The organism is Algibacter luteus, assembly GCF_030344935.1.
Taxonomy (GTDB): domain Bacteria; phylum Bacteroidota; class Bacteroidia; order Flavobacteriales; family Flavobacteriaceae; genus Arenitalea; species Arenitalea lutea.
Genome location: NZ_CP128313.1, coordinates 57,672 through 115,342, shown reverse-complemented (window position 1 = coordinate 115,342; position 57,671 = coordinate 57,672). Strand labels below are relative to the sequence as shown.

Annotated in this window: 52 protein-coding genes and 1 tRNA gene (2 of these 53 cut by a window edge); 21 read left to right on the top strand and 32 right to left on the bottom strand. The window is 33.2% G+C overall.

Annotation, left to right across the window (positions count from 1 at the left end):
* Positions 1-1,578, top strand: the 3' portion of a protein-coding gene (locus O5O44_RS00450; RefSeq protein ID WP_289195299.1) for a Na/Pi cotransporter family protein. It extends 186 nt beyond the left edge of the window; 1,578 of the gene's 1,764 nt are visible here — the last part of the coding sequence; its start codon lies beyond the left edge, outside the window; its stop codon occupies positions 1,576-1,578.
* Positions 1,579-1,665: 87 nt separating this feature from the next.
* Positions 1,666-2,169: an RDD family protein gene (locus O5O44_RS00445; protein ID WP_289195298.1), complete on the top strand. Its 504-nt coding sequence runs from the start codon at positions 1,666-1,668 to the stop codon at positions 2,167-2,169.
* 69 nt (positions 2,170-2,238) lie between these two features.
* Here the strand turns inward: O5O44_RS00445 and O5O44_RS00440 are convergent, their stop codons facing one another.
* The 4 genes from O5O44_RS00440 to O5O44_RS00425 all read right to left on the bottom strand — a co-directional run bounded on the left by O5O44_RS00440 (position 2,239) and on the right by O5O44_RS00425 (position 7,148).
* On the bottom strand, positions 2,239-3,102 hold the full coding sequence (locus tag O5O44_RS00440) for an OmpA/MotB family protein (protein WP_289195297.1): 864 nt from the start codon (positions 3,100-3,102) through the stop codon (positions 2,239-2,241).
* A gap of 129 nt (positions 3,103-3,231) precedes the next feature.
* Positions 3,232-3,513, bottom strand: a complete 282-nt coding sequence (gene ppnP, locus O5O44_RS00435) for a pyrimidine/purine nucleoside phosphorylase (protein WP_289195296.1) — start codon at positions 3,511-3,513, stop codon at positions 3,232-3,234.
* 83 nt (positions 3,514-3,596) lie between these two features.
* Entirely contained in the window at positions 3,597-5,873 is a 2,277-nt protein-coding gene (locus O5O44_RS00430) for an inorganic phosphate transporter (protein WP_289195295.1), read from the bottom strand.
* Positions 5,874-5,945: 72 nt separating this feature from the next.
* Positions 5,946-7,148, bottom strand: a complete 1,203-nt coding sequence (locus tag O5O44_RS00425) for a porin (protein WP_019386753.1) — start codon at positions 7,146-7,148, stop codon at positions 5,946-5,948.
* A 384-nt stretch (positions 7,149-7,532) separates the two neighbouring features.
* Here O5O44_RS00425 and O5O44_RS00420 point away from each other — a divergent pair, with 384 nt between their 5' ends.
* Positions 7,533-7,853: a toxin-antitoxin system YwqK family antitoxin gene (locus O5O44_RS00420; protein WP_019386752.1), complete on the top strand. Its 321-nt coding sequence runs from the start codon at positions 7,533-7,535 to the stop codon at positions 7,851-7,853.
* A gap of 74 nt (positions 7,854-7,927) precedes the next feature.
* Here O5O44_RS00420 and O5O44_RS00415 read toward each other — a convergent pair whose 3' ends face one another.
* The 3 genes from O5O44_RS00415 to O5O44_RS00405 form a co-directional block, all read right to left on the bottom strand.
* Positions 7,928-9,100, bottom strand: coding sequence for a beta-helix domain-containing protein (locus tag O5O44_RS00415; protein ID WP_289195294.1), 1,173 nt, complete (start codon positions 9,098-9,100; stop codon positions 7,928-7,930).
* A gap of 41 nt (positions 9,101-9,141) precedes the next feature.
* Positions 9,142-11,946 carry a TonB-dependent receptor gene (locus tag O5O44_RS00410; protein WP_289195293.1) on the bottom strand — a complete coding sequence of 935 codons (2,805 nt, stop codon included), beginning with the start codon at positions 11,944-11,946 and terminating at the stop codon, positions 9,142-9,144.
* Between the two features lie 286 nt (positions 11,947-12,232).
* Entirely contained in the window at positions 12,233-12,619 is a 387-nt protein-coding gene (locus O5O44_RS00405; protein WP_289195292.1) for a carboxypeptidase-like regulatory domain-containing protein, read from the bottom strand.
* A 159-nt stretch (positions 12,620-12,778) separates the two neighbouring features.
* Here O5O44_RS00405 and O5O44_RS00400 point away from each other — a divergent pair, with 159 nt between their 5' ends.
* On the top strand, positions 12,779-14,119 hold the full coding sequence (locus O5O44_RS00400; protein ID WP_289195291.1) for a deoxyguanosinetriphosphate triphosphohydrolase: 1,341 nt from the start codon (positions 12,779-12,781) through the stop codon (positions 14,117-14,119).
* Positions 14,120-14,258: 139 nt separating this feature from the next.
* Here the strand turns inward: O5O44_RS00400 and O5O44_RS00395 are convergent, their stop codons facing one another.
* The 3 genes from O5O44_RS00395 to dxs form a co-directional block, all read right to left on the bottom strand.
* Complete coding sequence (locus O5O44_RS00395; RefSeq protein WP_289195290.1) at positions 14,259-15,797, bottom strand: sugar porter family MFS transporter; 1,539 nt, start codon at positions 15,795-15,797, stop codon at positions 14,259-14,261.
* 63 nt (positions 15,798-15,860) lie between these two features.
* Positions 15,861-16,217, bottom strand: a complete 357-nt coding sequence (locus O5O44_RS00390) for a bleomycin resistance protein (RefSeq protein WP_289195289.1) — start codon at positions 16,215-16,217, stop codon at positions 15,861-15,863.
* A gap of 51 nt (positions 16,218-16,268) precedes the next feature.
* Positions 16,269-18,029, bottom strand: a complete 1,761-nt coding sequence (gene dxs / locus O5O44_RS00385; RefSeq protein ID WP_289195288.1) for a 1-deoxy-D-xylulose-5-phosphate synthase — start codon at positions 18,027-18,029, stop codon at positions 16,269-16,271.
* Positions 18,030-18,068: 39 nt separating this feature from the next.
* On the opposite strand from dxs, the gene O5O44_RS00380 reads away from it, so the two are divergent.
* Complete coding sequence (locus O5O44_RS00380) at positions 18,069-18,518, top strand: nucleoside deaminase (RefSeq protein ID WP_019386744.1); 450 nt, start codon at positions 18,069-18,071, stop codon at positions 18,516-18,518.
* 35 nt (positions 18,519-18,553) lie between these two features.
* Here O5O44_RS00380 and O5O44_RS00375 read toward each other — a convergent pair whose 3' ends face one another.
* Genes O5O44_RS00375 through aspS form a run of 3 tightly spaced genes read right to left on the bottom strand, consistent with a single transcriptional unit; the run spans position 18,554 to position 22,385 of the window.
* A complete protein-coding gene (locus O5O44_RS00375) occupies positions 18,554-18,790 on the bottom strand; it encodes a hypothetical protein (protein ID WP_019386743.1) in 237 nt (78 codons plus the stop codon).
* An 8-nt stretch (positions 18,791-18,798) separates the two neighbouring features.
* Entirely contained in the window at positions 18,799-20,586 is a 1,788-nt protein-coding gene (locus O5O44_RS00370; protein ID WP_019386742.1) for a chloride channel protein, read from the bottom strand.
* A 44-nt stretch (positions 20,587-20,630) separates the two neighbouring features.
* A complete protein-coding gene (gene aspS / locus O5O44_RS00365; RefSeq protein ID WP_289195287.1) occupies positions 20,631-22,385 on the bottom strand; it encodes an aspartate--tRNA ligase in 1,755 nt (584 codons plus the stop codon).
* A gap of 286 nt (positions 22,386-22,671) precedes the next feature.
* Between aspS and O5O44_RS00360 the strand changes: the two genes are divergently transcribed.
* Positions 22,672-25,299 (top strand): TonB-dependent receptor, encoded by a 2,628-nt coding sequence (locus tag O5O44_RS00360; RefSeq protein WP_289195286.1) that lies wholly within the window; start codon positions 22,672-22,674, stop codon positions 25,297-25,299.
* Between the two features lie 156 nt (positions 25,300-25,455).
* On the opposite strand, the gene O5O44_RS00355 is transcribed toward O5O44_RS00360, so the two are convergent.
* Genes O5O44_RS00355 through O5O44_RS00340 form a run of 4 tightly spaced genes read right to left on the bottom strand, consistent with a single transcriptional unit; the run spans position 25,456 to position 32,115 of the window.
* Positions 25,456-28,956 (bottom strand): efflux RND transporter permease subunit, encoded by a 3,501-nt coding sequence (locus O5O44_RS00355; RefSeq protein ID WP_289195285.1) that lies wholly within the window; start codon positions 28,954-28,956, stop codon positions 25,456-25,458.
* 27 nt (positions 28,957-28,983) lie between these two features.
* A complete protein-coding gene (locus O5O44_RS00350; protein WP_289195284.1) occupies positions 28,984-30,153 on the bottom strand; it encodes an efflux RND transporter periplasmic adaptor subunit in 1,170 nt (389 codons plus the stop codon).
* 11 nt (positions 30,154-30,164) lie between these two features.
* Complete coding sequence (locus tag O5O44_RS00345) at positions 30,165-31,508, bottom strand: TolC family protein (protein WP_289195283.1); 1,344 nt, start codon at positions 31,506-31,508, stop codon at positions 30,165-30,167.
* A gap of 1 nt (position 31,509) precedes the next feature.
* Positions 31,510-32,115, bottom strand: a complete 606-nt coding sequence (locus tag O5O44_RS00340; protein WP_019386736.1) for a TetR/AcrR family transcriptional regulator — start codon at positions 32,113-32,115, stop codon at positions 31,510-31,512.
* Positions 32,116-32,239: 124 nt separating this feature from the next.
* Between O5O44_RS00340 and O5O44_RS00335 the strand changes: the two genes are divergently transcribed.
* From O5O44_RS00335 to ric, 4 genes are read left to right on the top strand one after another with little or no spacing between them, the layout of a single operon-like run.
* Entirely contained in the window at positions 32,240-33,214 is a 975-nt protein-coding gene (locus O5O44_RS00335) for a polyprenyl synthetase family protein (protein ID WP_289195282.1), read from the top strand.
* The gene (locus O5O44_RS00330) at positions 33,214-33,564 is read left to right on the top strand and encodes a hypothetical protein (RefSeq protein WP_289195281.1); all 351 of its coding nucleotides are present in this window, start codon (positions 33,214-33,216) and stop codon (positions 33,562-33,564) included. The genes O5O44_RS00335 and O5O44_RS00330 overlap by 1 nt, the downstream gene beginning before the upstream one ends.
* 57 nt (positions 33,565-33,621) lie before the next feature.
* On the top strand, positions 33,622-34,056 hold the full coding sequence (locus O5O44_RS00325; protein ID WP_019386733.1) for an RrF2 family transcriptional regulator: 435 nt from the start codon (positions 33,622-33,624) through the stop codon (positions 34,054-34,056).
* Between the two features lie 50 nt (positions 34,057-34,106).
* On the top strand, positions 34,107-34,838 hold the full coding sequence (ric, locus tag O5O44_RS00320; RefSeq protein WP_289195280.1) for an iron-sulfur cluster repair di-iron protein: 732 nt from the start codon (positions 34,107-34,109) through the stop codon (positions 34,836-34,838).
* A gap of 143 nt (positions 34,839-34,981) precedes the next feature.
* Here ric and O5O44_RS00315 read toward each other — a convergent pair whose 3' ends face one another.
* The 9 genes from O5O44_RS00315 to O5O44_RS00275 form a co-directional block, all read right to left on the bottom strand.
* Positions 34,982-35,404, bottom strand: a complete 423-nt coding sequence (locus O5O44_RS00315) for a hypothetical protein (RefSeq protein WP_289195279.1) — start codon at positions 35,402-35,404, stop codon at positions 34,982-34,984.
* 29 nt (positions 35,405-35,433) lie between these two features.
* The gene (locus O5O44_RS00310) at positions 35,434-36,216 is read right to left on the bottom strand and encodes an ABC transporter permease (protein WP_289195278.1); all 783 of its coding nucleotides are present in this window, start codon (positions 36,214-36,216) and stop codon (positions 35,434-35,436) included.
* Positions 36,209-36,916 (bottom strand): ABC transporter ATP-binding protein, encoded by a 708-nt coding sequence (locus tag O5O44_RS00305; protein ID WP_289195277.1) that lies wholly within the window; start codon positions 36,914-36,916, stop codon positions 36,209-36,211. The genes O5O44_RS00310 and O5O44_RS00305 overlap by 8 nt, the downstream gene beginning before the upstream one ends.
* Complete coding sequence (locus O5O44_RS00300; protein ID WP_289195276.1) at positions 36,910-38,151, bottom strand: nitrous oxide reductase family maturation protein NosD; 1,242 nt, start codon at positions 38,149-38,151, stop codon at positions 36,910-36,912. Before O5O44_RS00300 ends, O5O44_RS00305 begins: the two co-directional genes overlap by 7 nt.
* A 9-nt stretch (positions 38,152-38,160) precedes the next feature.
* Positions 38,161-38,487 (bottom strand): nitrous oxide reductase accessory protein NosL, encoded by a 327-nt coding sequence (locus O5O44_RS00295; RefSeq protein WP_289195275.1) that lies wholly within the window; start codon positions 38,485-38,487, stop codon positions 38,161-38,163.
* Positions 38,488-38,585: 98 nt separating this feature from the next.
* Entirely contained in the window at positions 38,586-39,203 is a 618-nt protein-coding gene (locus O5O44_RS00290; protein ID WP_289195274.1) for a hypothetical protein, read from the bottom strand.
* Between the two features lie 98 nt (positions 39,204-39,301).
* Complete coding sequence (gene nosZ, locus O5O44_RS00285; protein ID WP_289195273.1) at positions 39,302-41,257, bottom strand: Sec-dependent nitrous-oxide reductase; 1,956 nt, start codon at positions 41,255-41,257, stop codon at positions 39,302-39,304.
* 27 nt (positions 41,258-41,284) lie between these two features.
* Complete coding sequence (locus O5O44_RS00280) at positions 41,285-41,866, bottom strand: fasciclin domain-containing protein (protein WP_019386724.1); 582 nt, start codon at positions 41,864-41,866, stop codon at positions 41,285-41,287.
* 27 nt (positions 41,867-41,893) lie between these two features.
* The gene (locus O5O44_RS00275; protein WP_289195272.1) at positions 41,894-42,388 is read right to left on the bottom strand and encodes a c-type cytochrome; all 495 of its coding nucleotides are present in this window, start codon (positions 42,386-42,388) and stop codon (positions 41,894-41,896) included.
* Positions 42,389-42,585: 197 nt separating this feature from the next.
* Here O5O44_RS00275 and O5O44_RS00270 point away from each other — a divergent pair, with 197 nt between their 5' ends.
* Positions 42,586-43,017, top strand: coding sequence for an RrF2 family transcriptional regulator (locus tag O5O44_RS00270; protein ID WP_289195271.1), 432 nt, complete (start codon positions 42,586-42,588; stop codon positions 43,015-43,017).
* On the opposite strand, the gene O5O44_RS00265 is transcribed toward O5O44_RS00270, so the two are convergent.
* The gene (locus O5O44_RS00265) at positions 43,014-43,544 is read right to left on the bottom strand and encodes an alpha-ketoglutarate decarboxylase (RefSeq protein ID WP_289195270.1); all 531 of its coding nucleotides are present in this window, start codon (positions 43,542-43,544) and stop codon (positions 43,014-43,016) included. The two genes, O5O44_RS00270 and O5O44_RS00265, sit on opposite strands and share 4 nt — an antisense overlap.
* A gap of 155 nt (positions 43,545-43,699) precedes the next feature.
* Here O5O44_RS00265 and O5O44_RS00260 point away from each other — a divergent pair, with 155 nt between their 5' ends.
* Entirely contained in the window at positions 43,700-46,441 is a 2,742-nt protein-coding gene (locus O5O44_RS00260; protein ID WP_289195269.1) for a 2-oxoglutarate dehydrogenase E1 component, read from the top strand.
* 40 nt (positions 46,442-46,481) lie between these two features.
* On the top strand, positions 46,482-47,693 hold the full coding sequence (odhB, locus tag O5O44_RS00255; protein WP_289195268.1) for a 2-oxoglutarate dehydrogenase complex dihydrolipoyllysine-residue succinyltransferase: 1,212 nt from the start codon (positions 46,482-46,484) through the stop codon (positions 47,691-47,693).
* Between the two features lie 483 nt (positions 47,694-48,176).
* On the opposite strand, the gene O5O44_RS00250 is transcribed toward odhB, so the two are convergent.
* Positions 48,177-48,818, bottom strand: coding sequence for a response regulator (locus O5O44_RS00250; protein WP_019386718.1), 642 nt, complete (start codon positions 48,816-48,818; stop codon positions 48,177-48,179).
* 36 nt (positions 48,819-48,854) lie between these two features.
* Positions 48,855-49,295, bottom strand: coding sequence for a retropepsin-like aspartic protease family protein (locus O5O44_RS00245; protein WP_019386717.1), 441 nt, complete (start codon positions 49,293-49,295; stop codon positions 48,855-48,857).
* Between the two features lie 74 nt (positions 49,296-49,369).
* On the opposite strand from O5O44_RS00245, the gene O5O44_RS00240 reads away from it, so the two are divergent.
* The 8 genes from O5O44_RS00240 to O5O44_RS00205 all read left to right on the top strand — a co-directional run bounded on the left by O5O44_RS00240 (position 49,370) and on the right by O5O44_RS00205 (position 54,544).
* Entirely contained in the window at positions 49,370-50,137 is a 768-nt protein-coding gene (locus O5O44_RS00240) for a TatD family hydrolase (protein WP_289195267.1), read from the top strand.
* Between the two features lie 6 nt (positions 50,138-50,143).
* Positions 50,144-51,172 (top strand): asparaginase, encoded by a 1,029-nt coding sequence (locus tag O5O44_RS00235; RefSeq protein WP_289195266.1) that lies wholly within the window; start codon positions 50,144-50,146, stop codon positions 51,170-51,172.
* Positions 51,173-51,244: 72 nt separating this feature from the next.
* Positions 51,245-51,332 (top strand) — tRNA-Ser (locus O5O44_RS00230).
* Between the two features lie 76 nt (positions 51,333-51,408).
* On the top strand, positions 51,409-52,179 hold the full coding sequence (locus O5O44_RS00225; protein WP_019386714.1) for a MotA/TolQ/ExbB proton channel family protein: 771 nt from the start codon (positions 51,409-51,411) through the stop codon (positions 52,177-52,179).
* Between the two features lie 22 nt (positions 52,180-52,201).
* Positions 52,202-52,633 carry a hypothetical protein gene (locus tag O5O44_RS00220; RefSeq protein WP_019386713.1) on the top strand — a complete coding sequence of 144 codons (432 nt, stop codon included), beginning with the start codon at positions 52,202-52,204 and terminating at the stop codon, positions 52,631-52,633.
* Positions 52,634-52,637: 4 nt separating this feature from the next.
* On the top strand, positions 52,638-53,225 hold the full coding sequence (locus O5O44_RS00215) for an ExbD/TolR family protein (protein WP_019386712.1): 588 nt from the start codon (positions 52,638-52,640) through the stop codon (positions 53,223-53,225).
* Between the two features lie 23 nt (positions 53,226-53,248).
* A complete protein-coding gene (locus O5O44_RS00210; RefSeq protein WP_019386711.1) occupies positions 53,249-53,725 on the top strand; it encodes an ExbD/TolR family protein in 477 nt (158 codons plus the stop codon).
* A 126-nt stretch (positions 53,726-53,851) separates the two neighbouring features.
* On the top strand, positions 53,852-54,544 hold the full coding sequence (locus O5O44_RS00205) for a porin family protein (RefSeq protein WP_289195265.1): 693 nt from the start codon (positions 53,852-53,854) through the stop codon (positions 54,542-54,544).
* On the opposite strand, the gene O5O44_RS00200 is transcribed toward O5O44_RS00205, so the two are convergent.
* From O5O44_RS00200 to asnS, 3 genes are all read right to left on the bottom strand, one after another.
* Complete coding sequence (locus tag O5O44_RS00200; protein WP_289195264.1) at positions 54,539-55,144, bottom strand: hypothetical protein; 606 nt, start codon at positions 55,142-55,144, stop codon at positions 54,539-54,541. The genes O5O44_RS00205 and O5O44_RS00200 overlap by 6 nt on opposite strands.
* On the bottom strand, positions 55,144-56,604 hold the full coding sequence (gene rpoN / locus O5O44_RS00195; protein ID WP_289195263.1) for an RNA polymerase factor sigma-54: 1,461 nt from the start codon (positions 56,602-56,604) through the stop codon (positions 55,144-55,146). The genes O5O44_RS00200 and rpoN overlap by 1 nt, the downstream gene beginning before the upstream one ends.
* Before the next feature lie 76 nt (positions 56,605-56,680).
* A protein-coding gene (asnS, locus tag O5O44_RS00190; protein ID WP_434088351.1) for an asparagine--tRNA ligase crosses the window boundary here: on the bottom strand, positions 56,681-57,671 show its 3' portion. 437 nt of this gene lie beyond the right edge of the window; 991 of the gene's 1,428 nt are visible here — the last part of the coding sequence; the start codon falls outside the window, past its right edge; its stop codon occupies positions 56,681-56,683.

Genomic DNA, 57,671 nt, shown 5'->3' with positions numbered 1-57,671 from the left:
AAACTTTATAAAAGTATTTCTGTAGGAGCCTTTGTAACGGCTTTAATTCAATCGAGTTCACTTGTTTCTGTAATTACTATTTCATTTATAAGCGCTGGTCTCATCTCTTTAGGCGGAGGTTTAGGGTTAATATTTGGGGCAAATATTGGTACTACTACAACAGCGTGGTTAGTAGTAGGTTTTGGTCTAAAAATTAAAATCTCTGCCTTAGCAATGCCCATGTTGGTTTTCGGAATCATTTTTTCATTTCAAAAAAAAGAAGCTCTAAAAGGACTCGGTAATGTGTTGGCTGGTTTAGGTTTTTTCTTTTTAGGGATTCATTACATGAAAGAAGGATTCGATGTGTTTAAAGATTATATAGACTTAACTCAATATGCGGTTTCAGGTTATTTGGGAGTAGTCATTTATACTGGTCTTGGAATTATAATTACAACCATTTTACAATCAAGCAGCGCTACCTTAGCTTTAATTTTAACAGCGCTTTCTGCTGGACAAATTGAATATGAAAACGCATTAGCCTTAGCAATTGGTGCCAATATTGGTACCACAATTACGGCGGTTTTAGGGTCTTTAGGAGCTAATATAGCAGGAAGACGATTGGCAGGAGCTCACTTAATTTTTAATTTAACTACAGGTATTGTAGCTTTAGCAATCATTTTTCCGTTGGCAAGATTCGTGAACATTATTTCAGAATTAGTGCATATTGCCGCCACAGATTATACTTTGAAACTGGCTATGTTTCATACTATTTTTAATATTCTTGGGGTCATTTTAATGATTCCTTTTGTAGGTAAATTAGAAAAGTTGCTGTTGAAAGTATTCAAGGAACAAGCCGTAGATAAAAAGGCTATTGACGAGCCTAAATATCTTAATGAAGCCATACTGAGTTTCCCAAGTACCGCCATTTCATCTTTAATAAAAGAGTCGCAATATTTGTATAAAAACACCATTTTTGAAATTGTAACGCATGGACTAAATCTCCATAGAGAAGATGTAAAATCGGATTTGAAAATTAAAGAAGTCATTAAAAAATCTAATGAAGATATGAATATTGATGTGGATGAACTTTACTATAGTAAGGTGAAAACTATTTATGGTGAAATCATTAGATACGCTACAACAACTCAAAATGATTTGAAGCTTAATAAAAAACAACATCAGTCTATAATTGATATTAAAATTGCTAACCGAAAAATGGTTGAAATTGTTAAGATTGTTAGAGAAATAAATAAAAATATCAAGCTATCTCTTCATGGGGATAATAAACATTTATTAAAAGAGTATAATGAATACAGAAAGAAACTCACGAAAGTGCTACGCGTAATTTATTTATTTAGAACTGAAGAAGATTCGAAGAAGTATGCATTAAAATTAAAGGAATTAAAAAAAGAGGCTAAAGAAAATATTAGATTAAGTAATAAATCTATCGATAAGCTTATTCGAAAAAACTTAATAACTACTGAAATGGCATCCTCTTTATTTAATGATTATGCCAATGTTAACGACGTGATAAAAAAATTAATTGAGGTTGCAGAATTGTTATATGGCAAAACAGATTCACTTTTAGAAGAGAGTTAGCTCTCTAAATTTATTCTGGGAAAAGCAGCAACATTTAATGCAATTTTTTGTACTAAAAATACTATATTTAATGCTTAAAACTTAGATATGGATCAAAACAATTTTTTAGTAACCGCAGACTTATACGCAAGTAAAGAAAAACGATTTATTAACATGGTAATAGACACGATAGGTTACTACGCGTTTTCTTTTATAATTGGTCTAATACTAGGGGTTTTTGAGCTTTTAGGAATTTCAGGGCCATTAAATTTTATTGCATCAATGGGAGCTATCGGTTCGTTTATATTCAGTATATCTATCATGCTTGCATACTTTTGCTTGTTGGAAGTGCCTTTTCAAAAATCTCTCGGGAAGTTTGCAACAAAAACCATAGTAGTAATGGAAGACGGAAGTAAACCAACTTTTCAAGATATTTTTATAAGAAGTTTATGCCGTTTAATACCGTTTGAGGCATTTTCATTTTTAGGGCAAGATGGCAGAGGCTGGCACGACTCTATGTCGAATACCTACGTGGTTGAAATTGATAGGTTTGAAGCGAAGAAAAGGTCGCTACATGAATTAAACCAAATAGGTGTGGCTCAAGATTTATAACATCTATTTTTAGAAACAAAAAAGCATCCCGTAAAAGGATGCTTTTCGTATTACATTAAAATGGATTAATTAATCTAATATAGTATTTTCTGCTACTGCTTCATTGTTTTCAGACATTAAAGCGAAAAATTTATCAATGTTTGGAAGAATGATAATTCTTGTACGTCTGTTTTTCGATCTGTTTTCAGCCGAATCATTTTCAGCGATAGGTTGGTAACTACTTCTTCCTGCTGCAATCAACTTTTCAGGAGCTACGTTATATTCTTCTTGTAATTTACGAACAACAGAAGTTGATCTTAATACACTTAAATCCCAGTTATCAGTAATGTGACCTGTATTTATTGTTCTAGAATCTGTATGCCCTTCAACCATAACATCTAAACTTGGCTCAGAGTTAATAACGTCTGCTAACTTCTTTAAAACATTATCGGCTTTAGAACTTAATCTATAACTACCACTATTAAATAACATATTATCAGCAATAGAAATCATTACAACAGTTTCATTAATATTTACTGCAAAATCTTCATCTTCGTTCATATTACTTTCGCTTATCGTTTTTTCAAGGTTATAAGCAACAGCTAAATTCATTGAATCTTTAAGTGTTTTTGCGTTAGCTAGTTTTTCAGCGCTAACGTGTTGTAAAGTTTCACGCATTTTAGCTTTTGAGTTGTTCGACATAAAAGCAACACCTTCAACAACATCTAATTTTGAATCGTTTTCTAGCTTAAGAGATGCGATTTTAGAATTGTAAGCATCAACACGAGTTTGAATTTGTTCAAATTTAGCTTCTAAATCTTCTTTAGCAACTTGTGTTTTTTGTAATTCACTTTTAATCTCACCATTTTCTTGTTGTAAGGCTAGATACTTCTTTTTTGAAACACACGAAAAGGTGAATACTGTAATTAATAATAAAATTGAAATGTTTTTCATAATAATAACTTTAGGTTTTTATTATGTACGTTTAAAGTTGATTTATAGATGTTGAAATGTGAATTTTTTGTAAAAAAAAGCATCTTTTTAAAAGATGCTTTATATAATAGATTTCAAGCCTAGAACAACTTATTTGTATTGGCATAAATATGAAGTTTGAACTGGGACTTTAACCTGGAACTTTTCGTTGGCATCAACTGTATAAGATTCGCCTGATTTAAAAGTTACCCAATTGGAACTTCCAGGAAGTTTAACATCCATTTCACCTTCTATGACTACCATAGTTTCATGAGTAGATGTTCCAAATTCGTATATACCTATTTCCATGACTCCTATAGTAGATTTTCCTTTTTCAGATGTATAACCTAAAGATTTTACATGGCCATTAAAATATTCATTTGTTGAAATCATAAATTAAAATTTTGTGTTTAAGTTCTAAATGTAAAAACACCTCAATTGAGGTGTTTTTTATAATGAATTTTATATTTTAATAATTATTCTTCTGCGTTTTCAGGTAGTTTGGCGGGTTTTACCGAAGCGTCATGCGAATGGTAATATTCTTCCAAAAGATTCATTGTTGCCGTTAGTAAATCTTTTGTTTCTAATAAAATACTAAAGTAAAGAGTTGTATTTTTTGGGCTAGATTCTTCGGTTCTAGTTCTTGATACTTGTTTGTTAATCTTATCAGTTACTAAATCGAAAACTACTTTTTTACGTTCAATAATTTCTCCAACATGTTCAAATGAATGCGTATCGAAAGCTGTTTTAGCATTGTTAAATAAATCCTCCAAAGCTTCTTCAACTTCCTTAAGTTCTTTAATCTGACTAAACTTAAGCTTTTTATGATTATTGTTAATATGCTTATAGCTAACTTTAGAGATGTATTCTAAAGATTGTGTCATATCCTGTAAATACCCTAAAATATTGATATAAAAACTACTCGCTCTTAAACTTGTTTCTTCTAAGTTTTTAATGAAGAAGAATATATTATCACGTAAGTTATCAACTTCAGTAGATAATTTATCTACTTGTTTTTGATTTTTCTTAAGCATTTTTAAATCTTGTTTTGCTAAACCATTTACAGCATTGCTATAAATTTTATTTCCTCGTTTAACAACGTTTGCAATATTACTTGCACTTTCGTGAATAACACCTTGCACAGATCTACTTCCTGTTGCTTTTAAACTATCTTCTTCTACTACTTTTGAAGAACTGATTTGATGCGATTTATAGTTTCTATATAATAAGAAAGCTGTAATTAGTAATAATATTGGAGTCATTACTTGAGGATTCCAGTTTATTAAAAACACAACAGTTCCAGCAGCTACAAAAGCTCCAATTGCAGTTCCAAACCACCCAGCAATAACATTTAATACACCAGCTACTCTGTAAACAGCACTTTCCCTTCCCCAAGCTTTATCAGCTAAAGACGTACCCATTGCAACCATAAAAGTTACGTAAGTTGTAGAAAGAGGTAATTTCATTGAAGTTGCAATAGCAATTAATACACCAGCAACCATTAGGTTAACTGAAGCTCTAATCATATCAAAGGCAGGAGCGTCAATACTTTGATCTTTTGTAAGAATAACATCAGATTTTTTAAAGCTATTCCCTATACTATTTTGTAAAGAATTTGGAATAATGGCACTAAAATACTGTGATAAACTCGTTGAACCTTTTACTATAGCTCTTGATAGCGCATTAGGCTCAAATTTTTCATGAGTTTCACCCTGTCTTGATAAACTTATTTCTGTTTCTGCTACCGTTTTTGCTTTCTTAGAAAGCCATAGCGTAATTACCATTATAGCTCCAGCAATAAATAGTAATAAAGGTTCTGCAGGTACTTTCTTATCTAACACAGCCATAGACATTGTAGAATCCATACCATTAGCTATCCAAGCCTCATAAGAGTGATATGCTGCCATTGGTACACCAATAAAGTTTACTAAATCATTACCAGAAAATGCTAATGCAAGTCCAAAGGTACCTACACCAATAACAACAAGTAAAACGGTTTTTTTAGTAATTTTTTCAAAAATGAATGAAAACAAAGTCCAGAAAACAAAACTTCCAAGAATAATCATTGATTCGTTTCCTTCTACAAGTCCTTTTAATTCTTTATAGTAAGGCGTTCCTTTTAATCCTTTTAAGAAAATAAAATAGGTAATGGCAGTTAATGCTAAACCTCCAAAAAAGATACCGAACTTTTTTATTTTACCTTCATAGTTAAATGTAAAAAGAAGACGAGAAATCCATTGAACAAGCGCTCCAACTGTAAAGGCTATTAAAACAGAAAGTAAAATTCCACTAATAATAGTCAGGGCAGTTTCTGTATTAATATAATTCCCTAAATCTGCTAGAGTTTCTTCACTTGAAGCACTAATCTTGATTATAGACATCACTACGGCAGCACCTAATAAGTTAAATACAATAGATACAGTAGTAGATGTAGGTAACCCAAGTGTGTTGAAAAAATCTAATAGCAGAATATCAGTAATCATTACTGCCATAAAAATTAACATGAGCTCGCCAAATTCAAATTGAGCAGGAATAAAAATACCTTTTCTGGCAACTTCCATCATACCACTTGAAAAAACAGCTCCAATAAAAATACCTAAACTCGCAACAATCATTATGGTTCTTAAAGAGATTGCTTTAGAACCAATTGCTGAGTTTAAGAAGTTAATTGCGTCATTACTTACACCTACAACGATATCAGCTACGGCTAATATGGTAATGGCGATTAACATGAATGTGTACAAATTTTCCATAATTACTTATATATTTTGCAAATATCTTGACTGTTAAGGTCTGAAATGTTACGTAATTGTTATTTTTTTAAATTAAAAATGTAAATCAAAACCAAGCCTAAAGGTAATATTATCTTCGTTACCTGCAATAGTAGTATAGCTTAAATCGCTTTGTACTTTTAATTTATGACCAACAATAAATTTATTTAAACCAATTGTATATTGTTTACGTGGTAAAGTACTTGTAATTGATTCGAATTCAACCGTAGTAAAACGAGCTGCAAGTTCATAATTACTCTTAAATAAATAACCAGCTTGTAAATTTAAAGCATTACCAGTTAAAACGATATCTCCAGTAGGTGTTACACCATCAGCTTCTGTAGCAATTTCATTATCTGCGGTACGTTTAGCATATTCACCCATAAATGAAAATCCATCAAATTTAAACATCGCATCTGCAAATATGGTCGTCTGGTCTGTTTCGTAAATTGTTCCGTCCGTTCTTTCCATATAATCACCTGCAAAACCTCTTTCTCTAACCGCGTCTTGGTTATAGTTATAGGTAAAGCCTAACATTAATTTTGGTTTTGCTTCACGTTTTAAATCAGATTGACTATAATCTCCTTTAGATTTGAAAGCCCCGAAAGGTAAAAGTTCTAGTCTGGCAGTATATTGTAATCCTCCTTCATTCCCCTCAGTTACATTACGCCCTTCACCTTGTGAAATTGCAAATTTTTCACGCATTAAGAAGTTGCCTCCTAAATTGGATTTATGACGGAGTTGAATTCCTAAATCACGATCTATATTAAAACGACTGTTTAATAAAGAACGATCAATAAGTTGAAGATTTGCCGAAGACACGACACGCTCAACATTTCCAGGAAGTTTAGTTTGTCCTGCCCAAAGTTCCCAGTTTTCAGCAAATTGCCACATAATAACGGCATCTAGTATGTAACGTGGGGTATTTCTGTTATAATCATTAGCTCCTGAGATATCTCTGTTTGATAAGCCTAACTCAATTTTATATTTAAGTTTAGGGCTATAGGCAAAACCATCGAATTTTAATCGAGCACGACGTACAATAAAGTTGTGTTCTGGACTTCCATATTGGTCTCCATCATGATCCCAAGAAGATATAGAACGAACCTGAAAACGAGGTGCAAATTTTACACTAAAAGAGCTGTCTTTAGCAGTGAAGTTAATTAATCCTTTTCCAAAAGAAGTATCACTGATTTCTTGTGCGGTAACGTTAATAGCAAACAAAAAAAGTGCTATTAGGGTAATTTTTAATTTCATTAGTATATCATTAATTTTTGTCGTTGCAAATAAACAACTCTAATGTTAACTCAATGTTTCCTAACTATTAAATTTTTGCATAAAAAAGACTGCCTTGGCCTAAGGCAGTCTCATTAGAAATCATGATAATGTAGTCGACAAAAACTAATAGATTATATGAAATACTAATTTTTTGTCTCAAGACGAAGCAAATATCTAATTTTTAGTTAATCTTAATGTAATCTCAATATTAATTAATTATTAACTTTCCAATGTTAAATCTTTTATTTTAACAAACTGTGAATCAAATAAATACAAGCTTAATGTTATCTTAATGTTAATTAAGTGTTGCTTTAAGGTTATGTAATTTGTATCTTTGGGGTATAATGTTAAACACCCATAATTATGAAGAAATTTATTTTATTTCTTGCCTTTTTAATTACTGTGGTTTCTTTTGCTCAAGAAAAGCAAAAGAGAGATTTAAAGCTTAATGAAGACACCAATTTAATTGAAGTTGTTTACTATCATGACAATGGCGTTGTAAGTCAAACTGGAACTTATACGTTAGATGGTAAATTACACGGTGAATGGTTAAGTTTTGATACAGCAGGCAAAAAATCAGTTTCAGCAAATTATGATAATGGTAAAAAAGTCGGCAAATGGATTTATTGGATTGACGGAGTTAAAAAAGAAGTCAATTATACTAATAATGTCGCGTCTATGTAATTACTTATAAAGACGTACAAAACAAAAAAGCATCCTATTTAGGATGCTTTTGGTTTTTATTAGGCTTGTATAATTTAATTACTAAAGGTCCAATTGGCTCCCCAAGTGGCATAGTCTGTTCCGGTTGCAGAACCTTCGCCAGTATAGAAATCTGCATCAGTAAAAATTACCGTTGTATCATTCTTCATTTTAGTTGTTACATCAACAAAAGTTACGCCTGTTACTTGTAAATCATCACTTACTACGCCATTACCAGTATCTTCATCATCAAAATCAAACCCTTCGGCATAACCAGTAATATGAATGTTAGAGAATATACCTTGAGTTCCAGCCCTAAGTCTTACTGCCTCAGAAGAATTAGTTGAACCTTCGCCTACTATAGTTACATTATTTAAAGTTGGTTTAGAGAAAATTCCTGTGGCATTACTAAAGTCTGTATTATAGCCATCTGCTTCAATTGCTTTATCATCTGAAGCCCTGTTTGAAATGTAAACATTAGTTAACGTTCCAGAATAGCCTTCAGTCCAATCCACTGAGTCATCTTCAGCATTGATAACCGACACATAACTTGCGTTAACGGTTCCACCAAAAAACTCAATACCATCATCTTTTCCTGCATAAGCTTGAATATAATTTACTACAGTACCACTACCTACACCGTAAAAAGAAAATCCGTTATTTTCTGATTGTCCATCTGCAGCACCACCAGAATACTCAACTCGAACGTAGTTTAAAGACCCTGAATTATCATCTGCAACATTTCCTCCGTAAGGTAAACTCGCAATTTCTGAAGTTGCAGTAGCAGTTCCTGTTACTGAGTTTATAGGCGCATTTCCTAATAAAATTAATCCTCCCCAATCTCCAGCTTGTGGGTTTGTAGCGTCAGATGTAAATACAATTGGGCAATCGGCTGTTCCATTTGCTATTATCATTGCACCTTGGGAAATGGCGATATAAACATTTGAGCCTGAAGCTAAAGCCTCTATAGTCATGCAGGCAGGAATAGTTAATGTTGTTCCGCTTGCCATGATTAAAGATCCATTTAATTTATAGGTTATGTTCGCGTCTAAAGTTAAATCTTCAGTATATGTTCCAGATAAGAAAATAGTTTGAGGATCTGTAGATCCGCCACCTGAAGTGTTGTTAGTAACACTGTTATCATTTATAATAATATCTGCAGTGTCGTCAGTAGAGCATGAGAATATCATTGAAACTAATGCTATGCCTAAGATTAATTGTTTTTTCATTGTTATCGTTTTTAATTTAATTTTTTGATTAAGTTTTATATTTAAAAATTGTATTTAAGTTGAAGCCCTATATTCATACCTCGCTTGTAATCGGTAACACCTTTTCCGTTGGCAGATACCACTAGAACATCCCCTAAATTTTGATCTTCTCTAACGTATTGAATGGTTGGATTTAATATGTTTTTAGCACTAAAGTTGATTTCGAAGTTTTCTTTGATGGTATTTTTCCAGATAAAATCTAAGGTCGGTACACTTTTTTCTACGATGTTTCCTAAGTCTCCAGAGCCCAATGCATCAATACGATCTGAGAAATAAGAGAATACTAAATTGGCAACAGGTTGGTAGTTTTTAAATGTTGGCGAATAGCTAATATCAGCATTAAGCAAGAACGGCGATGCACCTTGTAATTCGTCCTCATTTCTATTGAAAGCTAAATCGAAAGTACCATCAATGGTTTCATATAAATCTTGTTTGGTTTTCATGTAAGTAGCGTTAACACCAAATGATAAATTTGCGTTATCGTCTTCATCAACCAAAAGGTTTTTTCTTAATTCAATTTCAAAACCATAAATAGTTGCTTGGTCTCCAGTACGAACATAACGTTGAGTTCCTGTTGCATCACCAACCACAACTAAATTAATTGGGTTGTCTATTTGTTTTGTGAATGCTCCAAAAGAGAAGATTTCATTTTTACTAAAGAACCACTCGTATTTTAAATCGATATTTAAGATGTCTGAATAACCCAATACATCTGGGTTTCCACCTATTCTTGTAGAAACATCTTCGTAGACAAAGGGTGCAATTTCTTTAAATTCTGGGGTTGAAACTGTTTTACTTGCAGATAAACGCAGATTTTGGTCATCGTTTAAGGTGTATTTAATGTTTAAACTTGGTAATATAAACGTTTCTTTTGAAGATTTTGAATCTACACCATTGTTACCCAAATTAATAACATCATAAGAAATATTTTGCTCAAAACTTTCCAATCTTACACCAGGTACAAATAACCATTTATCTCCAGCATTAATTTCGGCATCTACATAACCTGCGTAAACATTAAGATTTCCGTTGTATGAGTTTTCAAATAGACCTGGTCTATTGGTGTTTGATAAAGTTGGATAAGGATTTATAACTTTAATTTCGTAAATACCATTTGATGCATCATTAAGATTTAGGTTGTCAAGATTGAAAATCGCATCGAAATTATTAACATCGGTAATTTGGTAATCACCGTCTACAATATCATAACCATATCTTATGTTATTGAATTGTCTCGTTTTATGGCGGCCATTGTACCCTAAATTAAACTTTAGTTTATCGTTAGGTTTGAAGGCTAAATTGAAACGACCATTATACTCATCGTCTTCAATTTTTTGAAAGTATCGTTGGTTATCAAAAACTACATTACTATAAAACGTTGGGTTTGTAGTTGAGTCATTATCCAATGCGTATTGATAATTTTCAACACTAAAACGCTTTCTGTCAGGTTGATCTGAAAACACCTTGTTATATCCAAATCCCCAATCCAATTCGAGCTTACCAGATTTATGGCTTCCTAATAATTGGTTTACAAACATTCTAGTTTGATCGAACTGAATGTTTTGTTGGTAGAAACCTTGATCGGTATTTAAAATAGCATCTCTATTTCTTCCGTTTCCATCAATCCCGTAATAACCTACTTCATCTGAAGAACTGTTTATGAAAACTGAATTAAAACTTATGCGATTATCGCTATTTATTTTATAGCCTACATTTGCCATAGCACTGGTGGTTGTGGCGTATTCATATTCTTCTGAAGCGTCAAAGGCTTTTTTCTCAACTGTTGTAAAATCTACATTCTTACCAGTTCGGTATTCATAACTATTTTCAAAACTACCAGTTACAAAAACACTTAATTTTGAGCCATTATTAAAATTGAATGAATTACCTATTGAAGCACCATATGCTACATTTACAGGAGTATCTACATTAACCGGGTCTACGCCATGCGATAAAATAATTGCAAACGGGTTATGCGCATATCTACCATAATATCCAAAATAACCAGAACCCTCGCTTCGTACAAAGTTTTTGTTTATGGCATTGGTGTTAAATCCAGTTCCAGAAAACACATCTACAGCGAAGCTACCAGTATGTTCTTTTGACGTAATATCCACATTACCTGCAGCAAAATCTCCGTAAAATTGGGCGGCATAGGCTTTACTGATAGATACGTTTTGAATAACATCCGATGAAAATAAATTTAAATCGATATTCTTTTTATTCACATCATTAGAAGGTAATGATAAACCGTTCATTGAAGAATTTAAATATCTATCGCCTAGACCACGCACATAAACATTACTTGAACCTTCTTGCTTTGAAACTCCCGAAATTTTAGCGACTGCGCCAGCAGCGTCACTAACACCTTTTCTTGATAGTTCTTGAGCACCAATACTCTGTTTTATTTCAACAGCTTTCTTTTGCTCTAATAATAAAGCTGTTTCGCTTTCTCTTTTAGTTGTAGTTGTTATTACAACTTCATCTAAAGAAGCGGCACTTGCACTCATCGCTACATTAAGTTCTGTTACTTCTCCAGCAATAATGGAAACGCTTATTTGTTGAGTTTCATAACCTACGAAGCTAAATTCTAAAATGTGAGTTCCAACTTCTAAATTTTCAATTTTATAGACCCCATCAAAGTCCGATGTTGTTCCCTTTGTAGTTCCTTTTATTAATACGTTAGCAAAAGCTAAGGGCTCATCATTAAATTCTTTATCTGTTAGTGTTCCAACTACCGATCCAGTGTTTTGTGCAAACGACATTAAAGTTGAGAACAGTACAAAAAGTAATATAATTTTCTTCATTATTTATTTTAAATTTCTTGGTGCAAAGAAACCATCATACTGTAAAATCTGTGTTACCTTAACTTTAAAGAACAGTCATAAAAGCGTTAGATTAATGTTATCAAATACAATATAAAATCTTGAGTTGTTTACATTGAATTAACATTACTATAAGTCAAAAAAGCAATGTTCTTAACACAAACTGAATTGGTATAATTAAGAGGTACAAAAAAAAGCAACTCTCATTTTACTTGAGAATTGCTTTTTAAATTAAATCTATCGTTTTGAAACGATGATTTTCAACTAACTAATTATTTAATGCTGTTGATTTTGTTTGATTATCAGCACTGGCCATCACAGAAACTAAATCTTCTAACGATATTGTATCGGCTTCTAAAATAATATTTACCGAAGTTGTGTTATGTGATGCTATTGTTATTTTAGTCTCTTTAGTTTGGTATCCTGTAAAACTACTTACTATAGTATATGTGCCTTCGTTTAAGTTTTCAAACTTAAAAAAACCTTTTTCATCACATAATATTTCGGCTCCAGTTTCTTTAATTTTAACCTTCGCAAAAATTAAAGGTTCGTTATTCGATTCAAAATCTAATAAATTACCATTTACTGAACCAGTACTTTGTGCAAACGCAACGGCTGATAATAAAATTAAAGTTATTGTTAAAATGTGTTTCATCAATTATTTTCTAATTCAAGACAAAAATACTTCAGTAAGTGGTTTAAGGTGTTACCAAATCATTAAACAACTATGATTAAAATGTTACCTTAATGTTAAGCGATTTTATGTTTAATTTTTAATAGGAAATGTTATCTTGCTTCCTCATAAAATTTCACCATGAACTGGGAACAATTACTATCTTTAAAACGCTTTGGCGACACTAATAAACGCATCAGAAAAGAACAAGACGAAACCCGTTTAGGATTTGAAGTTGATTATGATCGCGTCATTTTTTCTTCAGAATTTAGAAGCCTTCAAGATAAAACCCAAGTCATTCCACTGTCTGATACCGATTTTGTGCACACGCGTTTAACACACAGTTTAGAAGTTAGCGTTGTTGGGCGTTCTTTAGGTAGACGGGTTGGTCAGAAATTATTAGAAAAACACCCGCATTTACAAAGTGTACATGGGTATAAAGCCAACGATTTTGGAGCCATAGTTGCAGCGGCAGCATTGGCGCACGATATTGGCAACCCGCCCTTCGGTCACTCTGGCGAAAAAGCGATAGGCGAGTTTTTTATTAACGGAGCTGGTAAACAATATAAAAGTGAACTAACCGACAAAGAATACCAAGATTTATGCGATTTTGAAGGAAATGCTAATGGCTTTAGAATCCTTACCGAGAGTAGGGCAGGACGCCAAGGCGGACTCCGACTTAGCTATGCAACACTTGGCGCTTTTACAAAATACCCTAAAGAATCGCTTCCAAAAAAACCAAGTAAGCATATTGCCGATAAAAAATATGGGTTTTTTCAAAGTGAAAAAGAAGGGTTTGTTGAGGTAGCTAAAGAATTGGGTCTGAATAAACGAAGTCAAAAAGCAGAAAGTTATTCAAGGCATCCTTTAGCTTACTTAGTTGAAGCCGCAGACGATATTTGTTACACCATTATCGATTTTGAAGATGGCATTAACCTAGGTCTGATCCAAGAAGAATTCGCGCTAGAGTATCTCATCAATATCGTAAGAGATAAAATAAAAACCGAAAATTATTACGCCCTTACCACCAAACAAGATCGGGTGAGTTATTTACGAGCCCTAGCCATTGGCACATTAATTAATGAGGCCGTTGATATTTTTATGAAAAATGAAGATGCTATTTTAAATGGCGATTTTGATTGCGCATTACTTGATAAAAGTAAATACGAAGCCCAAATAAACGATATCATAAAAATTAGTGTAGAGAATATTTACCAATCTACCGAGGTGGTCGATAAGGAAATTGCAGGTTACGGCGTCATCAACGCATTACTAAATACCTACACCACCGCAGTAAACAACAACTACAACAATACTGCATCAAATTACGACAAGCTCATTTTAAAAGGCCTTCCAAAAAGCGTTAAAACCACTAATACTAGTTTATACAATCGCTTATCCAGTGTATGCTATCACGTGTCTTTACTTTCAGATAGTAAAGCTATTTTAGAGTACAAAAAAATAAAAGGGATTAGTTTTTAAAAAAATAAATTGGTGCGCCTGCCTGCCGGCAGGCAGGTTACCACAAGGGTCGGGCTATACATTACAAGTCCTCGCTTAGTTCCTCGCTGTGGGCTTTTCACTGCTATCCCTAACGCATGGTTAAAATTAAATAACGAGCTTAATTTTTAACCAATTCTAACTCAATTTGCTCTAACGATTTTCCTTTGGTTTCTGGAAGTATTTTTAGCATTACAAAAAATCCAACAAACGCAATCATTCCAAATATAAAAAAGGTCGTTGCATTACCAAGAACAGATAACTCCCATGGGAAAATAAGCTGAACCATAGCACTAATAAAAGAGTTTATAAAGGCAATACAACCAATCATTAATCCTCTATATTTTATTGGAAATAATTCAGACAATAAAACCCACATAACTGGACCTAAAGAAAACGCAAAACAAGCTATAAAACCTAAAATTCCAATTAAAACTAAGGTAGCGTTCATAGACGTAGCTACCTCTAATATGGCACCGTCGTTTTTCAAATAAACTTGGTTGCCCAAAGTTAGCTTCATATCGTTTTTAAAGTCAATGTCATTATCATATTCCTTATCTACTAAAGGCATTAATTGAGAAGATTCTTCAAACTGAAGTTGCGAAATTTTATCCGAAGTTAATTTATAAGTGGCACCACTAAAACTATAGGCACACAATAATAAACTTGCTGCAATTCCTGCTGTGCCAATTAAAAGTAATGGTCTTCTTCCCATTCTATCAATTAAATACATAGACACAAAAGTGAAAATTACCGAAATAGTACTTAGTAACACTCCAGACGAAAAGGATGCATCAGTACCAATTCCTGTTTGTTTGAAAATAGAAGTGGCATAAAAATAAACCGCATTTATCCCAGTAATTTGTTGTAGTACACCAACAACTAAACCTACAACAAGTATAAAACGTAATGACCGTTTTAGTAAGTCTTTAATGATTACTTTATCCTTGTTTTTCTCTGCTTTAATTGCATTTTCAATAGTTGTTATTTCCAATGCACTTCGTTCTGGTCCGTGAATTTGATTTAAAACTATTTTTGCTTCGTCAATTTTATTTTTTAGGTATAACCAACGCGGACTTTTAGGCACCAGAAATAACGCAGCGAAATACAACAAAGCAGGAATTAATTCCACACCCAACATCCAACGCCAAACATTGTCATCAGTTAAAAAAGTGCTTTCTGGTGTATTGTACTTATTAAAAAGGTAATTACTTAAAAAAGCTGCAAAAAACCCAAAAACAATATTTAATTGCTGAATCGCTACCAACTTGCCTCGATTTTCTGCTGGAGATACTTCGGCAATGTACATTGGTGCTAATACAAGTGCAGCACCAAATGCTAAACCACCAATAATACGAGCTATGTAAAGCATTTCGTAAGAGCTTGCAAAGGCCGACATAAGTGCAGACAAAGCATACAAAAAAGCCACTGCAATAAGTATTTTTTTTCTGCCCAAAATATCACTCAACCTACCTGAAATAAGCATTGCAAGCATTGCAGCGAAAGATGGTGAACTTACAACCCAACCGGTTTGCCCTTCAGTTAAGTTAAACTCTGGCGATGCATAAGACATAACTCCGGATATGATACCAGCATCAAAACCAAATAAGAACCCACCTAAGGATACTACAAAAGCTATAAATATAATTTTTTTAGACATAATTAATGGGAAGTTTAGTTGGTTAAATCAATATTTACAAAAAACGAAGATATTATTTTCTATCTACAAACTTTGCCCGAAAGTTAATAAATTATGGTCTGGGTCAAGTATCGAAAATTCTCGTTGTCCCCATGGTTTCGTTGCTAATTTACCATTTGGATGAATCGTGGTATTGTTGTCTAATAAAGATTGGTAAAACGCGTCAATAGCATTCGTTCTGATATAAACTTGACCGTAATTCTTTTTAGGATTCAGTTTTTTGAATAAAAAAAAGTGAATCTGTATTTCATCCTTTTTCAACATCAAATAATCCTCGTATTCGGTGTTGCCAAAAGCATTAAACCCAAGTTTGTTTATGTAAAATGCTTTAGTAACATTTAAGTTACGCATGGGCAATTTCGGGTTGATATCGGTTAGCATGATATATATCGCATTAAAGCATCAAAATAAGAATTTAATTTTGAATTGCTTTTAAATTCGAAGTATGGATTCAATAGTATATTTTAAGCTTTCTGCATCTAAACCAATAGATTGCTGTAATACATTCACACCACCATGCTCAATAAATTCATCAGGTACACCTAAAACATTTATGGTGTTTGGGTATTGGTGTATCGCAGCAAATTCTAAAATAGCACTTCCAAAACCACCTTTTATACTATGGTCTTCAACAGTTACCACGATGTCATATGTTTTAAAAATAGAATGTAATAAATGTTCATCTAAAGGTTTTACAAAACGCATATCGTAATGCGAAACATCTAGATTTCCTATAGCTTTTGTAACATTCTTAGCCATTATACCGATGCTTAAAACGGCAATATTTTTACCTTTTTTGAGCGCAACACCTTTACCAATTTCAATTTTAGAATAGGGTTGTTTCCAGTCTATGGTAACACCACGACCTCTGGGGTAACGTATGGCAATGGGTTGCTTTAAACCCAATTGTGCTGTGTACATAATGTTACGTAACTCTAGTTCATTTCGAGGGGCAAAAATAATGAGGTTCGGTATACAGCGTAAGTAACTCAAATCGAAAACACCATGGTGTGTGGCACCATCTTCACCTACCAATCCTGCACGGTCTAAACAAAAAATAACAGGTAGTTTTTGTAAGGCCACATCATGAATTATTTGGTCGTAAGCACGCTGTAAAAACGTGGAATAGATATTACAGAATGGTATTAATCCTTGGGTTGCCATACCTGCTGCTAAGGTAACAGCGTGTTGTTCTGCAATACCAACATCAAACGCTCGGTCTGGAATGGCTTCCATCATGTATTTAAGCGAACTTCCTGTTGGCATTGCAGGTGTAATGCCAACAATGTTTTTATTTTGTTCTGCGAGTTCCAGAATGGTATGCCCAAAAACATCTTGATATTTAGGCGCTTGAACTTCGTTTGATTTTTCTGCTAAGTCACCTGTTTTGGCATCAAATTTTCCTGGGGCATGATATTTTACTTGGTTTGCTTCAGCTTGTTTTAAGCCTTTTCCTTTGGTTGTAATTACATGAAGAAGTTTTGGTCCATCAACAGTCTTTAGTCGTTCTAATTCCGCAATAACGGTATTTAAATCATGACCATCAATTGGTCCAGAATAATCGAAATTTAAGGCTTCAAAAATATTATCTTGTTTCTGAGTGCCTTTTTTTACATTGGTTAAATATTGTTTTAAGGCACCAACACTTGGGTCTATACCAATAGCATTATCGTTTAGAATAATCAATAAATTAGCCTTGGTAACTCCGGCATGGTTTAAGCCTTCAAAAGCCATCCCGCTGGCAATACTTGCATCGCCTATTACTGCAATATGGTGTTTGTTTTCACCTTTTAATTGAGAGGCGATTGCCATTCCTAATGCTGCTGAAATGGAGGTTGATGAATGCCCTACACCAAAAGTATCGTACTCACTTTCATCGCGTTTTGGAAAACCACTAATTCCACCAAGTTGTCTATTGGTATGAAAAATGTTTTTTCTACCCGTTAAAATTTTATGCCCGTAGGCTTGATGGCCAACATCCCAAATGAGTTGGTCTATAGGGGTGTTAAACGCATAGTGCAATGCAATGGTGAGTTCCACGACACCTAAACTAGCTCCTAAATGCCCTTCTTTGGTAGCAACAATATTAATGATAAACTCACGTAACTCTTGCGCAAGTTGAGGTAAGTCTGTTTGATTTAAAAGACGGAGTTCTTTAGGCGAGTTGATTGTATTTAATAGACTTTTTTGCACGAGACAAAAGTACAAGAATGAATTTGTATTTTTGCTATTATGATAGAACCTTTTGATGACACCTACTTTATGAAGAAAGCACTGCAGGAAGCTGAAGCCGCTTTTGAAAAAGGAGAAATACCAGTAGGAGCCGTTGTAGTGATTGAGAATAAAATAATTGCACGCGGACATAATTTAACTGAAACCTTAACCGATGTAACAGCTCATGCCGAAATGCAAGCCATAACAGCTGCTGCTAATTTTTTAGGTGGAAAGTATCTTCAAAAATGCACTCTGTACGTCACGTTAGAGCCTTGCCAAATGTGTGCCGGCGCGTTGTATTGGAGCCAGATTTCTAAAATTGTGTATGGCGCAAGAGATTTGGAACGCGGATGTATTAATTTAAAAACGAAATTACACCCAAAAACTACGATTACTGGTGGTGTTTTAGCTGAAGAAGCCTCAACTTTGATGAAACGATTTTTTGTTGAGAAACGAAATTTAAATTAACGAATAAAGCCCGACCCTTGGGGAACGCCCTAAAACTATAATTTATTACGCTTTTGATTTTCGCGCATTTTATCAAGGTTTTCTTTGGTAAGCATATAATCTTTGAGATTTTTATCTTTCCAACGGTGGTATGAAAATAGCGGAAATACGATTAAAAACAATCCAGCAACACCAAAACCGATGAGTTTTTGTGCATAGTCTACCTGCAATGTAAAACCAAGAATGATACTGGTTAATGCTGCGATGGTGAGTATGAGGATGAGATATTTCATTTACTAAACTATTGTGTAAAATTGATAAGTTGCTGCCTGTATGCCGTTAATAGTTTTGATCGGGATATATAGCCGAAATATTTTCCGTCTTTTGTTACGGGCAAATTCCAAGCACCGCTGGATTTGAATTTATCCATAATAACATTCATATTGTCCTTATCGTAATCAATAATTCCTGCATCGGCATGCATAAGGCTTGCCGCGTCTACTTTGTCGTAGAGGTCCGAATCGAACATCATATGCCTGATGTCATCTAAACGGATGACGCCTAAAAACTCGTGATTATCGTTGACTACAGGAAAATGATTTCTAGAGGATTTAGCCACGGCATTTTTGAGTATTTCGCCAAGTTTCATTTCTGGTTTTAGTATGATGAAATTGGTTTCAATAACCTTGTCGATATCTAAAACCATCAACACGTTTTTGTCTTTGTCGTGGGTCATTAATTCCCCGCGTTCAGCTAACTTTAAGGTGTAAATAGAATGCGATACGTAATATTTTGTAATGGAAAAGGAGATAGCAGAAACTATCATTAAGGGCACAAAAAGTTCATATCCACCTGTAATTTCTGCAATAAGGAAAATGGCAGTTAAAGGTGCATGAAGTACTCCTGCCATTAAGCCCGTCATCCCAATAAGCGTGAAGTTAGATTCTGACACATGAAAATCTAAACCAATATTATTAATAATTTTAGCAAATGCATTACCTAAGGCACTTCCCATAACAAGCGTTGGGATAAAAACTCCACCAACACCACCTGCACCAAACGTAGTGGTCATGGCAATGGCTTTAAAAACAGAGATGCCTAATAAAAGTCCGATAACAATCCAGATGTTTGATAAATCGAGATCAAAAGGCGTTGTGCCTATTGCTGCAAGATGATCGCCTTTCAAAAGGTTGTTCATAATACCGTAACCTTCACCGTAAAGTGGTGGTATGAAATAAAGCATGGTGCCTATGGCTAAACCTCCAATTAAAAGCCTTACGGCCCGACTTTCAAATTGTTTAAAGAAGTTGGTTATAGAGAAAAATACTTTTGAAAAATAAACTGAGGCGAAGGCTGTTACTAAACCTAGTAACGCGTAAAATGCAATATCGTTAACCTCGAACTTATCGGTAAGTTCAAAACGTAATAATACATCGGTTCCAGTAAAAAGATAGGAGGTAACCACCGCAGAAACTGAGGCTAAAAGTAACGGAACAAGCGAGGTAAAAGCAATATCTAAGCTGAAAATTTCGATTGCAAATACAATGGCCGCAATAGGAGCTTTAAACATAGAAGCCATAGCGCCGGCTGCAGCACAACCTATTAAAAGCATACGCGTTTTGGTGTTCATATGAAATAATTGAGCCGCGTTTGATCCTAATGCGGCACCAACACTTACGGCGGGCCCTTGCAGTCCTACCGAACCACCAAACCCAGCTGTTAGGGGCGCTGTAATTAACGATGCGTAAATATTATATCTTGGAATTATACCATTCAGCTTTGAAATGGCATACAGAGTTGAGGATATACCATGACCAATGTGTTTTTTTAACCAAGTTTGCTTGATGATATAAACCAATAAAAGCCCAATTATTGGTAAAATGAAATATAATGTACTTTGGTAATCTTGAAAAATGTATAAGCTAAAGAAATACCTAATATAGTATGTTAAGTTTTTAAGAGTTACAGTTCCAATACCTGCTAAAAAACCTACCAAAATACTCAGTATGTAAACAAATTGACGTTCTGAAATGTGCTTGTATTTCCAGATTAAGAATTTGCGTAGAAGGCTTTTAAAGGTAGTTGGCATACTATAAAATTACTAAAAAATCCCGCCATAGCGGGATTTAAATTTTATGATTTTAAATTAAGTTTTAAACTTAGTTCATTTAATTGGTCATCGTCAATAGGTGCAGGAGCATCAATCATTACATCACGCCCTGAATTGTTTTTTGGGAATGCTATAAAATCGCGTATGGTTTCTTGCCCACCTAAAATAGCAACCAGTCTATCCAAACCAAATGCTAAGCCGCCATGTGGTGGCGCACCGTATTGAAATGCATCCATCAAAAAGCCAAATTGTGCTTTGGCTTCTTCAGGTGTAAAACCTAAATAGTCAAACATTAATGACTGTGTTTCTTTATCGTGAATTCTGATGGATCCACCGCCAATTTCATTTCCGTTTAAAACCAAATCGTAGGCATTGGCTTTTACAGCTCCCGGATCTGTTTTAAGTAATTCTAATTGTCCTGGTTTAGGCGATGTAAACGGGTGATGCATCGCATGGTATCTTTCGGTTTCTTCATCCCACTCTAATAACGGGAAGTCCATTACCCATAGTGGTGCAAATTCTTTAGGGTTTCTTAACCCTAAACGTTCTGCTAATTCCATACGTAAGGCACTTAATTGTGTACGCACTTTATTTTTATCGCCTGAAAGCACACAAATTAAATCACCAGGTTTAGCGTCGGTAACTTCTGCCCATTTTTCTAAATCGTCTTGGTCATAAAACTTATCTACTGAAGATTTAAAAGTTCCATCCTCATTGCAGCGGCAATACACCATGCCTAAAGCGCCAATTTGTGGTCGTTTTACCCAATCAATTAATTTGTCTATTTCTTTTCGTGTATAACTATTTCCTCTAGGAACAGCAATTCCAACTACCAATTCAGCATTATTAAATACGCCAAAATCTTTGTGCTGGGCTACTTCATTTAGCTCTCCAAATTGCATCCCAAAGCGAATATCTGGTTTGTCGTTACCATACAAACGCATCGCATCATCATAAAGCATTCTTGGGAATTTCTCAACCTCAACTCCGTTTACTTCTTTCAGTAAATGACGCGTTAAACCTTCAAAAGCATTTAAAATATCTTCTTGCTCAATAAACGCCATTTCACAATCTATTTGTGTGAATTCTGGCTGCCTATCGGCTCGTAAATCTTCATCTCTAAAACATTTCACAATCTGGAAATATTTATCCATACCACCCACCATAAGCAATTGCTTAAAGGTTTGTGGCGACTGAGGAAGGGCATAAAACTGACCTGCATTCATTCTAGATGGTACTACAAAATCTCGAGCGCCCTCAGGCGTAGACTTAATTAGATATGGTGTTTCTACCTCAATAAAGCCTTCTTTTGATAAATAGTTTCTAACCTCTTGAGTTACTTTGTGTCTAAAAATTAAACTGTTTTTTACAGGGTTACGACGAATATCTAAATAGCGATATTTCATTCGTAAATCTTCACCACCATCGGTTTTATCTTCAATAGTAAAGGGAGGAAGCATAGCTTCATTTAGAATGTTTAATTCCGAAACTAAAATTTCAATATCTCCAGTTGGGATATTTGGGTTTTTTGAAGCTCTTTCAATTACTTTTCCTTTCACTTGAATAACATACTCGCGTCCTAAGTTTTGGGCTTGTTCTATTAGCTCTTTTGAAGTGCGCTCTTCATCAAAAACCAATTGCGTTATGCCGTAGCGGTCGCGCAAGTCTACCCAAACAATAAATCCTTTATCTCTTGATTTTTGCACCCAACCCGATAGGGTTACTTCTGTATTAACATTTGTAGCTCTTAATTCGCCACAATTATGACTTCTATACATGATTAAATTTTAGATGCGCAAATTTAATGAAATACAACAGAGTATTAATTTTAAATATAGATTTTTTAATACAATCCATACTCATTTATAACCGGTGTGATTTGTTATTCGAATGAGCGCATTCATAATATCATATTTTTTTGAGGCTTCAACAATAATATTCTCAATTTTAATAGCGTATTTATATCAAATTATTATATGCACGCATAACATTTTTCTAGTAAATTCTGTTTTCATTCCATAAAAAGCATATATTAGCGACAACTAACTCAAAATAATAGTAATTATGATTAAATTTTTAAACTTAAAATCTTTGATTTTATTTATGTTCTTAGGAACCTCAAGTCTTGTCTTTGGACAGACTGTATCTGGTGTGGTTACGGATGATTCGTCGCAACCTGTCCCTGGTGTTTCAGTAGTTGTTAAAGGAACTACAACGGGAACAACTACCGACTTTGATGGAAACTACAGTTTAAATGCCAACAATGGTGACACTCTTGTGTTTTCGTACGTAGGTTATGAAACTCAGGAGGCTGTGGTTACAGGTAGCACATTAAATGTTACCTTACAATCTGGAGTTGCTCTAGATGCTGTTGTCTTACTAGGTAACAGATCTAAACCTAGAACGATTTTAGATTCTCCAGTACCTATTGATAATATTAGTGCTGAAGAATTAACAAGCGGTGGGCAACCAACTATTGAAGCGATGTTAACGTTTAAAGTGCCATCGTTTAATGCTCAGCCACAAGCTATTTCTGATGCGACAGCGCATTACGACCCAGCAGATTTACGTGGATTAGGACCAAGTAGAACATTAGTTTTGGTAAACGGTAAACGTAAAAACCAAAGTGCACAGGTTTACTTAAATAGAACACCTGGTAAAGGTGAGGTTGGAGTAGATTTAAAAAGTATACCTACAGCAGCTATTGAGCGTGTAGAGATATTACGTGATGGTGCATCGGCACAATACGGTTCAGATGCGATTGCAGGTGTAATTAATATGGTGTTAAAAAAAGACGCTCAGTTTTCGACATTTTCTGCAAAAACAGGAATTACTTCTGAGGGTGATGGTTTTAACTTTGCTACAGATTTCAATACAACCTTAGGATTTGGTGAAGGTGGATTTGTAAACCTTACTTTAGGGTATTATAACCAGAAACTTACTAATAGAGCAGGAACTCCAGGTGTTGCAGATTTACCAAGTGATGCTAGAGATTATGAAATAGAGTGGGCACAGAACAACCCAGATTTAGGGATGCACGTAGGTCAGCCAGATTTAGAAAAAGGCGATGTTTTTGTAAACATGTCTCATCCAGTTGGAGAAAATTCAGAATTTTATTCTTTCCACGGTTATACCTTGCGTACAGGTCGTAGTTTTGCATATTACAGAGCACCTTATTGGAGACGTGATGTTGCAGATGCGAACTTCATTACAACCGATGGAAATTTTCAAGGTTACCAACCAACTTTCGAAGCAAGAATTAAAGATCATATTAATTCTGCTGGTTTAAAAATGGATTTAGGTGAAGGATGGAATGCCGATGCGAGTCTTACATTTGGTAAAAACAGTGTCGATTATACCGTTAATAATTCAGTGAATAGAGATTATTTAGCTGATAATGGTACATCTCCTAGAACGTTTAATCCAGGTGGATATAGTTTAAGCAATGTTATTGGAAATTTAGATTTTTCTAAAGTATTTTCTGATGTGGTAAGTGGATCATTTGGACTTGAATATAAAAAGGAAAAATTTGAAGCAAGAGAAGGAAATCCATTATCATATTATGGAGCAGGATCTGATTCTTTCGCAGGTATTAAACCTGAAGAATCTGGAGAATGGGATAGAAACAACTTTGCTGCTTATGCTGGATTAGATTTCGATATCTCAGACGCATTATTATTAGGAGTTGCAGGACGTTATGAAGATTTCTCTGATTTTGGAGATAATTTTTCTTGGAAATTAAACGGACGTTATAAATTAGGAAGTGCAGGAGCTCTTAGAGCATCTTATAGTACAGGATTTAGAGCACCAACATTACACCAACGTCATTTAACAAATAGCCAGTATATAATTGTTGCGAGTTCACCAGAACCTCTTTTACAAGGAACTTTAGCAAATAATAATCCTGCAGTTGAAGCTTTAGGTGTTCCTAATTTATTTGCAGAAACATCCAGAAACATGTCGGCAGGTATTACTTATCAGTTCGATAGAAACTTCTCTGCGTCTTTAGATTTTTATAGTATTAATGTTAATGATCGTGTTTTATTTTCTTCTCAAATTGGAGCAGATGGAGACGATACTACAACTAATCCTGTAGAGCAAATACTTGAAGATAATGGAGTTGTAGCGGTACAATTTTTTATAAACGCAGGTGATACTAAAACAACTGGTGCCGATTTAGTTTTAAATTATAGAAACATGGATTTCGGAGCTGGTAAATTACATGCTAATTTAGCGGCTAACTTTAATAAAACTACAATTGATGCAATTAATACACCAGATGCTTTAGCACAAAACGGATATGATATTTTTGCAAGAATTGAAAAAGGTTTAATTACAAGTGCAAGACCAAGATCCAAAGTAATATTAGGATTAGATTATGAGTCTGATAAAGTAAATGTTGGATTATATAATACTATGTTTGGAAAAGTTACAATAACTTCTCCTAATGGTGCAGAATTTGACCAGGAGTTATCTTCTAAAATTGCAACCGATTTAAGTTTGAGTTATAAATTTACAGATAATTTAAGTCTTACAGGTATAGTAAATAACTTATTTGATGTATATCCAGATGTAACAAAAGCATCAACAGGAACTGCGCAAGCAGGAAGCAGATTTGTTTACTCTTCTGAAGTACAACAACTAGGTCAATTAGGTACAAATTTTAGTATCGGGTTGAACTATAAGTTTTAGTTAAACACAAATTTTTTGATATCAAAAAGCCCCAACATATGTTGGGGCTTTTCTTCGCTATTAATTAATCCTTTTAATATTAGAAATAAAAGGATATTGTTAAAACAACCTTAATTACAATTGTTTTATCCTTTCAAATGCTTTTAAATTTTATATTTAATCTGCAATTAACTTTTGATTTGTTGAAACTCGACTTTTAAATAACCACATTTTAAATTTCGTGACAAGATAAAATAAAATTGGGACAACTATCAATGTTAAAAAAGTTGCTACCAAAAGACCATAAATTACAGTCCATGCTAAAGGGCCCCAGAAAATCACATTATCTCCACCCATATATATATGAGGGTTAAATTCGCTGAACAAAGTAAAGAAATTTATATTTAATCCGGTAGCTAAAGGTATTAATCCTAAAATTGTAGTAATAGCGGTTAATAAAACTGGGCGTAAACGCGCTTTTCCGCCTTTTACAATCGCTTCAACAAGATTGTCTTGTTCTAGATATTGATCTTCGTCCAGATCGTCTTTTACCTTTTGTCGGTCAATAAGTAGTTGTGTGTAATCTAATAGTACAACACCATTATTCACTACAATTCCAGCTAGAGATATAATACCCATCATGGTCATCATAATTACAAATGAACTACCCGTTGCAACAATGCCTCCAAATACACCAATTAAACTCAAGAAAATAGCTAACATGATAATTCCAGGTTTTGAAATGGAGTTAAATTGAAAAATTAAAATAAAGAAAATTAATCCTAATCCTGTAAAAAACGCACCCATTAGAAAAGCCATTTGCTTATTCTGTTCTTCTATTTGGCCAGTGTAATCAACTTTTACACCTTCTGGTTTTTCTGTAAAACTTTGCATTTCGTGTCTAATATTTGAAACAATGGCTCCAGCATCTGTAAATCCAGGAGCTAAAGCAGAGTATAGGGTTACAACACGCTTTACATCTTTATGTTTTATAGCACTAAATCCAGAGCTATTTGATTGCTTGGTAACCGCAGAAACGGGAACTTCTTTAATTTGACCAGAGGCCATGTCTCTAAAAGTTATTTTCTGATTAAAAATAGCGCTGGTATTATATCTGTTTTCTTCGTTAAAACGCACGTAAATATCATAATCTTCCCCATCATTTTTGTAAACACCTGCTTTTGCACCAAAAATTGAGTTACGAAGTTGTTGTCCAACTTGACCCGAAGTAACGCCTAATTCTCCTGCCTTTTTTCTGTCAATAATAACCTGCATTGATGGTTTCATTTTATTGACATCTATTTTCAGCTCATCAATTCCTTGAATGTTTTTAGTGTTGATGAAATCGCGCATTTTTTCGGCTGTAGCAATTAATTCGCCATAATCTTCTCCTTCTAATTCAATATTAATTGGATATCCCGCGGGAGGGCCAACAGCATCTTTTTCAACAGAAATAGCTACACCAGGATAAACATCTTTTAAAGCTTCTTGTACTTTTTTAAGAAGTTCTTGACTGTCTGCACCTTCTCTGTATTTATACTCGCGCATGGTGGCTGTAATTTTTCCACGATGTGGCATTTCTGCGGCAGAACCTCCATCGGTTTGAGGATTTCCGGCGCCTTCACCAACTTGCGATACAGCACTTTCAGTAAGAAAATTGTAGCCGTCTTTTATATATTCTGGATCGTTAATGATTTTGTAAACACGCTTTTCAATATCTTTTGTAATAGCATTTGTTTTTTTAATATCTGTACCTTCAGGGTACTCTATATAAACAATGATTTGATTTGGTGTGTTATCTGGGAAGAATTCCACTTTTGTACGTTGACTGCCAACCGAAGCTCCAAAGCCCATAAAAGCAATTACCAATAAAATGGTTGTGCCTATGGCGATAAGTTGAGGTTTTTTACCACTAAGCGCATAACGTAACGATTTTTCGTAGGCACGTTCCCATTTAGGTAAAATATTATTCTGAAAACCATTTGCCCATTTTCTAAGGAATAGTCGGTATAACCAAAGCAATATTACGGTTACTATCATCAAGCTTCCTAATCCTCGGTATGCTCCGCCAAACAATAAAATAACCAAACCAAATCCGCCTAAAATCGCAGATATTTTAATGATATTTTGAAGTGGCATATCTTTATCCTCAGTAGTCATTAATTGAGAAACTAAAACCGAGTTAAAGAAAATGGCAACAAATAATGAGGATCCCAAAACTACCGATAAGGTAATTGGAAAGTAAATCATGAATTGCCCCATAACCCCTGGCCATAACCCGAGTGGAACGAAGGCAGCAACGGTTGTTAAAGTTGAAATAATAATAGGAAATGCTATCTCGCCGATTCCTTTTTTTGCGGCTTCAATTCGGCTCATGCCTTCTTCAGTCATTAAACGATATACGTTTTCAACTACAACTATTCCGTTATCTACAAGCATTCCTAGACCCATAATTAGACCAAAAAGAATCATTGTATTCATGGTGTATCCCATTAAGTTTAGTATCATGAGGGACATGAACATAGACATAGGGATGGCAAAACCAACAAAAAGCGCATTTTTAAACCCTAAGAAGAACATTAATACGGTTACCACGAGGATAATACCGAAAATGATATTGTTTATTAAATCATCTACTTGCCCAATGGTTTTTGATGATTGATCGTTAGCAATACTCACTTTTAAATCTGGAGGAAATACATTTTCAATGGCATCATCTACAATAACTTGAATCTGTTCTGCAGCCGCCACCATATTTTTTCCTGCTCGTTTTTTAACATCGAGCATCACCACTGGATCGCCAAATTCTCGTGCATAAGTTGTTTTGTCTTCGTCTTTAAAAGTGATTGTGGCTACGTCTTTTAAATAAATAGGATTATTGTGTTCTGATTTTACAACAAAGCTATCTAAATCTTTAGGGTCTTCAATTTCACCTAAAATTCGAATTGTTCTTCTTTGTCCGCTTGAGATTAAGTTACCTGCAGACATTGTCATGTTCTCTCTGCTTATCGTATTAATAATGTCGTCAAAGCTAACTTGAGCAGCCATCATTTTATAAATATCTACGGCAACTTCAACTTCCTTTTCTTGAGCGCCACGAATATCAACTTGCTTAATTTCTATTAAGCTTTCAATTTCATCTTCTAGATATTCGCCATATTCTTTAAGCTTATCAACAGGATAATCTCCAGAAATATTGATGTTAAGAATAGGTATTTCTTCAGACATACTTAAATCGAACACGTTAGGTTCAACCTTAGCGCCATTAAAAGTTGGCCAATCCTCACTCGCAGTTTCAGAATCTACTTCATCTTTAACCTTTTGTTTAGCATTATCAACAGAAATATTTTCGTCGAACTCAACAATTACTATTGAATAATCTTCTTGAGATGTTGAGGTTATTTCTACTACATTACTTACCGTTTTTAACTTATCTTCTATAGGGTCTGTAATCAGTTTTTCAATATCTTCAGCAGTATTTCCTGGGTAAACTGAGCTTATATATATTTTAGTTTCTTTTATTTCTGGGAAACTTTCTCGCGGCATACTAAAGTAAGCGCCGGTTCCTAAAAAAAGGATTAATGTAATAAGCACATACATGGTGGTTTTATTGTTAATAGCCCATGATGAAAACGCAAACTCTTTATCTACAGTTTTTTTCTTTTTATTTTTTGTCATTGGTTTTGTTATTAGAGTTTGGGTTGCTTATTCTACTACAAGAATTTTTACTTCCTGACCATCTTTTACACTACGAGCGCCTTCATCAATTATCTCTTCTCCATTTCGAATTCCTGATAGTACTTCAATATAATTGCCCTGGATTTTTCCAGTTTCTATAAACTCGCGCTTTACAGTTGCTTTGTTATCCACCTTATCAATAATGGTGTAAACATATTGTTGCCCTTCTGCATTTTCTGAAATGATACTTTGAGGTATTAATATGGCCTTAGGATTGGTGTAATCATTAATTTTAAGCTTTGCTGTTAGGTTTGGTTTTATGTCTAAATTTTTACTAGGAATTGCAATTTCAACTTTGAAAGATCGGTTTGCTGGATTAATAAAATTTCCTGCCTGACGTACTTTGGCATCAACTTCTTTTCCTAATACTGGAAATTCTACTTTAACTTCTTTTCCTTTTACAATATCTGATATGTAACGTTCTGGCACGTCTGTTTCAATATACATGTCATCAAGATTTACGATTCTAAATAATTGAGATTGCCCCGGTGCCACAACACTTCCTTGCTCTGTAATTACATCGTCAATAGTGCCTGAGAATGGCGCGCGAACTATGGTTTTACCTATTTGTTGTTGTATTTGATTTACAGCTTCTTCTTGAGCTTCGTAATTGGATTTAGCCTGCAAATACTGTATTTCGCTACCAATTTTTTGGTCCCATAAACGAGATTGTCTTTCAAAAGTTGTTTTTGCTAAAGCGGCCTGAATTTTAACTTGAGCTAATTGTTGACTTAATCCGCCATCATCAATTTTAGCAAGCATTTGTCCTTTGCTAACGTTTTGCCCTTCTTTGACATAAACCTGTCTTAACACACCACCATATTCGGCAGTAATAACAACATTTTGTTTGGTGCTTACGTTTCCTTGTAATTCAACAAAATGATCAAAAACACTTTCCTCTGCCGTAAATGTGGTTATTAATGGCACTTTTTCTTGAGGATCAAGTTCTTTAATTGATTTATCTAATTGTTTTAACTGTATTGAAATTTCTTGCGCTGTAGCATCAAGTTCTGCTTTCTTTTGTCTGATAAGTTCTAAATTGTTGGTTTCAATAATGTCTTCAACAGTTTTTTTCTTATCATTTCCGCAAGATGCAAGTAATAGAGAAGTTAATGCAAGAGAATATATATATTTCATTTTGATTGATTTTAGTAATTAATGGTGTTTAAAACGGTTTCTAATTCAGCTTTTTTATTAATAACATCCAACATCGCTTGAAGGAATTCTTGTTGAGAACTGTAAAGTTGAGTTTGTGCTTGTCTCAATTCGAAACTCGAACTAATACCTTCAAAAAATTTGGTTTGGTTTTTTTGCTCGATACGTTCGGCAAGATTTAAGTTTTTCTTTTTGTTTTCGTAATCCTCGATAGCAAACTGGTAATCACTTTTAGCCGCAGCTATTTCAAGTTTTATACGTTGCTCGGTTTCGGTTAAATCATCTTTAGCTTTTTCAAGATTTATTCTTGCACGTTGCGTTGATGCACTTCGCATGCCAGAACTAAAAATTGGAATACTCATGTTTATACCTACTAACGATGACCCAAACCAGTCTTGATCACTATCAGTGAATGTAAACGTATTGCTGAATGCCGAATACCCGCCGTTTATAAATGCTGAAAGTCGCGGTAAAGCTTTACTTTTTTCTAGTTTTAATAATAGTGATTTAGAAACCTCATCGTTTTTGGCAATTTTATAATCAATGGTGTTTTCAACATTTCCTTCATTTTCCAATAAATTGATGCTTATATATTGAGCGGTAAGGTTTTCAAGCGCATCAGTTAATACAGTTTTTGCGTTTATATCTAAACCAAGAGTCATGTTCAGCATTTGATAAGCTAAAGTTTTTAATCTTTTGGTCTTATTTAAGTTACTCTCTACTCCTGAAAGTGTAATTTGTAATTGCTCAACACTTTCTTCTTCTTCAAGACCATTTTCATAAATTTTTGTGGTTTCGTCAAGATTTTTTTGAAGAATACTAATGTTACGCTCTAATATTTTTACACTTTCTTCAGCCAAAAGCACATTACCATAAGCATTAATTACAGCTTTTCTAACTTCTAAATCGGTCTTTTCTTTAGCGTTTTTAGAAATTTCTAAAAATACTTTGGCCGACTGAAGCCCAACTAAATAAGAACCATCAAAAATTAACTGATCTATTTTAGCAAAGGCCGTAACACTTTGTTTTGTTGAAAAAATTACTTCTGAAAACTCACCTTCGTTTCCTCCAAAAAATTCGGCAGGAATTAAAGAAACTTGTTGTTTTAAAAAGTTTTGATAATCTATGTTTGCGCTAAGTTGTGGTAAACCTGTTGCGGTTGTTTCCCACTTTTGTTTCTCAGCTGCTTTAATATCTAAGGCTGCATTTTTAGCACTTCTGTTATTTTCTAAGGCAAAATCTATGGCTTCTTGTAATGAAAAACTTTGGCTGCTTTCTTGCGAAATCATTACAATGGAACATAATAAACTAAAAAATAGTATTAGTTTTTTCTTCATTTTATGATTGATTTGATGTTAAGTAAGTGTTTAATATTTGTAATCCTTTGTCAGTAACTATGGCTCTTAAATGGTATTCTAAATAGCTTTCCATTAAATATTCCATGGTGTAAATTTCTAAAGGGAAAATGGTGTTGTCTTTAATTCCCGTCATGCCATTAAAGTACATTCTAGAAATAAAATCGACGTTAATATTAGATCTAAACAAGCCTGTGTCAATACCTTTTTGTAAGCTTGATTTTACAGAGTCATGCATTTTAGCAAATTGCTGAATTTTTAAAGCTTCGTATATTTTTGGGTAATATTTTTTAAGTTGAAATTGTGGGGAAGATTTTTCGCTTTTTAAATGATGCATTACAAACATTTTAATGTCGTAAAGCTCTTCAATTGGATTTTTTGATGCAAAACAAATACAATCAATACCATCACAAATGTTTTCAAAAAGGGTAAATGTCACCGCTTCAACCAGTTTGGTTTTATTAGCAAAGTGCACGTAAATGGTTTTTTTCGAAATGCCCATTTCTTGAGCAATATCGTCCATTGTAACACTTTTAAAGCCTAGCGTAAGGAACATTTCGGCTGTTTTTTCTATAATCTTTTCTCTCATAAGTGGTGCAAATATAGCTTAGGAAACTATAAAAACAAAAAAAGTTTCCTAAGTTTTAATGTTTTTTTAACATATCCTATACATTGTTGTTTTTAATTATGCTGAATTACTCTATTTTTGTTTGATGCTATCAATAGAAAAATACCAACAAGAGTTTACAGCTTACTTAAAAGCATACTCTACTGTAAAAGAGCCCAAAAATTTATACGACCCAATAGATTATATTTTAGCTTTAGGAGGCAAAAGGCTCAGGCCAGTATTAACGTTAATGACTACGGATGTTTTTAATGGCGACTATAAAGGGGCTTTAAATGCAGCATTGAGTATTGAAGTTTTTCATAACTTTTCGTTAGTACATGATGATATTATGGACGATGCACCATTAAGACGCGGACATAAAACTGTTCATGAAAAATGGGATGTAAATACAGGAATTTTATCTGGAGATGCCATGTTAATTATGGCTTATCAGTTATTTGAAAATTATGACGCGAATACCTTTCAAGCTTTAGCAAAGTTATTTAGTAAAACGGCTTTGGAAGTTTGTGAAGGTCAACAATATGATGTGGATTTTGAAACGCGAAATGATGTTACCATTCCGGAATATTTAAAAATGATAGAATACAAAACTGCAGTTTTAGTTGGTGCTGCTATGAAAATGGGAGCCATAATTGCAGGAGCTTCTATAGAAGACCAACATAGTATTTACGAGTTTGGTAAAAACCTTGGGATTGCTTTTCAACTACAAGACGATTATCTGGATGCTTTTGGCGACCCAAAAACGTTTGGAAAGCAAGTAGGAGGAGATATTATTGAAAACAAAAAGACCTATTTGTATTTAAAAGCGTTGGAGTTTTCAAATGATGATGATAAAGTAAAACTAGCCCAACTTTTTGCATCACATCCGCAAAATACTGATTCAAAAATTAAAGAAGCGAAAGCATTGTTTGTTGCTTCAGGTTCTGCAGAAGAAACAAAACAAGCTATTAAGAATTATACGAGTAATGCATTTAAAGTTTTAGAAACTTTAAATATTTCTGAAGAAAAAAAGATGCTGTTAAAAGCATTTGGTAATAATTTAATGAACAGAACCGTTTAATGCAGTTACCTACAACTTTTAATGATTTAATTGAAGAAGCGAATCAATTAGACCTATACAAGAAATTAATTCAACAGTTAAATAAAGATTTGCTTTTGGCTAATATCGATTTAGATTTTCATGAAGAAATTCTTCCAACAAGCTTAAAACTTATGCTTCATGAAACTATTTATAAATTGATTCAAGAGAAATTTACCGAATACTTGAACTTGCTTTACATAATTGATGTATCAGAAAAGCAAGTGAAAGCTCTAGATGGAGACGATATGGTGAAGCTAGCAGAGGAGGTTTCTTTTTTAATTTTGAAACGTGAATGGCAAAAAGTTTGGTACAAGAACAAATTTAATTAAGACAAATTAGTCTTAATTAAAAATATTTTATATTTTTGTATCATATTAATACATTATATGTTTTCTAAAGCTTGCGAATACGGTATAAAAGCATCAATTTTTATTGCTATCAATTCTTATGAAAGTAAGCTTGTTAGCCCTAAAGAAATAGCAAAGGAAATAGATTCTCCGCAAGCATTTACTGCTAAAATTTTACAGGCCTTAGTAAAACATGATATTGTAAATTCCATAAAAGGTGCTTATGGTGGATTTGAAATTGATAAAAATAAAATCGCTAAAGTTAAACTGGCTCAAATTGTAAATGCTATTGATGGCGATGCTATCTATAATGGCTGTGGTTTGGGTTTACATAAATGTGATGAGGCACATCCTTGTCCTGTGCACGATAAGTTTAAAAGTGTAAGAGAAGAGTTAAAATTTATGCTAGAGAATACGAGTTTAGAAGAACTAGCACTTAACATTAAGTCTGGGGCTTCATTTTTAAAGGTCTAAAAAAATTTGAATATAAATAGGATAAAATTATCCGAATTAAATAATTACTTATGGTAACAATAAAAAAAGATTCAGAAAAACAAATTGGGCAATTTGTAGCCGAAGATTATAGAACAGCAGCAGTTTTTTCTAAGTATAAAATAGATTTTTGCTGCAATGGGAATAGAACCATTCAAGAAGCCTGCGAAAAAAAAGGAATTGATAGCAATGATTTATTAGATGAGCTGCAAAGCGTTTTAAGTAATAAAGGTGAACAATCAATAGATTACAAATCGTGGCCATTAGATTTATTAGCTGATTATATTGAAAAAAAACACCATCGATATGTAGAAGAAAAAATTCCTGTATTGCGTCAGTTTTTAGATAAACTATGTCGCGTACATGGGGAGCGCCATCCAGAATTATTAAAAATAAACCAACTTTTTACAGCATCGGCAGGTGAGTTGGCAGCACATATGAAAAAAGAAGAATTGATTCTTTTTCCGTTTGTTAAGAAAATGGTATCTGCAACATTAAATACAGCGACTGTAGCGGCGCCGCAATTTGGGACAGTTATGAACCCAATTGAAGTGATGATGCAAGAACATGATAATGAAGGTGAACGTTTTAGAGAAATAGCTGCATTGACGGATAATTATAACCCACCTGCAGATGCATGTAATACATATCGTGTAACATTTGCTATGTTAGAAGAATTTGAAAAAGATTTGCACTTACATATCCATTTAGAAAATAACATTTTATTCCCTAAGGCCATAAAACTAGAGCAACAATTTAGTTAATAGCATTAATTTTGTTCGCAAAAAAACTAGTTTTAAGAATCCTAAAATTCCAGAAAGGGTAACTTTTCTGGAATTTTTAATTATATCCAAATGATAAAGGTTTAATGTTTACGAAAGTTAGATGTCACTATCTAGATACCTTTTCAATTATATTTAAAATAATCAAAATATGTTGCTATCAGATTTTTTAAGGTTGATGTTTTTTGCTTTAATTCAGACGCATTTTTGACATCTTTAATTTCTGTTATTTCTTCTAAAATAGGAACAAGAACCACATGGAGTTGGTCGTGTGCTTCTCCTTTCATATCGCAACTTTTTATAATGTAACTGGTTTCTTTTGAAAGTGCATCACCCAATAAATTACCATCTGAAGTTCTGTTATTTTTCAAAATGGAATCCATTCGATGCATACCAATATGTGTTTCTTTATTGGCTATCCATTTTTCACCGTTGTTTAAAATGAGCTCTAAATTATCTGCTGTTGAAATAGCTTCAGTTTTCGTCCCGTTTTTACAACCTAATGTGGCTATAAATATGAGTATTATGGTTAAGGATTTTGTTTTCATCCGTTAAAATTTTAATGCCAATTATTGCCTCAAAAATCTTTTCTTTTCGATTTAAGTACTATTCTAATTACTGGCAATACTACCCAAATTAATAAAGCAAAAAGAGAAATAATAAGCCCAAAGTTGGTGCCGAAAAATTGCTTAAATACTGCGCCAGTATAACCTAATAACGCTGAAATATCTAACTTTAAAAGAATGAGTGTTCTTGATAAATCTATAGGGTTTAGCATTGTACCGATTAATGAAACTTTATCGAGTGGGTAATCTTCAAACAGTATAAGCGACATTAAAAATAACCCGTCATATATAATGGCTAAGAATAACCACATAAGTATGGCATAACCAAAACCTTTAATTCTGTTTTCATTAGAAAGTGCAATATTAAATGCCAAAGCGCTAAAAATAAAGGTTAAAAACACACCAACAATTAACAATAATGAAAAGTCCCAAATGGCGTTAGATTTGAATAAACCATAAGCAATAAAAGGAAGTCCTAAACCTAGAATTAAACTCATAGACAAAGAGATGGCCACACCTAAATATTGTCCTAAGAAAATAGAAGATCGTTTTAAGGGTTGAGCTAATAATAACTCGGTAAATTCTTTTGAGTTATAATAGTACATAACACCAAAAATAGTACCGATAAGTGGAACCAATACAATTATAACATTCATTAGTGTTATTACCGCTTTAGATAAATCGTTATTAAGAAATAAGAGCACAATACCTAATAGCAAATAAAAAGCAAAATAGACATAGCTCCAACTGCTTCGCATTAAATCAAAAAAGCTGTATTTTAAAATTTTAAACATGGTTTTCGGTTAATATGTTAGCAATAGCATGCTCAAAATCTTGTTGTTTTGTTTTAGTCTTCAATTCAGAAATACTGCCTTTAAAGTAAATTTTCCCTTCTAGAATAAAAACAATTTCGTCTGCAACTTCTTCTACAAAACTCATAATATGAGATGTTATTATGATGGTTTTGCCTTTTGCTTTTTCCGCTTGAATTAATTCTTTAAGTCGTATTAATGAAATGGGGTCTAAACCAGTAGTTGGTTCATCTAGAATTATAATAGGGCTATTAAACATAAAGGTTAAAACAATATTTACTTTTTGTTTAGTACCACCAGATAAAGTACCTAGCTTTTTGTTAAGAAAAGGTTCAAGTTTAAATGTTTCGATTAAATCTTTATCCACTTCAGTATGGCCTCTTAAGTCTTTAATCATCTTGATTAATTCATTAACTTTTAGATTACTTGGAAAATTAGCAATCTGAGGTAAATAATCTATTTTATGTCTGTAATCTGAGTTGTTCTTAATATTTGATTCAAAGACTTTGATGGTTCCTTCATCTGGAATCACCATGCCAAGAATAGTTTTTATAATCGTCGTTTTTCCTGAACCGTTAGGACCAAGTACAGCAAAAATACCACCTTCTTTAATTGAAAGATTGATGCCATTTAGCACATCGTTTTTGCCAAATTTTTTAAATAAATTGGTTATTTCTACCATGTAACCAGTGTCATTAAAGGTTGATTGTCAATAAGATTTTCTGGTGTGAAAACCGGTGATACTTTTTCAGAAAAATCAATAATGTCTATAAAAAGACTACGCAGTAAAACAATGCTTTCCGGAGTCCTATTTACCAAGTATGAAAATAATTTAACGGGTCTATACGGTATGTCACCAATACCATTTTTATCTAAATCATAACCAGTATAATTACTCCAATAGTTATTTTCAAACTTATTACTATTTAAGTTTCCTGAATAGGATAAATCAAAAGAATTGTACAAGAAATTATTTTTTGAATAGATATTATCATAACAAGCACCATGAACTTTTATAGCATAACCATTATTTTTAAATGTATTTTCTGTATAGGTGATACGGTTGGTACCATCGGCATTAATGCCAATAGTGTTGTCTTCAAAAATATTATGTTTTAATTCGGCATCATTGATTTCTTTTAGTAAGATGCCATAGGATGCTGTTCCCCAATTTTTTTTAAAAACATTGTTGAACATTTTTATTTTTTTCGAAAACATTACTGCGACTCCGGCACCATTGGCTTCAAATGTGTTGTTTTCATAAGTGTTCTCATTAGAGAACATAAAATGCAATCCGTAGCGCATATTTCCAGTAGAGTAATTGTTTGAGATATAACTGTTACTCCCAAATTCTAAGTATATCCCGTCACGCATACGTCTAACATCATTATTAGTAATGTTTACATTTTCACAATGCCAGAGGTGAATGGCATTGCCGGAATCTGCTTCTGCCTTTCCTTCACCAGAAATAGTGTTATTATGTACCAAACCATCTTTAGATTTTTGAATTAAAAAACCAAAAAACGCATTTTCTACAGTAACATTTTCAATTACAAAATCATAAGATTTAAAGAGTAAAATAGCAGCGTACTCTTTGGTATAGCTAATTTCGATATTTTTAATTATTAAGTTTTTAATAATAATATCTGTGGCTTCAACTGAAAAGCCATAACCATTTTGTTGAGTGTCTATTATTGTGCCCTCTTCACCAGTAATATGAAGTGATTTCTTGTAAATAATTATGTTAGATTCTTTATAAAGCCCCTTTTTAATGAAAATATGGTCTCCACTTTTCGAGCTATCAACTGCCGTTTGTATGCGGTTAAAATCACAACCTGCTTCGCAAACTGTAATTGTTTTTGCTGCTGCAAAACAAGTTGTGATTAAAAACAACAGAATACAAAGGCGTATTTTCATACTACGAATTTAGTTTAACTTTTTAAAAATACCATTCCAATCATAAAATTGTGCGGAACCATCATTGATAATTGATTTTGCTTCCTCTAAGGAATCAAAACCCGTAAGATTAGCTCCCATAGGACTGGTAATTTGTTCACTTATGGTATAACTTGCAGATTTAGCATCTGTCATAACACCTGGTTTACGATAATTCGTAATTAGTAAATTACTATTTTCAATAAGATCTTGTTTGTCTTCTAAAAACCGAATCATACACTCAATGGCGTCAAACTTAAATTGCTTGCCTTTTTGCGTAACCATTTGCGCTGCGTGTGTTTTTGTAACTATTGTCATTTTACAATACTGACACATGTCTGTCCCATAATTAATGGGCTCAGGTTTTTTACTGCATGCCAGCATTAAAAAAAAGATTACTAAAAGGCCAAAACGTTTCATGCTTTTAAAGATTTTACTTTTTTATTTCCCATCCAAAAGGCAACAAAAGTTAAAAACATACCGAACCCCATCATGTAGGCACCAATACTTGGATATGAATGTGCTACGAAGTTAAGAATATGTTTTGTGCCAAATAATGGCGGTTTATAACTTAGTGGATTACCATCGGCATCTGTCATTTTCATTATGGCTTTAGGGTCTAAATTAGTACCGTAATCTACCATCCAAGCATTAAAATCGTACATGCCTAGAATACCTAATGCACACATTAATATTAACCAGCCTAAAAACCATTTAGCTGAAATAACTTTAAACAAACCTAATAAACCAATTATGATTCCTAAAGCAGCCATCCCGCCAATAACCTTTGGAAAAGCACTAAATTCCCACATTTCATCGGCTTTTGGAAGTTTCCGCATGCCAATATAATGGTTAAGACCATCAATATTTTGCAAATCATGTTTTTCTTTTCCTTGAAGTCCATCGAGATGAATATTCATACCAATACCACTCGGGTATTGCGGTGCTTCTAGCTCGATACTCCATAAGGGAAACACAAATAGCCCTAGTAAAAGCGCAGAGCCTATTATCATTATTATACTTGCAGATTTCATATAACTTTAATTTAAAGAAATGGGCGAGTTATTTCTACTCGCCCAAATTTGAGTTAAATAACATTTTTTAACACTAAAACTATTTAACTACTTCCTTTTTATTCATCATCTAATGTAAACTTTAGAGGTGTGTTAGAATTTGCTGCAGATACTCTGATATATCCTTGCATTTCTTGATGTAATGCAGAACAAAAATCTGTACAATAGAATGGCCAAACACCTTCGCGTTTTGGTTCCCAAATGATTGTTTTAGTTTGCCCTGGCATTACTAAAATTTCAGAAGTATTGGCACCTATAATTGAGAATCCGTGTGGTACATCAAAATCTTGTTCTAAGTTTGTCATGTGTAAGTACACTTTGTCGCCAACTTTAACACCTTCTATATTATCGGGTGAGAAGTGACTACGAATCATGGTCATACTTATATGAACTTCTTTACCATTACGAGTAACTGTAGCTTCGCTTTCGCTTTTAGCAGCATATGGATGCTCATTTTCTGATAACTCATAGTACTTTTTGCTTTTCTCTTTTATAAGGTCAGCTCTAATACCAGCCGCATAGTGAGGTTCACCATGAGTTGGAAAATCAGAAAGTAATTCCATTTTATCTCCAGAAATATCATATAACTGTGCAGAGTGCTCTAACTCTGGTCCAGTTGGTAAGTAACGGTCTTTGGTTATTTTATTCATCGCTACCATATATTTACCAAATGGTTTTCTAGAATTTCCTCCAGGAATCATTAAATGCCCTACGGAATAGAATGTAGGTTGTCTATCTAATATTTCCCAAGTACCTAATTTCCATTTTACCACTTCAGATGAAATAAAGAAGGTTGTATATGCATTTCCTTTTCCATCAAACTCAGTGTGTAAAGGACCTAAACCTGGTTGTTTTACAACTCCAGCAATGGTGTTTTCATAGCTTAAAACAGGAATGCCGTAAGCATCAGCTACAAAATCCTTGTTTTCTATGGCTTTAAGAACTTTTTCAAATGAATACACACTCAAATCTGTAGATAATTTTCCACTACCAATAATATATTCACCGGAAGGATCAACATCGCATCCATGTGGTGATTTTGGAATAGGAATATAGAAAACAGCACCTTCAACTTCTACTGGGTTTATAGAAATCACACCTTCTTTCATGGTAGATGTAGCAGTGTGTGTTTTTTCATCATAAACATTATGTGCATAAGTACCAGCAACTTTTTTGCCACCACCGTTTTTTACATATTCTACAATTTTTTTCCAATTTACGGCTGCGATATAATCTTTATCATTTTGGGACGCATTTACTTCCATTAGCGTGTTTGCCTCTTCAGTGTTATAACTAGTAAAGAAGAACCAACCATGAGATTTATTTCGTCCTGGATGCGCTAAATCATAGTTAAAACCAGGCATGTTTAATTGAAATTCTAAATTCATTCTGCCATTATCTGCAATACTTACAAATGAAAGCGGTCCTTTAAATTGTCCTTTCATTTCACTTATTGGCATATCACGTTGTGGATTTGGTACAGCGAAACGAGTACCTGCAACAATATATTCAGTATTTTCAGTTACAAATGAAGAGGCATGATTACCAGCACTATTAGGTAGCTCAATAATTTCTTCAGTTTCAAAAGTTTCTAAACTAATACGCGCAATACGCGGTGTGTTATTTTCATTGATAAAAATCCATCGCCCATCTAATTCACCATTGGTCTGCGAAATATCTGGATGGTGAGCATCTCCCCAAGGTACAAAACCAAAAGAAGTATTTAACATAGGTTTGGTTTCTTCAGAATATCCGTAACCAGAAGTTGGAAATTGAGAAAATACAGGAATTTCCTTTAACATGCGTCCACTTGGAAGACCAGCGACAGTAATGTTACCACTATAACCTCCTGAAAAGAAAGCATAGTACTCATCATGTTCACCTGGTGCCACATATACTTTTTCAGCTTTGCTTGATGACATGGCTCCAGAGTTACTATTACTATTGTTATTGCCACAATTTGTCATTAAGATAAGTGCAGCAACACCCAATAAATATTTACCTATTGTATTCATATAATTTAGATTTTATTAGTTGTTTTTTTAATCTTTCGGGAGGATAACATCTTCTGTAACATGTACCCATCCATTACTTACGTTAACAGTTCCAATAATTTTAACACCGTCTACATAAATATCACCATCTTTCTCAGTAACCTCTAAATACTTACCAGAAGCCATATAAAGTTTTCTATTTTTTACTGCATTTTTCTTAAGTGTTTCAATTGGATAATTTGCAGGCGCGACATGATGTGTTAGAATAAAAGCTAGTTTACTTTTATTTTCAGGCTTAAGTAAATCGTTAAGCGTTGCCTCATCTATTTTAGCAAATCCCGCATTATTGGGCGCAAAAACTGTTAATGGGCCAACATTTACTAATGCATTTTCTACTTCTGCGGCTTGTACTGCAGCGACCAAAGTTGAGTGATCTTTCGATGCAATTGCCAATTGCAGTGCATTTGGAGTCCCTCCTTCGTCCTCAATGAAAGCTTGTCCAGTTTTTTCGTTGGATGCTTCATTAGTGGTCGTGTCATTTGAATTTTCAGCTGTTTTGGCATTGTTATTACAAGCAATAAAGCATACTGAAAGGACAATTAATAATAATGATTTGATTAGTGTTTTCATTGGTTTGTATTTAGTTATAATTGAGGTCTAGAGTGTTCTAAAATATTCTAAAACGGCTCTAGCATCTTCTTCTGATAAATTTTGGTTTGCCATGGGAGATCCATTAAATTCAATTAATAAGGCTTTGGCCAGCGGATCTTTTTGAACCATTTCGTCAGGATTTAGAATCATATTCATAACCCATTCTGGAGATCTTCGATTCAAAATGTCTTTTGGAGATGGACCTATAAATTTTTTGTCTGGTCTGTGGCAAGCGGTACACATTTTTTTAAAAACATCGGCACCATGGGCTGCCATTTCTTGATCCACTGCATCTAAAGTCAATGACTTAATAGGCCCAATGCCTTTATTGCTTAAGTCAACTTGCTTAGAAGCAGGAACTGCGGATTCAGTGGTTTTGGTTTGTTCTGTTGAAGCTTTCTTTTCATAAGAAAAACCTTCTTTCTTCTTTTCTTCTTTTCCACCACAACCTATTAATATGATGGCGAATAAAATGGTAAATAGTTTTAGTGTAGTTTTCATTTATCAAATTTTTAATTTGTAGGATGAAATTGCCAACAATTATAGATACTGAAATTTAAATGTATTGCAGACAGTTTCATTTTTACGGTTTTAATAAAACAAAACTATGTAGTAATCAAATTATATAATATGATAAAAATCATATTTAAGACAAAAACATCTTTTTTATTTTAACCTTTATTTTACTAATATTGAATATGATTTCAAATTCTTCAAAATATGCCATAAAAGCACTACTGTATTTGGCAACACACTCAAGTATCGATAATAAAATTATGGTGAAAGATATTGCGAAGCCTATAAACGTTCCGAAGGCTTATATAGCGAAGCTATTACAGCAATTAGTTAGAGAAAATTTGATTTCTTCTGCGCGAGGGCCAAAAGGAGGATTTTATCTGGATGAAGACAATTTGAACAAAACAGTAATTAATATAATAAGCGTAATTGATGGTGAAGATAATTTGAATTCTTGTATGTTAAGTTTAAATGAATGTAATGAAAATAAACCCTGTCCGTTACATTATGTGTTGAGCGCTTCAAGAAATAAAATTTTAAAAACACTAAATAATAAAACTATAAATGAGCTGGCTTTAGAAGTTAAGTTGGGAAAAGCATTTTTGCCACTTTAAAAATAAAACCTAACAAATGGCGCCCAAGGATTGGCATAAATACTTCTTTCATCATCGTATAAAACATCATATCTCACGCCAAATGTAACGTTTCCGCTTCGGTAACCTGCCCCGAAATACAATGCAGGTATCCAATAGTTGTTGTTAGAAATATTCAAATTATTATCATAGCGACGGTTAACATTTAATTGTTCAAATTCTGTTGAAATTTGAATACTTTCAACAGGATTAAATAACCCTATTAAACTTCCACCTAAAATTGTAGACTTATAGGCATTTTTTTGACTATTAAACGTAGCATTTAGCCCGACTCCTAACGAAACATTTTGGTCAATATCATAAATTGCGCTTGGTGCAATGGTGGCACTGAAAAATTCGTTAGCAAAATTAAGACCTAAACCACCACCAAATCTCACGTGGTTCCAAAAATCGCTTTTTGATTCTTGTGCAAATATTAATTGGTTACTAAATAATGCTAGAATTGATAGAACTATAACCTTTTCGTAAATCGAAAGAATTAACTTCATGCTTTAATAATTTGATAAAAATTTAACGAATAATTGAATTTTTTATTAATCGTGATCTTCATGATTATAAATATAGTTAAAGAAACATCAAGTTTTAGTAAAAGTTGTATTTTTGCCTCATATTTTGACTAACCTACATGGGAATATAAAATACAATGGATAAATTTTCATTTTTAAACGCGGCACATACAGCATTTTTTGCCGATTTATACGAGCAATATCAACAAAACCCAGACGCCGTAGAACCTAGTTGGCGAGCCTTTTTTCAAGGGTATGATTTTGGAAGTGAAAACTACGGATTAGAAGGCGAGATAATTGAAGGTGTTTCTACTCAAATACCAGAACAAGTTCAAAAAGAGTTTAACGTAGTAAAGCTTATCGATGGATACAGAATGCGAGGACATTTGTTTACCAAAACAAATCCTGTTCGAGACCGTAGAACATACTCACCAACTTTAGATATTAGCAATTTCGGACTTACGGAACAAGACCTAGACACCGTTTTTAATGCCGGAGAAATTTTAGGAATTGGTGCGAAAAATTTACGCGAAATTATTGAACATTTAGAGCGTATTTACTGCAGTTCAATTGGTATTGAATATATGTACTTGCGAAACCCAGAGGTTATTAAATGGTGGCAAGACCAACTGAATAAAAATGATAATCAGCCAAATTTTTCGGCTGAAACTAAAAAATATATTCTTTCAAAACTAAACCAAGCCGTAACTTTTGAAAACTTTTTGCAAACTAAATATGTAGGACAAAAACGCTTTTCGTTAGAAGGAGGCGAGTCATTAATTCCAGCTTTAAGTAATGTTCTTTTTTATGCTGTTGAACGATATGGTGTGAAAGAATGTGTGTTAGGAATGGCACATAGAGGACGTTTAAGTACACTTGTTAATATATTTAGAAAACCAGTAAATGAATTATTTAGCGAGTTTGATGGTAAAGATTTTGAAGATGAAAATATTGATGGCGATGTAAAATACCATTTGGGTTTAACACTTGATAAAACTTACCAAAACGGTAAAAATATCAAGATGAATTTAGTGCCGAACCCGTCGCATTTAGAAACGGTTGCACCTGTAGCCGAAGGTATTACAAGAGCCAAAATAGATAGTGATTACAATGGTGATGACTCTAAGATCATTCCAATTATTGTGCATGGTGATGCTGCTATTGCGGGCCAGGGAGTGGTGTACGAAGTGGCTCAAATGAGTCAATTGAATGGATACAAAACCGGAGGAACGATACATATTGTAGTAAACAATCAAATTGGTTTTACTACAAATTATCTTGATGCGCGTTCTAGTACCTATTGTACCGATGTTGCAAAAGTAACATTGTCTCCAGTATTGCATGTTAATTCTGATGATGCTGAAGCTGTTGTGCATGCGGTTGAGTTGGCACTAGAATACAGAATGCGTTATAAAAAAGATGTTTATATCGATTTATTAGGTTACAGAAAATATGGTCATAATGAAGGAGATGAACCAAGATTTACGCAACCTAAACTATACAAAAACATAGCAAAGCATCCTAATCCGTTTAAGATTTATGTTGATAAGCTCATAGCTGAAAATACCATTGACAAAACATATGCAGAAAAAATAGTAGAAGAGTTTAAGGGTACCTTAGAAAGAGAATATGAAATTGCTAAAAAAGCCGATTCTTCTAAGGTAAGAGAGTTTATGCAAGAACGCTGGACAGGTTTTGAACGCAAAGGACTTGATGCCATTCTAAAAAAAGAAGACACAGCTTATGCTAAAGATAAATTAGAACATATTTCTAAAGTGGTTTCTACAGTTCCTAAAGGAGTTAAATTTGTTCGTAAAGCTGAAAGAATTCTTGATGGACGTGCAAAAATGGTTTTTGAATCTGATACTTTAGATTGGGGAATGGCTGAAACTTTAGCTTATGGAAGTTTATTAGAAGAAGGCTTTAACGTGCGTATTTCAGGGCAAGATGTTGAGCGTGGAACTTTTAGCCACAGGCATGCTATTTTACGTGACGAGATTTCAGAAGATCGTATTAATTTATTAAATACAAACCCTGAAAACAAAGGTGAAATGTATATTTTCAATTCATTTTTGTCCGAGTATGGTGTGTTAGGTTTCGATTATGGTTATGCCATGGCAAACCCGAATACGCTAACCATATGGGAAGCGCAATTTGGTGATTTTAGTAACGGTGCTCAAATTATATTCGATCAGTATTTATCAGCAGCAGAAGATAAATGGAAATCTCAAAACGGTATTGTTGTTTTATTACCACATGGTTATGAGGGGCAAGGTTCAGAACATTCTTCAGCAAGAATGGAACGTTTTCTTCAATTGTGTGGAAACGATAATATGATTGTGGCCGATTGTACAACTCCTGCAAACTTTTTCCATCTATTACGCCGTCAAATGAAACGCAATTTTAGAAAACCTTTAATTGTTTTCACACCTAAAAGTTTATTACGTCATCCTAAAGCGGTTTCTTCAATTAAAGACCTCGCTTCAGGACAATTTAATGAGGTTATTGACGATGACATAAATCCTAAAAATGTCAAAAAACTAGTATTCTGTACAGGTAAATTCTATTATGATTTGCTTGCTGAAAGAGAAGAATCTGGTCGCGATGATGTTGCATTAGTTAGAATTGAACAATTATTCCCACTTCATCTTGAAAAAATTCAAGAAGTGATTAACAAGTATCCAAATGTTAAAAAGTATATTTGGGCACAAGAAGAACCGAAAAACATGGGTGCTTGGAGCCACATGTTACAACGAATGGATTTAGTAAAATTAGAAGTATGTGCAAGACCATACAATTCTGTACCAGCTCCAGGTTCTGGAACAAGAGATAAAAGAAGACAAAAACGCGTAATAAACGCAGTGTTTGATAAAGAATAACAAAAGATTACAATTTAAGATACCATTAAAATTATAGAAAATGATTTTAGAAATGAAAGTGCCTTCACCAGGTGAATCTATTACAGAAGTAGAAATAGCAACATGGTTAGTTGAAGATGGCGATTATGTAGAAAAAGACCAAGCCATTGCTGAGGTAGATAGCGATAAAGCAACACTAGAGTTGCCTGCCGAGGCTAGCGGAATAATCACTCTTAAAGCCGAAGAAGGTGATGCTGTTGCTGTTGGTGCAGTAGTTTGTTTAATTGATACGAGTGCAGAAAAACCGGAAGGAAGTGATGCGCCTAAAACAGAAGAAAAGAAATCTGAAGCGCCAAAAGCTGAAACTCCAAAAGCACCAGCTGAAGCTAAAACGTATGCAACGGGAACGGCAAGTCCTGCTGCTAAAAAGATTTTAGCTGAAAAGGGAATGGATGCGAGTGCAATTTCTGGAACAGGGAAAGATGGTAGAATAACTAAGGATGATGCTGTTAAGGCTGTGCCTTCTATGGGAACACCTACAGGTGGTAATAGAGGAACTTCGCGAACTAAAATGTCTATGCTTCGTCGTAAAGTTGCAGAACGTTTAGTTGAAGCAAAAAATACAACTGCGATGTTAACTACTTTTAATGAAGTAGATATGTCTCCAATTTTTGCTTTAAGAAGTGAATATAAAGAAACCTTTAAATCAAAACATGGTGTTAGTTTAGGCTTCATGAGTTTCTTTACCTTAGCTATTGTTAGAGCTTTAAAAATGTATCCCGCGGTAAATTCTATGATTGATGGGAAAGAAATGCTTTCATATGATTTTTGTGATATTAGTATAGCTGTTTCCGGACCAAAAGGATTAATGGTACCTGTTATTAGAAATGCTGAAAACTTAAGTTTTAGAGGTGTAGAATCTGAAGTAAAACGACTAGCGCTTCGTGCAAGAGACGGACAAATTACCGTTGATGAAATGACTGGAGGCACCTTTACAATTACAAACGGTGGTGTGTTTGGTAGTATGTTATCTACGCCAATTATTAACCCACCTCAAAGTGGTATTTTAGGTATGCATAACATTGTAGAGCGCCCTGTTGCTGTAGATGGTAAAGTTGAAATAAGACCAATTATGTATGTAGCTTTATCTTACGACCATAGAATAATTGATGGAAAAGAAAGTGTTGGCTTTTTAGTGGCTGTAAAAGAGGCATTAGAAAATCCAATAGAATTACTAATGGATAATGATGTTAAAAAAGCATTAGAATTATAAAGTAATTATTCAATATAAATAAAAAAAGGTGTTACAAATTAGTAACACCTTTTTTATTTTAATAGGATTATAGGGCTAAGACTAACTAAATAAAGAACATAATAATGTTTACGGTAATTACTATAACAACTAAAGTGGTTAATCCAATGATTATATATTTGTTTATGATATTATTATCTTTTTCCATTTGAGACTTTAACATGGTTTTGGAATTAAGTTAAAAATAAAAACTCTGCACCATTACAGTGCAGAGCACCTAAAAAATTCTCTCTCAAAAGAATTAATTAATAGCACTATAAATATACGGCGTATTGTCTTACAAAAAAATACGCACTACTACGTATTTTTATCGATTATAAAAACTATAGAAAAGCAGGAGGCTCTAAATTCTAAGAATCCAGAGCCTCCAAATAATTCTCCCTAAGAACTAATTAATAGCACTGTAAAGATAATTAAAATTTCACGTATAAAAAATACGCACTTCTACGTATTTTGTAAAAAATCTTTATTAACGTTGGCCCAAATAGACAATGAAGTTGGTTTTTTGTCTAACTCAAGTTTATGCACAATGTTACTGCGGTGCTTGTCTACAGTTCGTACTGAGATTGATAATTCATCGGCAATTTCTTGACTTGTTTTGCTTTCAGAAATCAGCTTAACAATTTTTAATTCAGATTTTGTTAAACATTCAAGCGTTTCTGGTTTTTTATTAATATTACTTACGTTTAGGTATGATGCTATCTCTTCACTAAAATAGGGCTTACCATTCACTACATTACTGATACAATTTTCAATTTCTTCTACAGCGAACTCCTTTAAAATATATCCGTAAACATTAAAGGCTTTGGCTTGATCGTAAAGTTCTTCTTCTTTATCAAAAGTAATTAGAATAACTTTTGTTGGGATGTTATTTTTTTTACAAGCTTCTGCAATTTCTAATCCCGTTTTGTATGGCATCCTTATATCAAGAATGGCAATTTCAGGTTTAAGTTTCACAATTAAATTGTAGGCTGCGTTTCCATCTTCTGCACTACCAATAATATTATAGCCTTTAGATGTTAAAAAGTCTGTTAGACCTCGTAACATTAAAGGATGGTCATCAGCAATAACAATGGATGTACTCATATAACTTCTGAGAGAGAATTTACTATTAATTAATATTTACAGTTTTAAATATAGATATTTCTTTTCGTAATCTATAATAGCTTTAGCTTTTTTTAAAATATCTGCACCAATAATTCCATCAACGGGCTTTGAGTTGTGGTTTATAAGTGCTGTATTAACATGGGTAAGATTAAACAAAACCAAAACAACTTTGTTGCTGCTCCATTTTCCAATCTTCACTATATTTTTTTTCGATGTTTTAGTTTCCATATCAATGGCTCCTGCACCTGCCGCTTTAATTAATGAATCTTCTGCTTGAAGTTTAAATGTTTCAATGCCCTCAAATCCAACGCAAGAACTCGATGCACCAGTATCTAAAATAAATAATCCTTTCTTACCATTTATAGTCGCTTTTATCTCAAAATGATTTGTTTTGGTAAGATGTAATTTAATTTTAGTATAATCTTTTTGCTCCAAAAATTGTTGCAATGTTTCCATCTCTTAAGTTTTTATCAAATATAATCCTATAAAACAATTATTTTTACCAAATAGTTTAATAAAAAATTTCGAATTTGATTATAACTGATACACACACCCATTTATATAGTGAAGCATTTGATGAAGATAGAGACGACATGATTAATCGTGCAATTGCTTTAGGCATTTCAAGATTTTTTATACCAGCTATTGATTCATCGTATACAGATGCTATGTTACAGCTGGAGCAAAAATATCCTGAGCAAATTTTTTTAATGATGGGGTTGCATCCAACGCACGTTAAAGATGATTTTCAAGAGGAGTTAAAGCATGTTGAAGAGATGCTCTCGAATCGAAAATTTTATGCAGTAGGTGAAATAGGAATTGATTTATATTGGGACAAATCCACCTTAGAAATCCAAAAAAAAGCATTCAAACATCAAATTCAGCTGGCTAAGACATATAAATTACCAATAGTTATTCATTGTAGAGAAGCTTTCGATGAGATATTTGAAGTTTTAGAAACAGAAAGAGGCGCTGATTTATTTGGTATATTTCATTGCTTTACTGGTAACTTAGAACAGGCTCATAAAGCTATTTCATTTAATATGAAACTTGGCATTGGAGGGGTTGCAACCTTTAAAAATGGTAAAATTGATCAGTTTTTAAAGCAAATAGATTTAAAACATATTGTTTTAGAAACCGATGCCCCTTATTTAGCACCAGTGCCTTACAGAGGTAAGCGAAATGAAAGTGGTTATATTATAAAGGTATTGGAAAAATTATCGGAACTTTATCAATTGCCACAGGATACAATAGCAGAAATAACAACGAAAAACTCAAAAGATGTTTTTAAAATTTAAACTAAAATGAAACCCAAAACAAGCATTCTGCTTATTTACACAGGAGGAACTATTGGTATGGTTAAGGATTTTAAAACCGGATCATTAAAAGCATTTAACTTTAAAAATCTTTTAGATAGTATTCCCGAGTTGAAATTGTTAGATTGTAAAATTGATACGGTTTCTTTCAAAGAACCAATTGATTCAAGTAATATGAACCCGAAAAATTGGTTGCAAATTGCTGAATTAATAGAGGCTAATTATGAAAACTTTGATGGTTTCGTGGTGCTTCATGGTAGTGATACTATGAGCTATACTGCCTCAGCTTTAAGTTTTATGTTGGAAAACTTAGCAAAACCAGTTATTCTTACAGGTTCACAACTTCCTATCGGTGATTTACGAACGGATGCAAAAGAAAATTTAATTACTTCAATTCAATTGGCATCATTACAAAAGAAAAACAGACCAGTTATTAAAGAGGTTGGTTTATATTTTGAATACAAGTTATACAGAGGAAATAGAACTATAAAATTAAATGCTGAACATTTTCAAGCATTTGCATCATTTAATTATCCAGAATTGGCAGAATCTGGTGTTCATCTCAAAATTAATCACGAATATTTATTTAAACCTAACCTTAAAAAGAAATTTAAAGTCAATAAAAGATTAGACAATAATATTGCAGTTATAAGATTGTTTCCAGGAATTTCTAAAAGTGTTTTAGTAAGCATATTAAACACTAAAAACTTAAAAGCAATAATAATTGAAACTTTTGGTGCTGGAAATTGTACTACAGAAAAATGGTTTATTAATCTAATAAAAGATTCCATTTTAAAAGGAATACATGTCATAAATATTACCCAATGTGCCGGTGGAAGTGTCATTATGGGGCACTATGAAACGAGCACTGCATTGAAAAAGATAGGCGTCATTTCTGGTAAAGATCTTACAACGGAAGCTGCTGTAGCCAAATTAATGTATTTGTTAGGGGATAAGATTTCTAGTAACACCTTCAAAACCAAATATGAAGCTCCTGTTTGCGGAGAAATGCATTAAAATTAACGCGTAAAATTTTAACCTTCAAAGTTTTTTTTGTTATTTGAGCCTCTGTAATTATAAAAAAAATAAAGAGAGGTGGCCGAGTGGTCGAAGGCGCACGCCTGGAAAGTGTGTATACCTCAAAAGGGTATCGAGGGTTCGAATCCCTTCCTCTCTGCTGTTATTTTTTTGTTTTTAATTACTTTATTTTTTATATCTTTAACACTTTAACTAATAAAATTAAGATCGAGAACATGAAAAGATTATTTTCTATCCTTGCCATAACAGTGATGGTGGCATTCGGAACTGCTAATGCAACGACAATTGCTAACACTAGTACAGCCGTAACAACAGTTACAACTATGACACAAGAAGACGCAGCACCTGCTGAAGAACTTGGATTTCATCAAGAATTAAAAAAGAGGTTTATTGAAGGAGGCCCAGGATTCATGGGAATTGTATTATTATGTTTAATTCTTGGATTAGCAATTGCTATAGAAAGAATTATCTTTTTAAATTTATCTACAACTAACACAAAGAAGTTAACTCAAGATGTAGAAGATGCATTATCTTCTGGAGGAGTTGAAGCTGCTAAAGAAGTTTGTAGAAACACAAAAGGTCCTGTTGCATCTATTTACTATCAAGGTTTAGATAGAACAGATGAAGGTCTTGAAGCTGCCGAAAAAGCTGTTGTTGCCTACGGTGGAGTTCAAATGGGACAATTAGAGAAGAATGTATCTTGGATTTCATTATTTATCGCCCTAGCACCAATGCTTGGTTTCATGGGAACGGTAATTGGTATGATTCAAGCCTTTGATAAAATTGAAGCTGCTGGAGATATGCAACCATCTCTTGTTGCAGGTGGTATTAAAGTAGCACTTTTAACAACTGTATTTGGTTTAGTAGTGGCTATTATACTTCAAATTTTTTACAATTATATTATTGCTAAAATTGATAGTATTGTTAACAATATGGAAGATGCTTCTATCACGTTAATGGATCTATTAATTAGAAACAAAAAGTAATAATTTAAAAAACTAAAAAATTATGGGTTTACATAAAATTTTAAAAATTGTAGCTTTTGCTTTAGCTATTATTGGTGCGGTATTTGCGCTAATAATTATGGCTGGAGACGAAGAGACAGCTCAAAACATGAGCGGTAACATGCTTTACATAGCTTATGCAGTATTGGGTATTGTGTTGTTGTTAGTTCTACTTTTTGTAATCAAAGGATTGTTTGCTGGAGATATTAAGAAGACGTTAATGACAGTTGGTGCATTTGCAGCAGTAGTTATCATATCTTATGTTATTTCGTCAGGGACAGATTTAAATTTACAACCTTTTAATGATAAAGGCTTAGGTATAACAGAATCTGTTTCAAAGAACGTAGGCGCGGGATTATACACCTTTTATATTCTAGCAGCGTTAGCAATTGGCTCTATGCTATATGGTGGAGCTAAAAAAATGTTAAATAAATAAAATTATGGCAAAAAGAGCAGCACCAGAAGTAAATGCAGGCTCAATGGCCGATATTGCTTTCTTACTATTAATATTTTTCTTAGTAACAACTACTATTGAAGTTGATTCAGGTATTAATAGAAAGCTTCCTCCAATGGAAGAGTCTGATGAAGATGTGATTATCAAGCAAAAAAATATTTTTACTGTATTATTAAACGGTAGAGATCAATTACTTGTTGAAGATAATATCATGGAGCTGAAGGACTTAAGAAAGGCAGCCAGAGAGTTTTTAGATAATGGCGGGGACGGATCTTGTTCATACTGTAAAGGAAAAAAAGATCCTTCATCTTCGGATAATCCAGACAAAGCCATTATTTCTTTAAAGAATGAACGTGAAACATCTTATAAAATGTATATAGCTGTTCAAAATGAATTAGTAGCAGCATATAACGAATTAAGAGATGCTAGAGCCCAAGCATTATATGGGCAAGCATTCACGGAAATGGAAGCTAATTATAAAGATGTTAACTGGCCAGGGAATAAAGAAAAGTTGAAAGAGAAAATTGATCAAATTAAACTTGATTATCCTCAGAAACTTTCAGAAGTACAATAATTTAAAATTTAACATTAATAAATATGTCTAAATTTAAAAAGAAAAAGGGAGGAGAAATCCCTGCAGTAAATACAGCGGCATTACCAGATATTGTATTTATGTTATTATTCTTTTTTATGGTAGCCACAGTAATGAGGCAGAATACCTTAAAAATTCAAAATAATTTACCATTTGCGGATCAGGTTGAGAAACTTGATAAAAAGGATTTGGTAATGTATATCTATGCTGGAAAACCTAGTCAAAATTATAAGCAGTTTGGAACTGAAGCCAGAATCCAGCTAAACGATGATTTTGCTAGTGTTAATGATATTGCAGCTTTTATCGCTCAAGAACGTGCTTCAAAACGTGAAGAATTAATTCCATTTTTAACTACTGCTTTAAAAGTAGATAGTGATGCCAACATGGGATTGATTGGTGATATTAAGCAAGAACTGCGTAAAGTTAATGCACTTAAAATAAATTACACTACCAAAAAAGGAAGTGTATTTGGAAGAGATTAATTTTATAAACTTAATTTTATACAAAGGCGTTTTGATTTATCAAAACGCCTTTTATTTTTCAATTCAATGACTATTTTAGTTATTATTGTGATGTTATTTTTATAGTCTAATAATTTATATTGTAAAATGAAATATCTTTTTTTGGTTTTAATTTGGTTTTCTGGCGTCGTTTTAAGCTTTGCGCAAGAAAATAATACTAAGGAAATTGATTCATTATACAAAGAAGATCATTTCTATGCAGGTGTAACATATAACTTATTAGATAACAAACCTACAGACCTTAACCAAAGTGGTTTTTCATTAGGTTTTCATTTAGGGTATATAAAAGATATACCAATAAATAGAAATAGAAATGTGGCTATAGGAATAGGATTGGGGTATTCTACAAATTCTTTTAATCAAAATCTTCTTATTAATAAAGATAGTAATGGTGATTTTGTTTATAATATTATAGAAGATGATCAAACTTATACTAAAAATAAGTTTTCTAGTCATTTAATTGAAGTTCCTATAGAATTTAGATGGAGGACTTCTACTCCTTCTGAATATAATTTTTGGCGAATCTATACTGGTTTTAAATTTGGTTATGCTGTAATAAATTCGTCTAAATACGAAGGCGATTTAGGACGCTTAAAATATACTAATAATAGAGATTTTAACAATTTTCAGTATGGATTAACCATGAGTGCTGGTTATAACACATGGAATTTTCATATTTACTATCCATTAAACTCGATATTTTCTAAAGATGTTATAGTAGAAGGGAAACAGTTAAACTTAAATGTGATTAAAATTGGTTTAATGTTCTATATTTTATAACCAATAATTCACTAAAATTAGTTGCGGAAGAATTCCAATAAAAACTCCAATTATCAATTCAATCGAAGTATGTGCTTTTAGATGAAGTCTAGACGTTGCAATTGCGCCCATGATTATAGACATTAAAGCTAGTGTACCATTAATGTTAATACTAAAATGGATACTTAGTGCTATAAAAAACATAAATACGCCTGAAATAGCAATCATATGAATACTCGCTTTAAACTTTAAAATAGCAAGTATTAGGCAGGCCATATTAGATATTAGAATACCGATAAAGAAAAAATAAAGCTCTATTGCCTGCGATGGTGTTAAAATACGTTGTAAAACAATTAGAATTACAATTCCATTTAAAATAAGTGGATAAATTCTTTCTTTTGTAGATTTTAGGTTTATTGTATTAACAATCCCAATTGTTTTTAGTAAAAAATACAATAAAATTGGAAGTATAATAGTGAGTATAAAAAGCGAGATTACTTTAGCTTGAATAATATCTAAAGGAATATATCTTGGAGATTTAGAAAAGTAAAAGATAACGCCTAATAATGGCATTATTAGTGGGTGAAAAATATATGAAATACTTTTAAGCAGTTTATCCATTATATTTTTTTACGTAACCGCGCTACAGGAATATCGAGTTGCTCCCTATATTTTGCAACGGTACGTCTAGCAATAGGGTAACCTTTTTCTTTTAAGATAGATGCTAAATTTTCATCTGTTAATGGCTTTTTCTTATTTTCTTCTTCAATAACAGTTTCAAGAATTTTTTTAATTTCCCTAGTAGAAACATCTTCACCTTGATCATTTTTCATTGATTCAGAAAAGAATTCTTTAATTAATTTGGTGCCATAAGGAGTGTCTACATATTTACTATTAGCTACTCTTGATACTGTTGAAACATCCATGTTAATTTCATCTGCAATATCTTTAAGAATCATGGGCTTTAGGTTACGCTCGTCGCCAGTTAGAAAATATTCTTTTTGATAATGCATGATAGCACTCATAGTAACAAAAAGGGTTTGTTGACGCTGTTTTATGGCTTCAATAAACCATTTGGCTGCATCTAGTTTTTGCTTAATAAAAAGCACTGCATCTTTTTGAGATTTAGATTTGTCTTTCGAGTCTTTATAACCTTTAAGCATATTATTGTATTCTCTCGAAACATGCAACTCTGGTGCATTTCTGCCATTTAGTGTTAATTCTAATTCTCCTTCAACAATCTTAATTGCAAAATCTGGAACTACATGTTCTACTATTCTATTATTACCTGCATAAGACCCACCTGGTTTAGGGTTTAAATGTTCTATTTCTGAAATGGCTCCTTTTAATTGTGTTTCGGAAATATTAAATTTCTGAAGTAATTTTTTGTAATGCTTTTTTGTGAACTGATCAAAGGCATTATCAATAATGTTAATTGCCAATTCTGTATCTACCGTTTTTTCTTTTCTATGAAGTTGAATACTTAAACATTCTTTTAAATTTCGAGCACCTACCCCGGCTGGGTCAAGTTGATGTACTATTTTTAAAACTTTCTCAATTTTTTCTTCAGTGGTATAAACGTTTTGCGTAAAGGCCAAATCGTCCATAATATCGGTTAGTTCTCTTCTGATATAACCACTCTCATCAACACTTCCTACAAGAAACTCAGCGATTTCGCGTTCATCTTCAGAAAGTCTGTATGTGTTTAATTGATTTATTAAATGCTGGGTAAATGATGTTCCTGCCGCATAAGGCATGGTTCGTTCTTCATCATCACTACTATAATTATTGGCTTGTGTGCGATAATCTGGAATTTCATCATCGCTCAAATATTCATCAACATTAATATCTTCGGTATTTATGGAATCGTTATCATCATATTCATCATTCGAGTTATCGAAATCTGAATCTAACTCGTTTTGAGATTCTTCCTTACCACCTTCCAATGCTGGGTTTTCTTCTAATTCTTGCTTTAAACGTTGTTCAAAAGCTTGCGTTGGCAACTGAATCAATTTCATTAATTGAATTTGCTGCGGCGACAGTTTTTGAGATAATTTAAATTGTAAATGTTGTTTAAGCATATATTATAAATAGGTTGCTACTCAAAGATAAAAAAAGGGAACTGTAAACCAAAGTTCAATTTTATAATGATTTTTGCTAGAATTCTGCATTTTGTGGTGTTCTTGGGTAAGGTATAACATCTCTAATATTACCCATACCTGTGGCGAACATAACTAATCTTTCAAAGCCTAAACCAAATCCAGAATGCACTGCGGTACCATATTTCCGTAAATCTAAATACCACCAAAGGTCTTTTTCTGGAATATTAATAGCAGCCATTCTTTCTTTTAAAATATCTAAACGCTCTTCACGTTGTGCACCACCAACAATTTCTCCAATTCCTGGGAATAAAATATCCATAGCGCGAACCGTTTTACCATCATCATTTAAACGCATGTAAAATGCTTTGATGTTAGCAGGGTAGTCAAACAATATAACAGGACATTTAAAATGCTTTTCTACAAGATAGCGTTCATGTTCACTTTGTAAATCCGTACCCCATTCATTAATTAAAAACTTAAATTTCTTTTTCTTGTTTGGTTTAGAATTTCGTAAAATATCGATTGCTTCAGTATAACTAACACGTTTAAAGTTGTTTTCTGTTACAAATTTTAACTTTTCTATTAAAGTCATATCGCTACGTTCTGCCTGTGGTTTTCTTTTTTCTTCATCCTGAAGTCGATTATCAAGAAAATCTAAATCCTCTTTATTGTTGGTTAAGATATATTGTATTACAAACTTCATGAAGTCTTCGGCTAAATCCATATTACCGGCCAAATCCATAAAAGCCACTTCTGGTTCAATCATCCAGAATTCTGCTAAATGACGCGATGTGTTTGAGTTTTCAGCTCTAAATGTTGGTCCGAAGGTGTACACTTTACCTAAAGACATGGCATAGGTTTCTGCTTCTAATTGTCCAGAAACGGTAAGATTGGTTTCCTTTCCAAAGAAATCCTTTGAATAATCTATATTTCCTTCTTCATTTTTCGGTGGATTTTGAAGGTTTAGATTGGTAACCTGAAACATTTCACCTGCACCTTCAGCATCGCTTCCTGTAATGATTGGAGCGTGCATGTAGTAAAAGCCA

What these genes read in the sequence shown, in the direction of transcription:
- O5O44_RS00445 (WP_289195298.1), top strand. Translation starts at nt 1,666, where the DNA reads ATGGATCAAAACAATTTTTTAGTAACCGCAGACTTATACGCAAGTAAA.
- O5O44_RS00440 (WP_289195297.1), bottom strand. Translation starts at nt 3,102, where the DNA reads ATGAAAAACATTTCAATTTTATTATTAATTACAGTATTCACCTTTTCG.
- ppnP (WP_289195296.1), bottom strand. Translation starts at nt 3,513, where the DNA reads ATGATTTCAACAAATGAATATTTTAATGGCCATGTAAAATCTTTAGGT.
- O5O44_RS00430 (WP_289195295.1), bottom strand. Translation starts at nt 5,873, where the DNA reads ATGGAAAATTTGTACACATTCATGTTAATCGCCATTACCATATTAGCC.
- O5O44_RS00425 (WP_019386753.1), bottom strand. Translation starts at nt 7,148, where the DNA reads ATGAAATTAAAAATTACCCTAATAGCACTTTTTTTGTTTGCTATTAAC.
- O5O44_RS00420 (WP_019386752.1), top strand. Translation starts at nt 7,533, where the DNA reads ATGAAGAAATTTATTTTATTTCTTGCCTTTTTAATTACTGTGGTTTCT.
- O5O44_RS00415 (WP_289195294.1), bottom strand. Translation starts at nt 9,100, where the DNA reads ATGAAAAAACAATTAATCTTAGGCATAGCATTAGTTTCAATGATATTC.
- O5O44_RS00410 (WP_289195293.1), bottom strand. Translation starts at nt 11,946, where the DNA reads ATGAAGAAAATTATATTACTTTTTGTACTGTTCTCAACTTTAATGTCG.
- O5O44_RS00405 (WP_289195292.1), bottom strand. Translation starts at nt 12,619, where the DNA reads ATGAAACACATTTTAACAATAACTTTAATTTTATTATCAGCCGTTGCG.
- O5O44_RS00400 (WP_289195291.1), top strand. Translation starts at nt 12,779, where the DNA reads ATGAACTGGGAACAATTACTATCTTTAAAACGCTTTGGCGACACTAAT.
- O5O44_RS00395 (WP_289195290.1), bottom strand. Translation starts at nt 15,797, where the DNA reads ATGTCTAAAAAAATTATATTTATAGCTTTTGTAGTATCCTTAGGTGGG.
- O5O44_RS00390 (WP_289195289.1), bottom strand. Translation starts at nt 16,217, where the DNA reads ATGCTAACCGATATCAACCCGAAATTGCCCATGCGTAACTTAAATGTT.
- O5O44_RS00380 (WP_019386744.1), top strand. Translation starts at nt 18,069, where the DNA reads ATGATAGAACCTTTTGATGACACCTACTTTATGAAGAAAGCACTGCAG.
- O5O44_RS00375 (WP_019386743.1), bottom strand. Translation starts at nt 18,790, where the DNA reads ATGAAATATCTCATCCTCATACTCACCATCGCAGCATTAACCAGTATC.
- O5O44_RS00370 (WP_019386742.1), bottom strand. Translation starts at nt 20,586, where the DNA reads ATGCCAACTACCTTTAAAAGCCTTCTACGCAAATTCTTAATCTGGAAA.
- aspS (WP_289195287.1), bottom strand. Translation starts at nt 22,385, where the DNA reads ATGTATAGAAGTCATAATTGTGGCGAATTAAGAGCTACAAATGTTAAT.
- O5O44_RS00360 (WP_289195286.1), top strand. Translation starts at nt 22,672, where the DNA reads ATGATTAAATTTTTAAACTTAAAATCTTTGATTTTATTTATGTTCTTA.
- O5O44_RS00355 (WP_289195285.1), bottom strand. Translation starts at nt 28,956, where the DNA reads ATGACAAAAAATAAAAAGAAAAAAACTGTAGATAAAGAGTTTGCGTTT.
- O5O44_RS00350 (WP_289195284.1), bottom strand. Translation starts at nt 30,153, where the DNA reads ATGAAATATATATATTCTCTTGCATTAACTTCTCTATTACTTGCATCT.
- O5O44_RS00345 (WP_289195283.1), bottom strand. Translation starts at nt 31,508, where the DNA reads ATGAAGAAAAAACTAATACTATTTTTTAGTTTATTATGTTCCATTGTA.
- O5O44_RS00340 (WP_019386736.1), bottom strand. Translation starts at nt 32,115, where the DNA reads ATGAGAGAAAAGATTATAGAAAAAACAGCCGAAATGTTCCTTACGCTA.
- O5O44_RS00335 (WP_289195282.1), top strand. Translation starts at nt 32,240, where the DNA reads ATGCTATCAATAGAAAAATACCAACAAGAGTTTACAGCTTACTTAAAA.
- O5O44_RS00330 (WP_289195281.1), top strand. Translation starts at nt 33,214, where the DNA reads ATGCAGTTACCTACAACTTTTAATGATTTAATTGAAGAAGCGAATCAA.
- O5O44_RS00325 (WP_019386733.1), top strand. Translation starts at nt 33,622, where the DNA reads ATGTTTTCTAAAGCTTGCGAATACGGTATAAAAGCATCAATTTTTATT.
- ric (WP_289195280.1), top strand. Translation starts at nt 34,107, where the DNA reads ATGGTAACAATAAAAAAAGATTCAGAAAAACAAATTGGGCAATTTGTA.
- O5O44_RS00315 (WP_289195279.1), bottom strand. Translation starts at nt 35,404, where the DNA reads ATGAAAACAAAATCCTTAACCATAATACTCATATTTATAGCCACATTA.
- O5O44_RS00310 (WP_289195278.1), bottom strand. Translation starts at nt 36,216, where the DNA reads ATGTTTAAAATTTTAAAATACAGCTTTTTTGATTTAATGCGAAGCAGT.
- O5O44_RS00305 (WP_289195277.1), bottom strand. Translation starts at nt 36,916, where the DNA reads ATGGTAGAAATAACCAATTTATTTAAAAAATTTGGCAAAAACGATGTG.
- O5O44_RS00300 (WP_289195276.1), bottom strand. Translation starts at nt 38,151, where the DNA reads ATGAAAATACGCCTTTGTATTCTGTTGTTTTTAATCACAACTTGTTTT.
- O5O44_RS00295 (WP_289195275.1), bottom strand. Translation starts at nt 38,487, where the DNA reads ATGACAATAGTTACAAAAACACACGCAGCGCAAATGGTTACGCAAAAA.
- O5O44_RS00290 (WP_289195274.1), bottom strand. Translation starts at nt 39,203, where the DNA reads ATGAAATCTGCAAGTATAATAATGATAATAGGCTCTGCGCTTTTACTA.
- nosZ (WP_289195273.1), bottom strand. Translation starts at nt 41,257, where the DNA reads ATGAATACAATAGGTAAATATTTATTGGGTGTTGCTGCACTTATCTTA.
- O5O44_RS00280 (WP_019386724.1), bottom strand. Translation starts at nt 41,866, where the DNA reads ATGAAAACACTAATCAAATCATTATTATTAATTGTCCTTTCAGTATGC.
- O5O44_RS00275 (WP_289195272.1), bottom strand. Translation starts at nt 42,388, where the DNA reads ATGAAAACTACACTAAAACTATTTACCATTTTATTCGCCATCATATTA.
- O5O44_RS00270 (WP_289195271.1), top strand. Translation starts at nt 42,586, where the DNA reads ATGATTTCAAATTCTTCAAAATATGCCATAAAAGCACTACTGTATTTG.
- O5O44_RS00265 (WP_289195270.1), bottom strand. Translation starts at nt 43,544, where the DNA reads ATGAAGTTAATTCTTTCGATTTACGAAAAGGTTATAGTTCTATCAATT.
- O5O44_RS00260 (WP_289195269.1), top strand. Translation starts at nt 43,700, where the DNA reads ATGGATAAATTTTCATTTTTAAACGCGGCACATACAGCATTTTTTGCC.
- odhB (WP_289195268.1), top strand. Translation starts at nt 46,482, where the DNA reads ATGATTTTAGAAATGAAAGTGCCTTCACCAGGTGAATCTATTACAGAA.
- O5O44_RS00250 (WP_019386718.1), bottom strand. Translation starts at nt 48,818, where the DNA reads ATGAGTACATCCATTGTTATTGCTGATGACCATCCTTTAATGTTACGA.
- O5O44_RS00245 (WP_019386717.1), bottom strand. Translation starts at nt 49,295, where the DNA reads ATGGAAACATTGCAACAATTTTTGGAGCAAAAAGATTATACTAAAATT.
- O5O44_RS00235 (WP_289195266.1), top strand. Translation starts at nt 50,144, where the DNA reads ATGAAACCCAAAACAAGCATTCTGCTTATTTACACAGGAGGAACTATT.
- O5O44_RS00225 (WP_019386714.1), top strand. Translation starts at nt 51,409, where the DNA reads ATGAAAAGATTATTTTCTATCCTTGCCATAACAGTGATGGTGGCATTC.
- O5O44_RS00220 (WP_019386713.1), top strand. Translation starts at nt 52,202, where the DNA reads ATGGGTTTACATAAAATTTTAAAAATTGTAGCTTTTGCTTTAGCTATT.
- O5O44_RS00215 (WP_019386712.1), top strand. Translation starts at nt 52,638, where the DNA reads ATGGCAAAAAGAGCAGCACCAGAAGTAAATGCAGGCTCAATGGCCGAT.
- O5O44_RS00210 (WP_019386711.1), top strand. Translation starts at nt 53,249, where the DNA reads ATGTCTAAATTTAAAAAGAAAAAGGGAGGAGAAATCCCTGCAGTAAAT.
- O5O44_RS00205 (WP_289195265.1), top strand. Translation starts at nt 53,852, where the DNA reads ATGAAATATCTTTTTTTGGTTTTAATTTGGTTTTCTGGCGTCGTTTTA.
- O5O44_RS00200 (WP_289195264.1), bottom strand. Translation starts at nt 55,144, where the DNA reads ATGGATAAACTGCTTAAAAGTATTTCATATATTTTTCACCCACTAATA.
- rpoN (WP_289195263.1), bottom strand. Translation starts at nt 56,604, where the DNA reads ATGCTTAAACAACATTTACAATTTAAATTATCTCAAAAACTGTCGCCG.